This window comes from Streptomyces sp. NPDC001480 (assembly GCF_042894725.1).
Lineage (GTDB): Bacteria > Actinomycetota > Actinomycetes > Streptomycetales > Streptomycetaceae > Streptomyces.
Map to the genome: position 1 here is coordinate 1 of NZ_JBIAVX010000012.1, position 57,671 is coordinate 57,671.

50 protein-coding genes (1 of these 50 running past the window's edge) are annotated in these 57,671 nt (G+C 73.2%); 15 read left to right on the forward strand and 35 right to left on the reverse strand.

What is annotated here, in order from left to right:
- The coding region (locus ACFY01_RS28415; protein WP_390738585.1) for a transposase at positions 1-315 on the forward strand (315 nt) is incomplete at its 5' end.
- 7 nt (positions 316-322) lie between these two features.
- Here ACFY01_RS28415 and ACFY01_RS28420 read toward each other — a convergent pair.
- The 5 genes from ACFY01_RS28420 to ACFY01_RS28440 form a co-directional block, all read right to left on the reverse strand.
- Positions 323-820 carry a MarR family winged helix-turn-helix transcriptional regulator gene (locus ACFY01_RS28420; RefSeq protein WP_390738586.1) on the reverse strand — a complete coding sequence of 166 codons (498 nt, stop codon included), beginning with the start codon at positions 818-820 and terminating at the stop codon, positions 323-325.
- 144 nt (positions 821-964) lie between these two features.
- Positions 965-1,240: a DUF4190 domain-containing protein gene (locus ACFY01_RS28425; RefSeq protein ID WP_390738587.1), complete on the reverse strand. Its 276-nt coding sequence runs from the start codon at positions 1,238-1,240 to the stop codon at positions 965-967.
- Between the two features lie 3 nt (positions 1,241-1,243).
- A complete protein-coding gene (locus ACFY01_RS28430; protein ID WP_390738588.1) occupies positions 1,244-1,405 on the reverse strand; it encodes a hypothetical protein in 162 nt (53 codons plus the stop codon).
- Positions 1,406-1,488: 83 nt separating this feature from the next.
- Positions 1,489-3,075 carry a glycerol-3-phosphate dehydrogenase/oxidase gene (locus tag ACFY01_RS28435; protein ID WP_390738589.1) on the reverse strand — a complete coding sequence of 529 codons (1,587 nt, stop codon included), beginning with the start codon at positions 3,073-3,075 and terminating at the stop codon, positions 1,489-1,491.
- Positions 3,072-3,695: a TetR/AcrR family transcriptional regulator gene (locus tag ACFY01_RS28440; protein ID WP_390738590.1), complete on the reverse strand. Its 624-nt coding sequence runs from the start codon at positions 3,693-3,695 to the stop codon at positions 3,072-3,074. Before ACFY01_RS28440 ends, ACFY01_RS28435 begins: the two co-directional genes overlap by 4 nt.
- 47 nt (positions 3,696-3,742) lie before the next feature.
- Between ACFY01_RS28440 and ACFY01_RS28445 the strand changes: the two genes are divergently transcribed.
- Together ACFY01_RS28445 and ACFY01_RS28450 are read left to right on the forward strand one after the other, a co-directional pair.
- Complete coding sequence (locus ACFY01_RS28445; RefSeq protein WP_390738591.1) at positions 3,743-5,338, forward strand: FAD-binding oxidoreductase; 1,596 nt, start codon at positions 3,743-3,745, stop codon at positions 5,336-5,338.
- Positions 5,339-5,405: 67 nt separating this feature from the next.
- A complete protein-coding gene (locus tag ACFY01_RS28450; protein ID WP_390738592.1) occupies positions 5,406-6,287 on the forward strand; it encodes a YegS/Rv2252/BmrU family lipid kinase in 882 nt (293 codons plus the stop codon).
- 46 nt (positions 6,288-6,333) lie between these two features.
- Here the strand turns inward: ACFY01_RS28450 and ACFY01_RS28455 are convergent, their stop codons facing one another.
- The 4 genes from ACFY01_RS28455 to ACFY01_RS28470 all read right to left on the reverse strand — a co-directional run bounded on the left by ACFY01_RS28455 (position 6,334) and on the right by ACFY01_RS28470 (position 10,304).
- Positions 6,334-7,335, reverse strand: coding sequence for a peptidoglycan-binding protein (locus tag ACFY01_RS28455; protein WP_390738593.1), 1,002 nt, complete (start codon positions 7,333-7,335; stop codon positions 6,334-6,336).
- A gap of 1 nt (position 7,336) precedes the next feature.
- The gene (locus ACFY01_RS28460) at positions 7,337-7,483 is read right to left on the reverse strand and encodes a hypothetical protein (RefSeq protein WP_390738594.1); all 147 of its coding nucleotides are present in this window, start codon (positions 7,481-7,483) and stop codon (positions 7,337-7,339) included.
- 218 nt (positions 7,484-7,701) lie between these two features.
- The gene (locus ACFY01_RS28465; protein WP_390738595.1) at positions 7,702-9,846 is read right to left on the reverse strand and encodes a hypothetical protein; all 2,145 of its coding nucleotides are present in this window, start codon (positions 9,844-9,846) and stop codon (positions 7,702-7,704) included.
- 47 nt (positions 9,847-9,893) lie between these two features.
- Complete coding sequence (locus ACFY01_RS28470; RefSeq protein WP_390738596.1) at positions 9,894-10,304, reverse strand: hypothetical protein; 411 nt, start codon at positions 10,302-10,304, stop codon at positions 9,894-9,896.
- 66 nt (positions 10,305-10,370) lie between these two features.
- On the opposite strand from ACFY01_RS28470, the gene ACFY01_RS28475 reads away from it, so the two are divergent.
- Together ACFY01_RS28475 and ACFY01_RS28480 are read left to right on the forward strand one after the other, a co-directional pair.
- Positions 10,371-10,784, forward strand: a complete 414-nt coding sequence (locus ACFY01_RS28475) for a hypothetical protein (RefSeq protein WP_390738901.1) — start codon at positions 10,371-10,373, stop codon at positions 10,782-10,784.
- 219 nt (positions 10,785-11,003) lie between these two features.
- Positions 11,004-12,674: a hypothetical protein gene (locus tag ACFY01_RS28480; RefSeq protein WP_390738902.1), complete on the forward strand. Its 1,671-nt coding sequence runs from the start codon at positions 11,004-11,006 to the stop codon at positions 12,672-12,674.
- Between the two features lie 68 nt (positions 12,675-12,742).
- On the opposite strand, the gene ACFY01_RS28485 is transcribed toward ACFY01_RS28480, so the two are convergent.
- From ACFY01_RS28485 to ACFY01_RS28555, 15 genes are all read right to left on the reverse strand, one after another.
- Entirely contained in the window at positions 12,743-13,384 is a 642-nt protein-coding gene (locus tag ACFY01_RS28485) for a cutinase family protein (protein WP_390738597.1), read from the reverse strand.
- Positions 13,385-13,465: 81 nt separating this feature from the next.
- The gene (locus ACFY01_RS28490) at positions 13,466-14,731 is read right to left on the reverse strand and encodes a PucR family transcriptional regulator (RefSeq protein ID WP_390738598.1); all 1,266 of its coding nucleotides are present in this window, start codon (positions 14,729-14,731) and stop codon (positions 13,466-13,468) included.
- Between the two features lie 122 nt (positions 14,732-14,853).
- Positions 14,854-15,798, reverse strand: coding sequence for an alpha/beta hydrolase (locus ACFY01_RS28495; protein WP_390738599.1), 945 nt, complete (start codon positions 15,796-15,798; stop codon positions 14,854-14,856).
- Positions 15,799-15,817: 19 nt separating this feature from the next.
- Complete coding sequence (locus ACFY01_RS28500; RefSeq protein ID WP_390738600.1) at positions 15,818-19,834, reverse strand: acyltransferase domain-containing protein; 4,017 nt, start codon at positions 19,832-19,834, stop codon at positions 15,818-15,820.
- Positions 19,831-21,579 (reverse strand): fatty acyl-AMP ligase, encoded by a 1,749-nt coding sequence (locus tag ACFY01_RS28505; RefSeq protein ID WP_390738601.1) that lies wholly within the window; start codon positions 21,577-21,579, stop codon positions 19,831-19,833. Before ACFY01_RS28505 ends, ACFY01_RS28500 begins: the two co-directional genes overlap by 4 nt.
- A 73-nt stretch (positions 21,580-21,652) precedes the next feature.
- Complete coding sequence (locus tag ACFY01_RS28510) at positions 21,653-23,179, reverse strand: acyl-CoA carboxylase subunit beta (RefSeq protein ID WP_390738602.1); 1,527 nt, start codon at positions 23,177-23,179, stop codon at positions 21,653-21,655.
- A gap of 208 nt (positions 23,180-23,387) precedes the next feature.
- Entirely contained in the window at positions 23,388-25,418 is a 2,031-nt protein-coding gene (locus tag ACFY01_RS28515) for a trypsin-like serine peptidase (protein ID WP_390738603.1), read from the reverse strand.
- Position 25,419: 1 nt separating this feature from the next.
- Entirely contained in the window at positions 25,420-27,252 is a 1,833-nt protein-coding gene (locus ACFY01_RS28520) for a peroxidase family protein (protein WP_390738604.1), read from the reverse strand.
- A complete protein-coding gene (locus ACFY01_RS28525) occupies positions 27,249-29,165 on the reverse strand; it encodes a GMC family oxidoreductase (protein WP_390738605.1) in 1,917 nt (638 codons plus the stop codon). The genes ACFY01_RS28520 and ACFY01_RS28525 overlap by 4 nt, the downstream gene beginning before the upstream one ends.
- Positions 29,162-29,572, reverse strand: coding sequence for a hypothetical protein (locus ACFY01_RS28530; RefSeq protein WP_390738606.1), 411 nt, complete (start codon positions 29,570-29,572; stop codon positions 29,162-29,164). The genes ACFY01_RS28525 and ACFY01_RS28530 overlap by 4 nt, the downstream gene beginning before the upstream one ends.
- A gap of 104 nt (positions 29,573-29,676) precedes the next feature.
- Positions 29,677-31,548 (reverse strand): M1 family aminopeptidase, encoded by a 1,872-nt coding sequence (locus ACFY01_RS28535; RefSeq protein WP_390738607.1) that lies wholly within the window; start codon positions 31,546-31,548, stop codon positions 29,677-29,679.
- A gap of 207 nt (positions 31,549-31,755) precedes the next feature.
- Positions 31,756-32,148, reverse strand: a complete 393-nt coding sequence (locus ACFY01_RS28540) for a hypothetical protein (protein WP_390738608.1) — start codon at positions 32,146-32,148, stop codon at positions 31,756-31,758.
- Positions 32,149-32,326: 178 nt separating this feature from the next.
- Positions 32,327-32,749 carry a DUF6003 family protein gene (locus ACFY01_RS28545; protein WP_390738609.1) on the reverse strand — a complete coding sequence of 141 codons (423 nt, stop codon included), beginning with the start codon at positions 32,747-32,749 and terminating at the stop codon, positions 32,327-32,329.
- A 64-nt stretch (positions 32,750-32,813) separates the two neighbouring features.
- Entirely contained in the window at positions 32,814-34,250 is a 1,437-nt protein-coding gene (locus ACFY01_RS28550) for a WGR domain-containing protein (protein ID WP_390738610.1), read from the reverse strand.
- A 140-nt stretch (positions 34,251-34,390) separates the two neighbouring features.
- Positions 34,391-35,113, reverse strand: coding sequence for an FAD binding domain-containing protein (locus ACFY01_RS28555; protein ID WP_390738611.1), 723 nt, complete (start codon positions 35,111-35,113; stop codon positions 34,391-34,393).
- Positions 35,114-35,286: 173 nt separating this feature from the next.
- Between ACFY01_RS28555 and ACFY01_RS28560 the strand changes: the two genes are divergently transcribed.
- Positions 35,287-36,141 carry a DMT family transporter gene (locus ACFY01_RS28560; RefSeq protein WP_390738612.1) on the forward strand — a complete coding sequence of 285 codons (855 nt, stop codon included), beginning with the start codon at positions 35,287-35,289 and terminating at the stop codon, positions 36,139-36,141.
- Between the two features lie 100 nt (positions 36,142-36,241).
- On the opposite strand, the gene katG is transcribed toward ACFY01_RS28560, so the two are convergent.
- From katG to ACFY01_RS28580, 4 genes are all read right to left on the reverse strand, one after another.
- Complete coding sequence (gene katG / locus ACFY01_RS28565; protein ID WP_390738613.1) at positions 36,242-38,464, reverse strand: catalase/peroxidase HPI; 2,223 nt, start codon at positions 38,462-38,464, stop codon at positions 36,242-36,244.
- 33 nt (positions 38,465-38,497) lie between these two features.
- Positions 38,498-38,935 (reverse strand): Fur family transcriptional regulator, encoded by a 438-nt coding sequence (locus ACFY01_RS28570; RefSeq protein ID WP_390738614.1) that lies wholly within the window; start codon positions 38,933-38,935, stop codon positions 38,498-38,500.
- Positions 38,936-39,047: 112 nt separating this feature from the next.
- Positions 39,048-40,601, reverse strand: a complete 1,554-nt coding sequence (locus tag ACFY01_RS28575; RefSeq protein ID WP_390738615.1) for a N,N-dimethylformamidase beta subunit family domain-containing protein — start codon at positions 40,599-40,601, stop codon at positions 39,048-39,050.
- A gap of 101 nt (positions 40,602-40,702) precedes the next feature.
- Positions 40,703-41,050: a DUF1330 domain-containing protein gene (locus ACFY01_RS28580; protein ID WP_390738616.1), complete on the reverse strand. Its 348-nt coding sequence runs from the start codon at positions 41,048-41,050 to the stop codon at positions 40,703-40,705.
- A gap of 238 nt (positions 41,051-41,288) precedes the next feature.
- Here ACFY01_RS28580 and ACFY01_RS28585 point away from each other — a divergent pair, with 238 nt between their 5' ends.
- The 5 genes from ACFY01_RS28585 (at position 41,289) to ACFY01_RS28605 (ending at position 46,058) form a co-directional block, all read left to right on the forward strand.
- Positions 41,289-41,795 (forward strand): SigE family RNA polymerase sigma factor, encoded by a 507-nt coding sequence (locus ACFY01_RS28585; protein ID WP_390738617.1) that lies wholly within the window; start codon positions 41,289-41,291, stop codon positions 41,793-41,795.
- A gap of 9 nt (positions 41,796-41,804) precedes the next feature.
- On the forward strand, positions 41,805-42,320 hold the full coding sequence (locus ACFY01_RS28590; protein ID WP_390738618.1) for a hypothetical protein: 516 nt from the start codon (positions 41,805-41,807) through the stop codon (positions 42,318-42,320).
- 130 nt (positions 42,321-42,450) lie between these two features.
- A complete protein-coding gene (locus tag ACFY01_RS28595; protein ID WP_390738619.1) occupies positions 42,451-43,695 on the forward strand; it encodes a glycosyltransferase in 1,245 nt (414 codons plus the stop codon).
- On the forward strand, positions 43,692-44,966 hold the full coding sequence (locus ACFY01_RS28600) for a hypothetical protein (RefSeq protein WP_390738620.1): 1,275 nt from the start codon (positions 43,692-43,694) through the stop codon (positions 44,964-44,966). Before ACFY01_RS28595 ends, ACFY01_RS28600 begins: the two co-directional genes overlap by 4 nt.
- A gap of 99 nt (positions 44,967-45,065) precedes the next feature.
- The gene (locus tag ACFY01_RS28605) at positions 45,066-46,058 is read left to right on the forward strand and encodes a helix-turn-helix domain-containing protein (RefSeq protein WP_390738621.1); all 993 of its coding nucleotides are present in this window, start codon (positions 45,066-45,068) and stop codon (positions 46,056-46,058) included.
- Here the strand turns inward: ACFY01_RS28605 and ACFY01_RS28610 are convergent.
- Entirely contained in the window at positions 45,946-48,306 is a 2,361-nt protein-coding gene (locus ACFY01_RS28610; protein WP_390738622.1) for a helix-turn-helix domain-containing protein, read from the reverse strand. The two genes, ACFY01_RS28605 and ACFY01_RS28610, sit on opposite strands and share 113 nt — an antisense overlap.
- Before the next feature lie 144 nt (positions 48,307-48,450).
- Between ACFY01_RS28610 and ACFY01_RS28615 the strand changes: the two genes are divergently transcribed.
- Together ACFY01_RS28615 and ACFY01_RS28620 are read left to right on the forward strand one after the other, a co-directional pair.
- Positions 48,451-49,443 (forward strand): permease, encoded by a 993-nt coding sequence (locus tag ACFY01_RS28615; RefSeq protein ID WP_390738623.1) that lies wholly within the window; start codon positions 48,451-48,453, stop codon positions 49,441-49,443.
- A complete protein-coding gene (locus ACFY01_RS28620; protein ID WP_390738624.1) occupies positions 49,440-50,168 on the forward strand; it encodes a TIGR03943 family putative permease subunit in 729 nt (242 codons plus the stop codon). The genes ACFY01_RS28615 and ACFY01_RS28620 overlap by 4 nt, the downstream gene beginning before the upstream one ends.
- Here the strand turns inward: ACFY01_RS28620 and grpE are convergent.
- The 5 genes from grpE to ACFY01_RS28645 form a co-directional block, all read right to left on the reverse strand.
- Complete coding sequence (gene grpE, locus ACFY01_RS28625; protein WP_390738625.1) at positions 50,155-50,664, reverse strand: nucleotide exchange factor GrpE; 510 nt, start codon at positions 50,662-50,664, stop codon at positions 50,155-50,157. The genes ACFY01_RS28620 and grpE overlap by 14 nt on opposite strands.
- A gap of 1 nt (position 50,665) precedes the next feature.
- Positions 50,666-52,582 carry a molecular chaperone DnaK gene (gene dnaK, locus ACFY01_RS28630; RefSeq protein ID WP_390738626.1) on the reverse strand — a complete coding sequence of 639 codons (1,917 nt, stop codon included), beginning with the start codon at positions 52,580-52,582 and terminating at the stop codon, positions 50,666-50,668.
- A 122-nt stretch (positions 52,583-52,704) separates the two neighbouring features.
- Complete coding sequence (locus ACFY01_RS28635; RefSeq protein WP_390738627.1) at positions 52,705-53,622, reverse strand: UTP--glucose-1-phosphate uridylyltransferase; 918 nt, start codon at positions 53,620-53,622, stop codon at positions 52,705-52,707.
- Positions 53,623-53,743: 121 nt separating this feature from the next.
- On the reverse strand, positions 53,744-54,034 hold the full coding sequence (locus tag ACFY01_RS28640; protein WP_390738628.1) for a zinc-ribbon domain-containing protein: 291 nt from the start codon (positions 54,032-54,034) through the stop codon (positions 53,744-53,746).
- Positions 54,035-54,089: 55 nt separating this feature from the next.
- Positions 54,090-54,455, reverse strand: a complete 366-nt coding sequence (locus ACFY01_RS28645; protein ID WP_390738629.1) for an STAS domain-containing protein — start codon at positions 54,453-54,455, stop codon at positions 54,090-54,092.
- 165 nt (positions 54,456-54,620) lie between these two features.
- Between ACFY01_RS28645 and ACFY01_RS28650 the strand changes: the two genes are divergently transcribed.
- Positions 54,621-55,073, forward strand: a complete 453-nt coding sequence (locus tag ACFY01_RS28650) for an ATP-binding protein (RefSeq protein WP_390738630.1) — start codon at positions 54,621-54,623, stop codon at positions 55,071-55,073.
- 103 nt (positions 55,074-55,176) lie between these two features.
- Entirely contained in the window at positions 55,177-56,763 is a 1,587-nt protein-coding gene (locus tag ACFY01_RS28655; protein WP_390738631.1) for a serine/threonine-protein kinase, read from the forward strand.
- 36 nt (positions 56,764-56,799) lie between these two features.
- Here the strand turns inward: ACFY01_RS28655 and ACFY01_RS28660 are convergent, their stop codons facing one another.
- Positions 56,800-57,671: the 3' portion of a sugar ABC transporter permease gene (locus ACFY01_RS28660; RefSeq protein ID WP_390738632.1), read on the reverse strand. The gene runs 391 nt beyond the window's last position; 872 of the gene's 1,263 nt are visible here — the last part of the coding sequence; the start codon falls outside the window, past its right edge; its stop codon occupies positions 56,800-56,802.

The following is a 57,671-nucleotide window of genomic DNA, read 5'->3' on the forward strand; positions in this document are numbered from 1 at the left end:
CTCTACCCGCCCGAGAGCCGCATCGCGATCGTGCTCGACAACTTCTCCCCGCACCTGACCACAAAGAAGGACACCCGGGTCGGCGACTGGGCAGCCGCCAACAACGTCGAGTTCGCCTACACGCCGACCAACAGCTCCTGGCTCAACCGCATCGAAGCCCAGTTCACAGCCCTGCGCTACTTCGCTCTCGACGGCACCGATCATGCCAGCCACAAGGAGCAGGGCAGCATGATCCGCCGCTACATCATCTGGCGGAACAAGCACGCTGCCGACGAACGCCTACGCGAGATCGTGGACAGGGCAAACGTTGCTTGATGCGGCACTAGGGCCCGCCCGGCCCGGGCCGGGCGGTGTCCCGGCTGGCGAGAAAGGCCTTCAAGCCGCGCCGCAGCGCGGTGCGTTCGGCCGGCCGCATCGCCGCGAGGGCCGCCGCCAAGGCCTGTTCGCGGCGGGCCGCGACATCGTCCAGTACGTGCCGCCCGTGGCTGGTGAGGCTCAGCCGGACCTCCCGCCGCTTGCTCGGATGCAGGGCGCGCTCCAGCAGTCCGGCCGCCTCCAGCCGGTCGCACAGCCGGCTGGCGGTCGGCATGCCTATGTCCAGGCGCTGCGCCAGAGCGGTCAGGTTCACGCCCGGCGCCGCCTCGAGGGCCCGCAGCGCGCGCAACTGGTGCAGGGACAAGCGCAGGGCCGCCTCCTGAGCGGCGAGCGACCACAGGGTCGTCAGGCTCTCCACGGCATCAAAGAGCTCCAGGGCGATGGCCTCCGGGCCGTCGCCCGGTCCCCTCGCCCGCTCCTCGCCGGGCCCGCCGGGATGGGTCACGACATCACTTTCCCTCAGCTCCGCGCCGTCTCGGGTGTCACCTCATCCCATCGCCCTACCCGACGAGCCGCGGAGCAAGCCGCCGGGCGAGGGAAGCCGGCCCGAAGACGGCCGGCACGGAGGCGGCCGGCACGGCCGGGGCGCCTAGCCACCCCAGAAGCCCCAGGACGCCGTGCCGTGCACGGCCGTCAGCACGGCGAGGACCACGAGGTCCGCGATGCCCAGGCCGAGACCGAGCAGGGCCCGGAACCGGCGCGGGGTGTCGCGGCGCAGCGCGATCACGGCCAGCACGATCGCGATCGGGCCGAGGACGAGGTTGAGGACGAGCAGACCGACGAGCCCGAGCACGAAGGAGGCCACGGCCATGCCCTCGGTGTCCCGGCGGCCCGTCCGGCGCGAGGGAGGTGCGGTCAGCCGCATCGCCTACACCCCCCTGGTTCCGCGCCGGCGCCGTTCCCGCGCCGCGAAGACCAGCAGCCAGACGGCGATCAGCGTGCCCAGGACGACCGTCACGGGCCAGGGGAGGTACGCGGCGGCCCCCACGACGATGCCCAGCAGGAGCAGGGCGGCGACCAGGAAGAGCACGGGTCACCTCCCTTCGGCCGGGGCGGCGGAAAGGGGCTGACGTATCCTCAACCATTTCCTCAACGCGTTCATGACATCGCGGGTTACCCCCGATCGGCCGTGTCACTCAGGTGTGCCCGGGCGTCGTCCAGAATCCGACGGGCGGTCTCCAGCGCCGCGGCACGGTCCTCGGGGACGAGGCCGATACGGGTGCGCCGGTCGAGCAGGTCCGCCGTGTCGAGCGCGCCCTCGTGGCGTGCGGCCCACAGCAGTTCGGCGCCGGTGACGGGGTGACCGGGTACGACGGGTTCGCCCAGCCGGCGGTCCGCGATGGCCAGGGCGTGCACCGCCACGGCCTCGGTGCCGTAGAGCCGGACCAGGCGCCGGGGCGCGGGCAGCGCGCTCAGCCGCGACGGCGCCGCGGCACCGACGAGGGGGAGGGCGGAGGTGGTGGAGGGGCCGGCCGGCAGCCGGCGCGCCGAGACGGCGGCGTCGACGGCGTCCTCGGCCATGCGCCGGTACGTGGTGAGCTTGCCGCCGACCACCGTGACGACGCCCTCCGAGGAGGTCAGCACCGCGTGCCGCCGGGAGATGTCGGCGGTCCTGGCCGCCCCGCCCGGCCGCTGAGGCGCGGTGTCCAGCAGGGGGCGCAGCCCGGCGAAGGCGCCCACGACGTCGTCGCGGTGGACCGGGGCGTCCAGGACGGAGCCGAGTACGTCGAGCAGGAAGCCGATGTCGGTCTCCGGCACCTGAGGGACGTCGGGGACGGGACCCTCGACGGGTTCGTCGGTGAGTCCGACGTACACCCGGCCGTCGCCCTGCGGCAGGACGAGCACGAAGCGGTTGGTCTCGCCGGGGATCGGGATGTGCAGTCCCGCCGGCAGCGGGCCGAGCCGCTCGGCGCGCAGCACCAGGTGGGTGCCCCGGGAGGGCCGGATCCGGATGCCGTCGACCAGGCCGCCCGCCCACACGCCGGAGGCGTTGATCACCGCGCGGGCCCTGATCTCGCCCTCCTCGCCGGTGAGTTCGTCACGGACGCGGGCACCCGACCCGGTCAGTTCCAGTGCCCTGACCCGGGTCAGGACGCGGGCGCCGTGGGCGGCCGCGGTGCGGGCGAGCGCGGTCACCAGGCGGGCGTCGTCGGTGAGCCGGCCGTCCCAGGACAGCAGGCCGCCGCGCAGGCCGTCGGTGCGCAGCGCCGGGGCCAGGTGACGGGTCTCCACCGCGGACAGCCGGCGGGGCGCGGGCAGGGTGGCGCGGGCCGTGCGGGCCATCAGGCGCAGGGTGTCGCCGGCCCGGAATCCGGCCTGGGCGAGGGCGGCCTGGCCGCGCGAGACCAGGGGGGTGAGCGGCAGGACGAACGGCTGGGCCCGGACCAGGTGCGGCGCGGTGCGCTGCATCAGCACGCCTCGTTCCACCGCGCTCTCGTGGGCCACGTCGAGCTGTGCGGACGCCAGGTAGCGCAGGCCGCCGTGGATGAGCTTCGAGCTCCAGCGCGAGGTGCCGAAAGCGAGGTCGTGGGCGTCGACGGCGACGACCGACAGCCCGCGGGCCGCGGCGTCCAGGGCGGCTCCGGCGCCGGTGGCACCGAGGCCGACCACCAGGACGTCCACCGCCGGGCCGCCGACGGTCCCGGCCAGCTCACGCCGCCGGCGCCCGGCGGACAGGGACGAGCTGCTGGTGGGGCTCATGGCGTGAGGGTCCTCTCCAGGATGGTCCGCAGTTCCGCGAGGAAGGCGGCGGAGGTCAGGTCCGGGTCGTCCTCGTCGGTCATGGTCCGCAGCGACAGGGTGAAGGACTGGACGACCAACAGCAGGGCGCGAGCCTGCCGTTGCGGGTGGCAGGCCCGCACCGAACCGTCGGCGTGCCCGTCGTGCAGGGCGCCGGTCAGCAGCTCCAGCAGGGCGTCCTGGCTGGCGCCGCGGCGGTCCAGCACGTACGGCAGGAGAAGTTCCGGATCGACGTCGATGATCTTGCGGAAGAGCGGGTGGGCGCGGAAGGCCGCCACTCCGTCCACCAGCCCGTCGACGACCAGTTCGCGCGCGGTCCGGTCCGGAGCGCGTTCCGGCATGGACCGTGTGGCCACGCCGACCCACTCGCGCGTCATCAGGTCCCCGACGAGGGAGCGGACATCGGGCCAGCGCCGGTACAGGGTCATGCGCGAGACACCCGCCCGGCGTGCCACGTCGGTCAGGGTCGTGCGACGGACACCGACGGCCAGTACGCAGTCGCGCACCGCGTCGAGCACCGGGTCGCCGGCCTGGTCGTCGTCGTGGGCGTCGTCCTGGGCGTTGTGACGAATAGGCGTCATGTGTCACAGTGTAACGCCCCGGAAGCGAGCGATGAGGACGAACCGTCATGGACATGCTGTGGAGTGGCTGGGGCGACCCGGCCGAGGCGGCACCGCTGCCCGAGACGGTGACCGGGCTGCTGCGCGATCTGCTGGGCGTCAAGCCACGCCCGGCCGAACCGCTGCGGCTGGAGGACATCGCCGTACCCGCCACACCGCTCGACCCCGCCGCTCTGCGGGCGCTGGCCGAAGCAGTGGGCGGCGACGAGCACGTCCGTACGGACGCGGGAACCCGCATCCGGCACACCCGGGGCAAGTCCACCCCCGACCTGCTGCGGATCCGCGCCGGGGACGTGAGCGACGTACCCGCGGCCGTCGTTCTCCCGGCGACCCACGACGACGTGCTCGCCGCCCTGCGCGCGTGTGCCGAACACGGCCTCGCCGCCGTCCCGTTCGGTGGCGGCACCTCCGTCGTCAGCGGCCTCGCCCCCGCACGGCGGGAACCGTTCGTCGCCCTGGACCTGCGCCGCATGAACCGGCTGCTCGCCGTCGACCCCGTCTCCCGCACCGCCACCCTGCAGCCCGGCCTGCGCGCACCACAGGCCGAGGCGCTCCTGGCCGAACACGGCTTCACGCTGGGGCACTTCCCGCAGTCCTACGAGTGGGCCACCATCGGCGGGTTCGCCGCCGCCCGCTCCAGCGGACAGGCCTCCGCCGGATACGGGCGCTTCGACGAGATGGTGCTCGCCCTCACCCTGGCCACCCCCGAAGGCACCCTCGAGACCGGCCGTGCTCCCCGCTCCGCCGCCGGACCCGACCTTCGTCAGCTGGTACTCGGCTCCGAGGGCGCGTTCGGCGTCATCACCTCCGTCACCGTCCGCGTCCGCCCCGTGCCGGCCGTCCGCCGGTACGAGGGCTGGCGCTTCGCCTCCTTCGAGGAGGGCTCCACCGCGCTCCGGCGGCTCGCCCAGGACGGCCCGCGCCCCACGGTGCTGCGCCTGTCCGACGAGACCGAGACCCTGATCGGCCTCGCCCAGCCCGACGCGATCGGCGCCGAGGGGGCACCGCCGAACGCCGGCTGTCTGGCCGTCGTCGGGTACGAGGGCACCGAGGAGGACACCGCCCACCGCCGGGAGCGGGCCGCCGCCGTCCTGCGCGAGTGCGGTGGCACGTACGCCGGTACGGAGCCCGGCACGCGCTGGGCGCACGGCCGCTACTCGGCGCCGTACCTGCGGGACTCCCTGCTCGACGCGGGAGCCTTCGCGGAAACGCTGGAGACCGCCGCCTTCTGGTCGCGCGTCCCCGAGCTGTACGCGGCCGTCCGCACCGCACTGACCACCGCGCTCACCGACGCCGGCACCCCGCCCCTGGTCATGTGCCACATCTCGCACGTCTACGAGAACGGCGCCTCGCTGTACTTCACCGTCGTCTCCGCCCAGGGCGACGACCCGGTCGCCCACTGGGCCCCCGCCAAACGGGCGGCGGGCGAGGCGATCCTCGCCGCGGGCGGCACGATCAGCCACCACCACGGCGTGGGCACCGACCACCGGGACTGGTACGTCCGCGAGGCCGGCCCGCTGGGCGTCGACGCCCTCCGGGCCGTCAAACAGCGCCTGGACCCCGGCCGCATCCTCAACCCCGGCGTCCTGCTGCCCACGGACTGACCCGCGGGCCACCCCACCGGCCCCGCCCCACCCGCCCACCGCACGACCCGCCCCGGAGGCGTACCCCATGCGACAGTTCACCGCCGTCGTCAACCCCACCGCGGGCTCAGCGGGCGCGGCGGCCGCCCTGCTCCGGGTGGCCCGCGTGCTCCGGGAGGCCGGGGCGGAACTGGAGACGGAGTACAGCCGCAGCCTGGCGCACGCCCAGGACATCGCCCGCCGCGCGGGGGAGCGGGGACGGGTGGTCCTGGCGGTCGGCGGCGACGGCATCGCCGGCGGCATCGGCGGCGCCCTGAGCGGCACCGACTCCGTGCTCGGCCTGGTCCCGGCCGGGCGGGGCAACGACTTCGCCAGAGCGCTGGGCCTGCCCGCCGACCCCGACGCCCTCGCCCGGCTCCTGCTCGAAAGGGAGCCACGCGCGGTGGACACCATCGAGGTACGGTCGGCCGTCCACGCCGGCACCGCCGTGCTGGGCAGCGTGTACGCGGGGGTCGACGCCCTGGCCAACCGCCACGCCAACCACGCCCGCCTGCTGCGCGGCGCCGCCTCCTACTACGCGGGCGGCCTGCGGGCCGTGACCACCTGGCGCCCGGTGAACTACCGGGTCACCGTCGACGGCCGGCCCCACGCACACCGCGGTTACACCGTCGTCGCCGCCAACTCCCCCTACTACGGCTCCGGACGCATGATCGCCCCCGCCGCCCGCGTGGACGACGGCCTGCTGGAGGTCGTGATGATCCGTGAGGCGCCACGCCGGCTGTTCTTCACCCTGATGAACGAACTGGCCTCCGGCGCCCACGTCGAACGGCCCGAGGTACACATCCTGCGCGGCCGCGAGATCCGCATCGAAGCCGACCGCGAGGTGCCCTACGGCGCCGACGGAGAGGTCGAGGCGGTCCTGCCCGTCACGGCGAAGGTCCTGCCCGGCGCGCTGAAGATGCTGTACTGACGGGCCGGGTGCCCTCGTGGTACGGGGGCACCCGGCCCGCCCGCGGTCAGAAGGCGCCGGCGTTGAGGGCCTTCTGGAGCTGGGACGTGGTGGTGTCGTCCCAGGTGTCGTGCGGCGGCAGCCCGAGGTGCTTGTTGAGGGCGGTCGCCGTGTCGGGTCCGGTGACCCCGTCGGCCGTGGCACCGACGTAGCTCTGGAGGGCCTTGACCGTCAGCGGGCCGAACGCGCCGTCGACGTCGAGTCCGGCGGCGGCCTTGCCGTTGAGGACCCGCTGGAGGGCCGCGCAGGTGGCCGGCCCGAACTGGCCGTCCACGACGAGCGGCGCGGCCGCGGCGACGAGCGCCCTGGGCTTGATGACGCCCGGCTTCCCGGCGAGGGCGGCCTTCATCACCGCGGCGGTGTGCGGCCCGTACTCGCCGTCGACGGTCAGCTTGTGCTTCGCCTGGAAGACCCGCACCGCCTTGTCGGTGGCGTCGCCGAACTGACCGTCGACGGTCAGACCGGCCTTCTGCACGGTGTTGAGGTTCTTCTGGAGGGTCTTGACCGCCTTGCCGGTGGAACCCTTGCGCAGGATGCCGTCGTGGGAGGGCATCGGGGCGGCGCCCTCGTAGGCCGGCCGGCCGTAGCCCACCACGCAGGCGGAGTTGCGCAGACGGCGGCGGAACGCGTCGGAGGTGTTGCCCTCCAGGGTGGTGATGGTGCCGCCCGAGTGCACTGCCTCCACCAGGCCGACGTGGTCGATGCCACCGATGGACCGGCCGCCGGACCAGTCGAAGAAGACGACGTCGCCGGCCCGGATGCCGCCGATCCCGTAGTGCCAGCGCCCGTGGCTCTGGAAGGCACGGGCGTGGGCGGTGGTGAGGGCGAACTTGCCCATCACGGCCTTGAGGTTGTCGGAGTGGGCGGCCTCGTAGCTGATGGACATGTCGCACCACGCGCCGGAGAAGCCGTACCAGGTGGTGACGATGTTGTGGTTCGAGCCGGGCGGGTGCTCGGTGGTGCCCAGCAGCTTGCGTGCGGCGGCGATCATGCCGTTGGCGGTTCCCATGTCACAGCTCCCAGTCTTCGTCGAGGGCGTCGACGTCGGAGGTCACTTCGTGGTTCGGGTCCTGGCTGACGCCGGCCTGGTCCGGGTCGACGTCGAACACCCCGGCACCAGCGGCCGGGTACGGCGGGGTCTGCTCGCTCTCGCTCATGAGCGCGTCTCCTGAAATCGGTTGATTGCGGATGGTGGGCGGCCGCGCCGCCCTGGTGCGCCCTCCCGGACGCCGTACGTCCGGGAGGGCGGCCCCAGAGGCGGTGCGACCGCCGCCGTGCACCACCGAGTTCAGCGGCCCGGGAATTGAATGGGCAGCCGTCTCCGCCACCCTGATCAATGGCGGTCCCGCAGGTCACGGGCGCGACAGCCGACAGGTCAGCGAGCCGCGGTGTCCGTGGAGGGGGCGAGGAGCGCCCCGGCCCGCTCTCGCAAGGCGTTGTCCTGGCCGATGACGTGGTCCTCGACTCCGGAGCGGACGATCCGGGCGTCGCCGTCGGCGAGGACGGCGAGCCGGCGGAGGTGGTCGCCGGTCAACGCGTCGGGTCCGAGGGCTTCCAGCGCGTCGCAGGCACCCGCCGGATCGGCGTCCACTTCGGCGGACCGCAAGGCGGCCGCGGCGAGGGCGGTGCGGTCCAGTGAGCCGGGTTCCGCCACGGCTGTGAGGGCCAGCACCGCGGCCGGCGCCTGCGCCGGATCGTCGAGTGCGGCTTCCAGGCGGGCGGTGAGCGGCTGTGCCGCGGGGCCGAGGAGGGCCGTCGTCCGGGCGGCCCGCGCCACCGACCACCGGGACCAAGGGTTTTGTCCGGCGCGGGTGAAGACCGAGTCCAGAACGGCGACCGCCTCGTCCGCTTCCCCCGTGACGCGCCACAGAGCCTCGGCGAGTTCAGTGTCCTTGTCCAGAGCGGGCGTGGTGTCGTTGTCGGGGCTGAGCGCCGCACGCAGGGCCGGTGCCAGCACCGCTCCCCGGGTACCGAGCGCACCGGCCGTCCTGACGGCCTCCCTGAACTCACCGGCACCACGCCGGAGTTCCTGTTCGAGGCAGCGCAGAAGGGGCGCGGTCTCGCCGACGAGGTCGTACAGGGCCTTCGCCGCGGGGAGGACGCCCTGCTCGGCTCGCGCCCGCAACGAGATGACGGCCCGGGCGCGGTCCGCCGGGGCGCAGTCGGCGGCGACAGAGGTGATGGCCCGGGCGGCCTGGCCGGGGAAGCGCGGGAGCGCCGCGCACAGCTCGGGCAACGCCGGCGCCGCCTCGGCGCCCCACCCCGCGAGCAGGTGCGTCAGCTGCCACGGCTCGTTGCCGCTCACATCCTCGGGCCGGGCGAGGCGGTCCCGGACCGCGTCGAGCAGTTCGCCGTCGAACGGGAAGGCGGAGTCCTTCGGGCGCCGGAACCCGGCGGCCGCGTCGAGGGCCCGCGGGCGCCGCTCGATGCCGGCGGCCAGGAGCGGTGCCGCCTGTGCCGGCGCGACGAGCACGAGCGCGGCCAGGGCCCGGTCCGCATGGTCGTCGTCCTGGTCCAGGTTCCGTCCGGCAAGCGGGGCGAGCGCGTCCGCGGCCGGTGCGGCGACACTGCCCAGCCGGCCAAGGAGGGACGACATGGCGACCACCGCCTCCTCGTCGACGGCCGCCGCTCGCAGGTTCCACACCAGTCGCCGCGGGGCGCTGCGGGAGAGCATGCAGGCGCGATCAGCAGCCCAGAGGCCTTCGGCCCGCACCTCGGCCCGTTCGTCGTGCAGGGCCGCGTCGACCAGTGCGAACGCCATCTTGCGTGCCATGCGTCGGCCTCGGCCGAGGAGGGCCTCGACAACGTAGGCCAGCGGCTCGCCGCGTTCGAGGTCGAGATCGGAGCGCAGCGGGTCGGCGGGCAGCAGGGACAGCATCGTCGTGTGCATGGCCTCGGTCCATGGAACATCCGCGTCGAGGCAGGCGAAGACGGCGGCCATGCGCACCTCGGCCGGATGGGACGGTTCCAGGGTGGCGGCGGCCAACGCCGCGCCGTCCTGGGGATCGAGCCGGGCGATGCCTGCCAGGACCTCGGCGCGTGCGGCGGGTTCGGGTTCCTGGTCCCAGCGCGTGCGCAGGGCTGGGAGCGCGATCCCGGTCGCGCGGGTGTGGGACACCGTCCAGGCCGCGGTCCGGCGGACCTCCGGCTCCGGGGAGGCCAGCAGGGGCAGGAGCGACGGGAGCTGGTCCGCCACGGCCTGTCGGACCGCGCCCGGTGCCACGCCGTACTCGTCCTCGCTCTCGGCCATGCCGCCGAGCAGTGCCAGGACGTCCGCCGTACGGTGGCCGGCTGCCGCGATCCCGGCCAGGAACGGCACCGCCTCCGCGCTGGCGGCATACACGGTCCCCTGGTGCAGAACGCTCCCGTAGAGTTCCGACAACGCCTCGTCCGCCGCATCCGCGTCAGCGGCCATCAGAGCACGCAGCAACTCGGGAACGTCTTCCGCGCTGCCGTACGCGTGGGAGAGGGAGGACCAGGGGCGGGCATCCAGGCCGTCGAGCGGGTGTACGAGATCCATGCGGAGCATCGTGCCAGCGCCCTCTGACACGACCGACCAGCGCCGCGTCAGGCGTCGTTCGCCCGGTCGAGGAACCAAGCCAGCACAGCCACGGCTACGGGTACCGCGAGGAGGTAGCCGACGAGGATCCCGGCGTCCGGGCCGGCCGGCGACGGAAGGGCCCAGTTCGTCGCGGCGGCCAGCACCACTGTCGTCATGGCCAGCGCCAGCAGGGCGGCGACAACGGCGAGGCGACGCGGCGGCCCCGCCCGGTACCACTCGACCGCGGGACCGAACGCGAGCATGGTCGTCACGAAGGCGGCGAGACCGGGGTCGGGCAGCCACCCGAACGGCCACGCCAACAGGGTCGTGATCCCGGAGAAAGCGAGGCCGACGAGTTCCAGCAGGACGGTCGACACCACCAGGTCCCACGGACGGCCCCGGACCGGGCCGTTCCCGCTGTCCTTCTCATCGGCCACATCGGCAGAGTAGCCAGTGACCCCGCACGGCGGAACGAGGTCGACCAACTCGGCGGACACATCTGAATCGGAGGCCTCAAGGCTGCCGGCCCGCCGGGCGGGCCACGATCGGAACGGTTCCTCTTCCCGGGCGGTGCCAAGGACTTCGTCGCCTTCATCGCGGCGCGGACCGGGACATCCGATATGACGGGCGTCTTCGGCTTCGAGCAGGAGGATCCGCGGATCGCCGGGTCCGTCGAGGTCGCCCTGAAGTGGAGCCGCACCTTCACGGGCGGCATCCAGAGCTTCGCGAACAGCTCGCCCACCCCCGACGGGGGGTCGCACGTGGTGGGCTTCCGAGAGGGAGTGGCGGCAGCGGTCAACGCCTTCGCACGAGAGCGGCGACTGCTCAAGAAGACCGACACCGATCTCACACCCGACCGGCTCTGGGCAATGCCGAAGTGCGCGAATCCGTCGCGACGGCCGTCCGGGACCAGCTGACCAGGTGGTTGGCGGAGGTCCCACGGCCGGACTCAGCCTTCGCCGGCGCCGACGCTGCTGCCGCCGTGACAAAGGCGCTCTCGACTGCTGCGTTCTTGTGAGCATCGGCCGAGCGCGCCGCCCGCGCGGTCCTACCGTCCGGCTATGGATACGAGTCGCAGCAGGACGAGTCGCAGCAGAGGAAGAACCGTGAAGGCGCTGCCCCGCGCCGCGCTGGCGGTGCTGCTGACCACCGGGGCGCTCACCGCGGTGGCCCCCGGCGCGCGGGCGGCGAGTGCGCGGACCGAGACGCCGGTGGCGTCGACGAGCCCGGTGACCGGGGTGACCGAGTCGGTGGTGCGGGTGCAGGTGCCGTTGCCGGCCTCCTTCGGGGCCCGGCCGGCGGCGTGCGACTGGCTGTCGTACCTGCGCTACCGCTCCTTGGACGGACCGGCGGCGTCGGCCGACGCCGACCGGATCCTGGTCGCCCAGCCGGGCATCCTGGAGGGCGCGGGGGCGTTCGACAGCGTCGCCCGGGACACCGTGGCGCGCGCCGCCGAGCAGGGCGAGCACATCGAGTTCTGGGCCCTGGACCGGCGCTCCAACTGCCTGGAGGACCACACCGGCATCGCCTCCGGCGACCAGCACACGGCCGTCGACTACTACTACCGGGGCAAGCAGGTCGACGGCCGCACCTTCGCCGGGTTCGCGGGCAACGACCAGATGGGCTGGATGGCGAAGCTCGGCATCGAGCAGACCGTCCGCGACCAGTACGACCTGCTCACCGCCGAGTTGCCGGACCAGGGCCCGCGCAAGCGGAAGGTGCTGTGCGGCGGGCACTCCCTCGGCGGTGTGATCACCGGGTACTTCGCGGCCGCCGACTTCGACGGCGACGACGCCACCACGGCCGACGCCGGATACAACCAGTGCGCCGGCTACTTCGCCCTCGACACCACCGTCTCCACCTCCCTCGCCGACCTCAGCGGCAGCATCCCCGACGACACGAATCTGCCTGACATCGGCCTCGGTCACGGCGTCGTACAGGCCGGCCTGGACAGCGGGGTGTTCCCGCGCGCGCTGTCCGCGCCGGTCCTGCTCAACCCCGAGACCATGACCCTGCTGGCCATCGCCGGCGTGGGTGCCGTACAGGACCCCGACGGCGAGGCCGACCTGCCGGCCTACCTGCCCGCGAACGTCAACATCGAGGCGACCAACCGCTTCCTGTTCTCCAAGGACGCCGCCACCTTCCTCACCGGCTCACCCGCGGTGAAGGACTTCCGGCTCACCAACGACGCCGTGCTCGGGGCGCTGATGGACGACAACTCCGTGCCCCTGGCGTTCCTCCAGAGCAGCGTGGGCCTCTTCGACGGCGGGCCGATCGCCGACAAGAACTTCCCCGTCGCCAACGGCGGTTCGCGGCAGCCCGCGCTGTTCGGGGTCGAGTACAAGGCCATCCCGGACCAGCCCCACGGACCGCTGTACACATGGCGGAATCACGACCGTGTCGGCGACCCGGACGACCCCGGGTACCGGTCGGCCGACGGCACGCCCTTCACCGACGCCGGCAAGGAGGTCACCGACATCCGGGAGCTGGCCCGCAGCCTGGCCGAGCAGCCGCTGGACTTCACCGAGCAGTACTTCCCGACCAAGCTCGTCACCGATCTCGAACTCGCCACCTCCCCGCAGGTGAAGCGGCTCGTCGCACACCCGGAGGGCCTCGAGGCCAACCCGACGCTCACGGTGCTCGCGGGCGACGGACTGCTGGCGGGCCGCATCCCGGCCGGCCTGCACCCCGTGGTCGCCGACGGCTACCAGCACCTCGACGTGCTGACCGCGGCGCCGGCGCAGAACGACGGGCGGCCCGAGCCGGTCTCCACCAACCTCGCACGGTTCGCGCGGACACCGAAGTAGCTGTTCCGTACGGCGAAGGGGCCCGGGAGGATCTCCTCCCGGGCCCCTGGTGTGCCCGCGGACGCGGATCAGACCTTGCCCGCGGCGAACGCGGCCGCCGCGTCGGCGTCGGCGCCGTAGCCGAGGTGCGCGAGCACGTCACCGCCGCCGTTCTCGCAGATCGGGTCGCCCTTGGCGCAGAAGTCGATGGTGCGGCTCTGGTAGGTGCCGGTGACGCTCTTGCCGAGGGCGCGGATCGGGTTGCCGAACAGCAGCACGGCGGCGACCCTCGGCGCGAGCGCGGCGGGGATGGTGGCCACGATGGGGCTGCCGACCACCGCGCCGTCGCTGCTGATGCCGATCGAGTTGTCCACGACATTCGCGCCCTGCGAATAGCCGACGAGGATGAAACGCTGATTCGGACAGGCCGCGGCCTGTCCGGTGACGTGGTTCACCACGTCCGCGTTGCCCTGCGCGGCCGAGGTGAGCGAAAGGTCGGCGGGGTAATTCACCTTGTAGCTGGACAGGTTTTTTCCCGTCAGCTTCTTCTGGAGCGCGGAATACACCGGGTCGCCGACGATCGCGCCGAGAGTACCGGGCTCGAAGGTGCCACGGGCGACGACGACGTCGATGTCCGAGCAGGTGGCGGCCGAGGCGGCGGGAGCCGAGAGGGTGGTCAGTCCGGCCCCGCCGAGCAGCGAGAGCGCGGCGAGGCACAAGCGGATACGCATGGGGATCCTTTGCGGGTGGGGCGCGTCGATGCGCCTGCGGAAAAGGACGTCCCGAAGGTATTCGCGTTCAGTGGAGGGCTGTTATGGACGGGAATTCAGAGATTCCACGTTTTTTGTTGCCGACGTGAGTGCAGAGGGTTCCCGCAACTCCCCGGTGCGCAGCGCCAGAATGAGGTCGAGCCGGGTACCGGGGTCGTGCAGGGCGTCACCGAACAGCTTCTCCAGCTGCCGCAGGCGGTAACGCACCGTCTGGGGGTGGACGTGCAGCCGTGCGGCGACGTCGGGCACGTTGCTGCCGCTGAGCAGCCAGGCGAGCAGCGTCTCGGCGAGCCGGCCGCGCTGACCCTCGGAGACCGTGTCGAGGGGGGCGAGGACACGCGCCTCCAGCTGGGCCAACAGCGGTTCGTCGCTGTGCAGCAGCAGGGTCGACAGATGGTCGGCGCAGCGCACCACGCCCTGGCGGGGCAGGATCCCGCGCCCCATCAGCCCCAGCGCCCGGGCGGCCCAGTGCAGCGACTGCGCGGCCTCGGTGAGCGGGACCGTCGGACCGATCGCGGCCGGGCGGCCGCGCAGCGCGAGGGCGAACGCCCGCCCGCCGAAGCGGCCCGAGCCGTCCGGGTCGGCCATCAGCATCCGCGGTGGCCGGGATCCCATGTCCACCAGTGCTCCCGCCGCCGCCAGCGGCCGGTCCTCCTCGCGCTGCTCCGGGGTGGCCGCGAGGGCGACGACGGCGACGTGCCGCGGCACCGGCCACCGTGCGGCGTGCGCCAGGTCCTCGACGGCCTCCGGCGACACCGGCCCGTCGCCCAGCAGCAGGTCCAGCAGCCGTCTGCGGCGCCGCTCCAGCTCGTCCGTACTGCGCAGGCGGGCCTCGGCGAACCCGGCCGCCGCGGCCTCCGCGACCTCGTGCACGGTCCGGAACGCGAGCTCGCCCAGCGCGGCCACCACCGCGGAGTCCAGCCCCAGCTCCTCCGCCGTACGGCCCATCAGCCGCCAGGCGTGCAGCCCCCCGACGCGCAGCGCCGACTGCAACGCGTCCAGGCTGCGGCCCTCCAGGGCCTCGCCGCGCCCGAGTTCGTAGTACGTCGCCGCGATCGCGTCCCCCCGGCCGCGCGGGTCGGCGATGTGGTCGACGAAGAGGGTCAGCGCCAACTCCACCCCGGCCCGCAGGTTCCTGCGGTAGTTACCGTCGGCCGGCCGCGCGTACTCGGGAACCTGACCGCGGACCTCCTCCTCCACCTCGTCGGCGACCGTGTCGAGCTGGGCGCGCAGCAGCTCGGCCAGGCCGGGCGGCAACGGTGGGGCCACCGGACCGGCCGGCACTCCGCGCGGGGCGGGGACCGCCATCGCGGACACTCCTTTCACCCGGAACCGGCTCACCCTCGGGCCGTTGCCCGTGGGGCGAGGGAGATGTCCCGTGTTGGACGGACGCCCCCTGCGCTCCGTTCCGTGCCCCGACGGCACCGACATCACTCCGGCACTCCCAGTGCACGGGCGAGCATCGGCCATGACGCGGTGAACTCCCGTTTCCAGTACGTCCAGCTGTGTGCCCCTCCGGTGTAGTAGTGGGTGGTGACCGGGATGCCCAGCAGGGTGAGCGTGTCGGTGAAGGCGTGGGCGGACAGCCACAGGGCGCTCTCCAGCGCCTCGGGCAGCAACTCGTCGGTGCCGCCGGCCAGTCCGCTGCCGCTGGACACGTACAGCGGGGTGCCGCGCAGTCCCGAGGCGCGGGCGCGCGGGTTGAAGCCCTGCCAGGTGAGCAGGTTCAGGATCGGGTTCCCCCACAGTGTGAGGGGCAGCAGGTTCTCGCGGGCCACGATGGCGTCCACGATGGGGGGCACTCCGGGCGCGGTGGTGTCCAGGATCCCGCTGTAGGAGGCCGCCGCGGTGAACGCGCCCGGGTGGCGGGCCGCGTGGGCCATGGCTCCGTAGCCCCCGGTGGAGACCCCGGCGACGGCCCGGGCGCCGGAGGCCCGGTAGTCCCGGGCGAGCAGCGCCGGAACCTCGGTGAGCTGGAAGGTCTCGTAGTCGGGTCCGCTGAGCCAGTCGGTGGGGATGCCGGTGGGGCCCCCGTCGGGCATCGCCACGATCAGGTCGCGGCCCTCGGTGAAGGCCTCGATGTCCGTCTCCCGGGTCCAGGAGGTGTAGTCGTCGTGGGCGCCGTGCAGCAGGTAGAGCACGGGGTAGGTCCGCCCGGTCCGTGTGACGAAGTCCGTCGGCAGGATCAGCCGCAGCGGCGCGCTACGGCCCAGCGCGGTGGAGGACACGGTCAGGTCGAAGGTGCGCGGCCCGACCTGGGTCGCGGCCTCGGCCCGCGCGGTGCCTGTGGCGCCGAACAGGACGGCCAGCGAGCCGGCGGCCGCGGCCTTGGCGACGGCGCGTCGGGACACTCCGGTGGTGGGGTGGGGCAGCATGGCGGCTCCTCGTTCCGGTTCAGCGGCTCTGCGCGGCGAGTTCGCGCCGCAGATGGGCGGCGAGCTCGTCGACGTGTGGGGGGTCGAGCAGCGACAGGTGGTGGCCCGTGACCGGGACGACGGTCAGGCGCGGGCACACCTCGTCCCAGCCGAGCGCCTCGTCGTCCCGCTCGTACGCCGGGTCGCGCACGGTGTGCGGAGCGGGCTCGGTGGCCCGGTACAGCACCACCCGCCCGTCGTGGCGGCCCGGGCGGTGGGCCTCGCCGGTCCTCAGGTCCAGGTAGGAGGCGCGCTGGTGCTCCAGCGCGGCGGCAGGCACGTCGGCGGCCCCGCGGAGGGCGCGCAGCACGGTGTCGATGCGCTCGCCGTCGTCGTCCATCGCGACGAGCTCGTCGTACGGCAGCTCCAGCCGGACCCCGTAGGTGTCGGCGACGTGCCGGGCGAAGCCCGTGAAGTGGGCGCGGATCCGGTCGGCCGGGGTGCGGTCCGGCTGGGGGAGGGGCCGTACGGAGTCGATCAGCACCACCAGCTCCACCTCCCGCCCGGCGGCGGTGAGCAGGCGCGCGGTCTCCTGCGCGACGAAGCCGCCGAAGGACCAACCGCCCAGCAGGCAGGGGCCGTCCGGGTGGGCGGCGGCGACCGCCTCGGCGTAGTGCCGGGCCTTCTCCGCCACCGTCCGGGCCTCCTCGACCCGGTCCAGCCCGTACACAGGCCGGTCGTCCCCGAGCCGGTCGGCGAGCGCGCGGTAGACGTCGGTGGTGCCGCCGGCGGCGTGGACGAGGAAGAGCGGCGAGCCGGAACCGGTGGCGCGCAGGGGGCGGAGCGGGCCCGTGGGGAGGGCCTGGTGGCAAGCCTGCTGGATGCGGGCGGCCGCCTCCTCGACCGTCGTGGCGCCGAGCAGGTCGCGCAGGGGGAGTTCGACCCGGAACTCGCGTGTCACGGCCGCGCGGACACGGACCGCCATGAGTGAGTCCAGCCCGAGGTCGGCGAGCGCGGTGGCGGGGGTGACACGGGCCGGCGGATGGCCGGTGACGGCGGCGATGTGGTGGCACAGGCGCGCGAGGACGCAGGTGCCGTCCGCCCCGGTGGTGTCCTGCGCGAGCGCCGTGGCCGGGGCGGGGGTGACCGGGTCGGGGGTGGCCGGGGCGGTCGTACGGCCGTCCGTCCACCAGTGCCGGACATGACGCCAGCGCGGCGCGGGCAGGTCGACGACCCGGCCGGCCGGCAGCGGCAGGCGGGCCCCCGCCGCGTACAGGGCGCCCAGCTGGGTCAGGAAGTCGGTCGCGCCGTCCGCGTCGCGGCGCAGTGTGCCGACGGCGAGGGCGCCGGGCGCGGTGTCCGTGACGGGGCGGGTCAGCACCGGATGGGGGGAGATCTCGACGAACGCGGTGTGCCCGTCGGCCGCCGCTGCCGCCACGGCCCGGTCCAGGCGCACGGGCCGCCGCAGGTTCGCGGCCCAGTGGGCGGCGTCGAACACGCAGGTGCCGCGCGGGTCGTCGAGGACGGTGGAGTAGACGGGGACCCGCGGTGCCGTGCCCCGGACGTCGGCCAGCGCCTGCGTCAACTCGGGCAGCAGCTCGTCGACCTGGGGGGAGTGTCCGGCGCCGATGACCCGCATGGACCGGGCCGCCCGGCCCTCCCGTTCCAGCCGCCGCACCAGCCGGGCCACCGCGCTCTCCTCGCCGGTGACGACCTTCTGGCCGGGCGAGGAGTGGACGGCGACGTGCACACCGGGGAAGTCCCTTTCCAGGGTGTCCAGTTCGCCGTCGTCGAGGTCGACCACGGCCATCGCGCCGCCGCGCAGCCCGCTGAGCAGCCTGGCCCGCACGGCGACGACCCGGGCCGCGTCCGACACGTCGAGGGCGCCCGCGCACACCGCGGCGGCCACCTCGCCCATGGAGTGGCCGATGACGGCGGCGGGTTCGACACCGTAGGACCGCCACAGCTCGGCGAGCGCCACCTGGACGCCGAACAGGACCGGCTGGGCCACCTCCAGCCGGTCGAGGGCGCCTTTGGACGCCAGTTGGTCGTAGAGGGACAGACCGCACTCCGCGGCGAGTTGCGCGTCGAGCTTCTCCACGGCGGCGGCGAAGGCGGGCTCCTCGGCCAGCAGCCGCCGCCCCATGCCGGGCCACTGGCTGCCGTACCCGGAGAACACCCACACCGGCCCGCGCCCGACGAGATCGCGGTCGCCGGTCACGACGCGGGCGTGAGGACGGCCGCCCGCCAACGCGACCAGCCCCTCCGCGAGTTCCTCCCGGTCACGGGCGACGACGGCGGCCCGCACCGGTCCGCGCCCGGTACGCCCCGCGAGCGTGCGCGCCACGTCGGCGGGGTGCGCGGCGCCTGCCTCGGGGGTGAGGAGCCAGTCGGCGAGCCGGGCCGCGGTGTCCCGGACACGTTCCGCGTCGAGGTCGCAGAGCGGGTGCAGCCGGGCGGCCGGCTCCTCGGCCGGCGCCGGTGCCAGGGTGCCGGGCCGCCATTCCTCCAGTACCGCGTGGGCGTTGGTGCCGCCGAAGCCGAACCCCGACACCCCGGCGGTGGCGGTGCCCCCGTAACGGGGCCAGGGCTCCGGCTCGGTCACCACCCGCAGCCGGGCGTCGAAGCGGGAGCCGCCCTCGGCGCAGTGCAGGGACGGCGGTACGAGGTCGTGGTGCAGCGCCAGCACCGTCTTCACCAGCCCGGCGACGCCCGCGGCGGACTCCAGGTGGCCGAGGTTGCCCTTGGCCGAGCCGAGCAGCAGCGGCTGGTCCGGGTCGCGGCCCGCCCCGAGCACGGCGGCGAGCGCGCCCGCCTCGATGGGGTCGCCGAGCGGGGTGCCGGTGCCGTGCGCCTCGACGAGGTCGACGTGCGCGGGGACGAGACCGGCCCGCGCGTACACGGTTCTCAGCAGGGCCTGCTGGGCGGCCGGACTGGGCGCCAGGAGGCCGTTGGAGCGGCCGTCGGAGTTGACGGCGGTGGCACGGACGACGGCCAGGACGCGGTCGCCGTCCCGTTCGGCGTCGGACAGCCGCTTGAGGAGGACGACCGCGCAGCCCTCGCCGCGCCCGATGCCGTCGGCCGCCGCCGAGAACGGCTTGCACCGGCCGTCCGGCGCCAGGGCCCCCGCACGCCGGAACGCGACGGTGACCGCGGGGGAGAGCAGCACGTTGACCCCGGCGGCGATCGCCATGTCGCTCTCGCCCGTCCGCAGGCTCACGCACGCCTGGTGCACGGCGACCAGCGACGACGAACAGGCGGTGTCGACCGCCATGCTCGGCCCGTGCGTGTCGAGGACGTACGACAGCCGGCCCGCGGTGACCCCGAGCGCCGCCCCGGCCGGGGCCCACGGGTCGACGCCGGCCGGGTCGGCGGCGGTCAGCCGGCCGTACTCCGGGGCGCAGACGCCGACGAACACGCCGGTGGCGGTGCCGGCGAGGGAGGCGGCCGGGACAGCGGCGTGGTCGAGGGCCTCGTGGACGACCTCCAGGAGGATCCGCTGCTGCGGGTCCATCACGGCCGCCTCGCGCGGGGTGATGCGGAAGAAGTCCGCGTCGAACCCGGCGATGTCGTCCAGGTATCCGCCGTGGCGGGGCGCGTCGACGGGCGGGAACGGGGTGAAGTCGCGCCACCGGTCCTCGGGGACCCGCCGGATCGCGTCGACGCCCTCGCTCAGCAGCCGCCAGTAGTCGCCCGGGCCGTGCACACCCCCGGGCAGCCGGCAGCCGACCCCGATGACCGCGACCGGCTCACCGGGGGCCGCCGGGGCGGCCGGCACCTCGGGCGCCGCCGGTGCGGCCTCCCGCACCGGACCTGCCGGGCCGCACAGGTGTGCCACCAGCGCGTCCCCGGTCGGCGCCTCCCACAGCAGGGTGGACGGCAGTTCACGGCCCGTCAGCCGGGACAGCTCCCCGGCCAGCACCACCGCGTCCCGCGAGGCCATGCCGAGGTCCGCCAGCGGCCGGTCCATGGGGACGTCCTCGACGGCGGTGCCGTTCCAGGCGGCCACCCGCCGCGCGACCAGCCGGCGCAGCGCCCTCTCGTCGACGGCGTTCACCGCGCGCCCTCCGCCGCGTAGGCGCCCTCCAGGTACCGCGCCCGGGCCAGCGCCCGCGACACCTTCCCGCTGGACGTCCGGGGAACGGCGCCCGGCGCGACGAGGACGACGTCGGCGAGCCGCAGCCCGTGCCGGGCGGAGACGGCCGCGCGCACGGCCCGCACCAGCTCCGGTACGTCGATCCCGGCGAGGCTCACGGTCCGCACGTGCTCGGCCACCACGACCACCCGCTCCCCGTCCCCGCCCGGTACGCCGAACGCGGCGAGCCGGTCGCGCCGCACGGCGGGATGCGCCTCCTGGGCAGTGGCCTCCAGGTCCTGCGGGTAGTGGTTGCGGCCGTCGACGACGATCAGGTCCTTCAGCCGGCCGGTGACGATCAACTGCCCGTCCAGGAACGTCCCGAGGTCACCGGTGCGCAGCCAGCCGCCCGCACCGGCCGCCTCGCCGGCGAGGGCCGCGCCGAAGACCCGCCGGGTCTGTTCCTCCTGGCGGAAGTAACCGCGTCCGACGTTCGGCCCCCGCACCCAGATCTCCCCGACCTCCCCCTCCGGAAGGGCGGCCCGGGACACGGGATCGGCGATGCGGACCCGCTGGCCCGCCGGTGTGCCGCAGCCGGCCAGCAGGACGGCCGTGGCGTCGTCGGGACGCGCGGGCAGCGCCTTTCCGGCGGCGAGGGCGTCGCGGTCCAGCGCGAACCGGCTGATCGGCTCCCCGGGCCGGGCGGCGCTGACGAAGACCGTCGCCTCGGCGAGCCCGTACGACGGACAGTGCGCGCGAGGCGCCAGCCCCTGCGCGGCGAAGGCCTCGTGGAACCGGTCGGCGGTGGCCGGACGGACCGGCTCGCTGCCGTTGATCAGCGCGGTGACGCCGTCCAGCCGCAGGCCGGCCTTCTGCGCGTCGGTGACGGCCGAGGCGCAGTAGTCGTAGGCGAAGTTGGGCGCGGCACTCACCGCGTTCGGATGCGCCCCGAGCAGCCGCAGCCAGCGCACCGGCTCGTGCAGGAACGCGACCGGGTCCATGAGCACCGACAGCAGACCCCGCACCACCGGGGCGGCGACGCTCAGCACCAGCCCCATGTCGTGGTAGAGCGGCAGCCAGCCCACGCAGGTGATCGCACGGTCGTCGGCGCCGTAGGCGGTCAGCGCCTGACGGGCGTTGGCGACGACGTTGGCGTGGCCGATCTCCACGCCGGCCGGGGTGCGCGTCGAGCCGGAGGTGTACTGGAGATAGGCGATCCCCGTGTCGTCGGGCGTGCCGGGCCGCCACTGGTCGGCGGCGGTGTCGGGCACCTCGTCCGCGACGACGATCCGCACCGGCGTGTCCGCGCAGAACTCCCGTACCTCCTCCAGGGTCCGGCTCGTCGTCACCACGGCCGCCGGACGCGCGTCGGCGAGGACCGCCGACAGCCGGTCGCCGTGCCCGGGCAGCCCGGGCGGATACAGCGGTACGGCGACCAGTTGGGCGGCGAGCGCCGCGAGGAAGGCGGTCACGTACTCCGTACCCTGCGGGCACAGCAGCGCCACCCGCGCCCCGGGCCGGGCCTCCTCGGCGAGCCGGGCGGCCAGCGCCCGCACCCTGAGGTCCAGGCGCCGCCAGGTCAGGGTGCGGTGGACACCCCGCGAGTTCGGGCCGGGATGGTCGGCGAAGGTGAACGCCCGGCGGTCCGGGACGGTCTCGGCCCAGTGCCGCACGTACTCCGGCAGGGTCCGGAACGCGGGCGCGAGCGGGGGGCGGCGGCTGTCCATCGGGCGGCTCCTCACGTCACGGGGACGGGCTTGTGGGGCGGGGCGGTCAGAGCGGTCACGGCGGTCAGAGCGGTCAGAGCGGGATGTTGCCGTGCCGGCGCTCCGGCATCGGGGCACGCTTGCCGCGCAGCGCCCGCAGCGCACGGCACACCTGGTCGCGGGTCTCGCGCGGGGCGATGACGGCGTCCACGTATCCGCGCTCGGCGGCGAGGTACGGCGTCCCGTGGGTGCTCTCGTACGCGGCGACGAGGCGGGCGCGCAGCGCCTCGGGGTCCTCGGCGGCGGCGAGTTCCCGCCGGTGCAGGAGGCCCACCGCGCCCTCGGCGCCCATCACGGCGATCCGGGCGGTGGGCCAGGCGAGGTTGATGTCGGCGCCCAGGTGCTTGGAACCCATCACCGCGTAACCGCCGCCGTACGCCTTGCGGACCACGACGGTGACCTTCGGTACGGTCGCCTCGGCGTAGGCGTACAGCAGCTTGGCGCCGCGCCGGATGATCCCGCCCTGCTCCTGGCGCACACCGGACAGATAGCCGGGGACGTCCGCGAAGGTCAGCAGCGGGATGCCGAAGGCGTCGCAGAACCGTACGAAGCGGGCCGCCTTCTCGGAGGCGTCGATGTCGAGGACGCCGGCGGCGTGCAGCGGCTGGTTGGCGACGACGCCGACCGAACCGCCCTCGACGCGGGCCAGCGCGCAGACGATGTTCGGCGCGAACAGCTCCTGGACCTCCAGCAGTTCGCCGTCGTCGACGACCGCGCGCAGGATCTCCCGCATGTCGTAGGCCCGCCCGAGCCGGTCCGGGACGATTCCGTCGAGCCGCCCGTCGTCGGGTGCCGCGCCCGGGGCGTACCGCGGTGGCGCGTCGCAGTTGTTGGCGGGCAGGTACGACAGCAGGTCGCGCACGGTGTCGAGGGCGTCCTCCTCGTCGGCGGCGAGGAAGTGCGCGTTGCCGTTGACGGTGTTGCTGGTGCGGGCGCCGCCCAGGTCCTCGGCGCTGGTGCGTTCGCCCGTGACCGTCTCGATGACGTCCGGCCCGGTGACGAACATGTGCGAGGCGCCGTCCACCATCACGGTGAAGTCGGTGATGGCGGGCGAGTACGCGGCCCCGCCGGCGCACGGCCCGAGGAGGACAGAGATCTGCGGGATCACTCCGGACGCCCGCACGTTGCGGCGCACCAGCTCGGCGTACAGGGCGAGCGAGGCGACGCCCTCCTGGACGCGGGCGCCGCCTCCGTCGTTGAGCCCGACGACCGGACAGCCGGTCTTCAGCGCCAGCTCCATCACGGCGACGGTCTTCTCCCCGAAGGCCTCGCCCATGCTGCCGCCGAAGACGGCGGAGTCCTGGGCGAAGACGCACACCGGGCGCCCGTCCACCGTGCCGTGCCCGGTGACCACCCCGTCGCCGTACGAGCGGCGGGCTCCGTCCCCGGTGGGCCGGGCCCGGACGAACAGGCCGGTCTCGGTGAAGGAACCGGCGTCGAGCAGCAGGTCGATCCGTTCCCGGGCGGTGAACTCCCCCCGTCTTCGCGGCCCGCCCGCGGCCACCGCCCGCGTTCGGCGGTGTTCCAGCTCGGTGATGCGGTCGGCGGTGCGGTCGGACACGTGGGGCTCCGTCTCCCGCGTGTCCCGCGCCTCGGATGTCGTCGCCTCGGTCGTCACAGCCACCTCCGAAGTGGCTTTCGAATATGGCAGCGACTTCGGAATCGGCCGAGAGGAACGCCTTTCTGTGTGCCGGATGTGAGTCCCGAGGGGGCTGGGTTCGTCCTGGCGTGACAAGGGGCCGCCCGGCGGCGGCCCCTGATGTGCGGATTCAGCCGAGCAGGTGCTTGCCGATCCCGGAAGCGACCTCGGCGTGCGACAGGTACTCCACGATGCTGTGCGCCCGGTCACGGGCGTTGAGCACGGCGAGGTCCATCAGGCCGTCCGCCCAGTCGTCGGCCAGCGGGCAGCCGATGGCCACCGCGTCCGTCGGGCACCAGGCGTTGAGCCAGTCCACCACCTTGTCGGGACGTTTCGGCCCGCCGATGAGCAGCCTGCTGTACACGCTGTCCAGGCCCAGCGGGCTTCCCGCGGTGGTGAGGTGGACCGCCCGCACGCCGGGGGACAGCCGGGTGGTGAGGTCCATGCCGACGACCGTGCCGAGGCTGTGGCTGACGAGCACCACCTCTCCGGAATCCGGCATCGTCTCCAGCACGCAGTCCAGGACGTCCTTCCGGACGCGCGGTTCCTCCAGGTAGGCGGCCACGTCATGGAAGACCAGGCTGATGGTCAGCGCGTCGAGGTCGCTCCTGGCGGCCAGCCAGCTGAGCTGCCGTTGCAGGGCCCCGACCACGTCCGGCAGGCCGATCCGTTCGGCGACCGGCAGCCCCTCCCGGGGGATGTCCCACTTGGTGGCGGCCTCGCCGACGATGTCCTCGTACGCGGCGTGCGCGTAGGGATCGGCGGGCGCGACCGCCTCCGCGGCCGCGAGGGCCGTGGCCTCGACGGCGCGGGGGGCGGTCTCGTGCGGGGCGAGGGCCTGCACCAGTCTGTCGCCGTAGAAGGGGAACCAGACGTCGGCCGGATCGACCGGCGGGAGTCCGGCGCCGACGAGTCCCTGGTTGAGTCCGGCCGCCCATTCGCGGCGCAGTTTCTCGGGGTCCTTGCCCTCCTGGGAGCGGCCGTGCAGGAAGACCAGATGCCGGTCGCCGCCGAACGCGCCGGCCCGCGCGGGCAGGCCCGCCGCACGTGTGGCGGCCCGCTCGGGGGCCGGGGGCGGCACGGTGACGGCGGGGGTCACCGTGGGGGCGGCGGGGGCCTGGACCAGTGGCAGGCCGGACTCCGGTCCCATCTCGGCCAGCAGTGTCCGCTGCCGCGGGGTCAGTGACAGGGCGGCGAGATGGCTGAGGATCGAGCTGACGCGTACGCCCTCGTTGGCCACCCAGTCGATCGCGTCGTCGCCGTCACCGGGCTGCCACGGCTGTCCGTCCGTACGCAGGATCCGGCCCTGGTCGTCGGTACGGGGCACACCGCTGTGGTGCAGCGCGACGACCTCCCACTGGTCGTTGAAGACCGGGGAACCGGAATTGCCGGGCTCGGTGTCCGTCTTGTAGTGGAGGAAGTCGTCGAGCCGCACCTGGAGCATGTTGTCGCGGACGGCGATCTCCTTCAGGCGACCCATCGGGTGCCCGACGACATTGACGGGTTCGCCGATGACCAGCTTGCCCGGCTGTGCGCTGAGCCGGTTCCAGCCGAACGTCTCGCCCGGCGGCCGCCCGTCCGGGCCCGGGGCGAGCCGGACCAGGGCGAAGTCCAGGCCCTGGTCCGCCAGGAAGAACCCGTCGGGGTCGAGTTCCAGCCGTATCGGGGCCTGCGGCGCGTTGTCGACGGTCACCTGGGCGTCGAACTCCACGACGCAACTCCGGGCCGCCTCCGCGTCGGTGAGCACGTGGTGGTTGGTCATCAGCAGGCTCGGCGACACCAGGAACCCGGTACCGAGCGGCAGTTCACGGCCGCCGTCCCGCACCGAGATCCGGGCCACGGTACGCGCCGCCCGGGCGCCGCGCGGCAGGAAGCTCCAGGCCTGAAGGTCCTTGGAGGCGCCGAGGATGCGTTCGTACGCGGCGGACTGCGCCAGCGGTTCGGCACGGACCGCCTCTACCACCAGGGCGGTGGGCACCGCCTGCCGGTCGAGCAGGCGGGCGGCGCGCGCGGCGAGGTGCTCCTGCGAGTCCGGGAACGCCACCCCGGCGTCCTGCTGCTGCTCGACCGCCTGCCGCTCGTCGCTGGTCTCCCGGTACCGGTCGGCGGCCGCCGCGATGTGCTGCCGCAACTCCGCGCGGGACCTGTCCACGGCACTCATGTCAGCTCTCCGTCCTCGCGGCGGTGTGCCACGGCACGAAGGCGTTGTCCAGCCCGGCGAGGGCCGTGCGCAGCTCGGGGTGGTGGCGCAGCAGCACGGTCACCATGGTGTTGTCGTCGATCCAGGCCAGGCCGGCCTTCGAGTACACCTCGGGCGTGTAGTACTCGGTGAAGAAGCGGTCGCTGTTCAGCCGGCGCGAGGCCATCAGGATGAAGATGCGGAACGCGGTGTCGCTGAAGGCGAATCCGCGCGGCAGCTTCTCCGCGTACAGCCCGACCGACAGGTCGACCTTCTCGATGTCGCCGTCGTAGAGCCGCTCGATCTCCTCGGCCCACTGCGGGTTGTACGTCAGCTCGGTGAAGCTCTCCGCCGGCTTCAGCCGCAGCAGCCGGCGGAACTCGTTGTAGCGGGGGACGCCGAGCTCCCTGGAGCGCAGGATGTCGGTGGCGGCGAGGTCCTGGAGATGGCCGTCGGGGCGCTCGAACTCCTGGAGGAACTTGGGGAAGTTGTGCAGGGTGACCAGCCCGGGGTGGAGCGTGCCGAAGCTGTAGAGCAGGTCGGTCATCGCCGTGGTCTCCAGGAACTTCAGTGCTCCGGGGCCCGAGATGTCGCGGAGGGTGCAGTGGCGCAGCGTCGAGTCGTCGGCGGCCGAGCGCAGGTGCCATTCGTCGCGGATGAGCGGGTGCATGCGGTAGACGGCGACGAACTCCTCGGTGAGGGCGTAGGGGACGCCGTAGTGGTCGGTCTCGGCGCCGGGTATGCCGCTGAAGACCTCGCTGTCGCTGATCCGGCCGAACAGGTTGTGGACGCGCTCGCCCGCGACGCCCCACCAGTTGGCGCGCAGCGCCTTGACGGTGGTGGGGTGGCTGATCACGGCCGGGGTCCACTCCACCGTGTGGATCTTGGCGAGGAGGGCGGCGTTGACGAGCCGGGCCCGCTGGAAGAGTTCCTCGTCGCCCCAGGACGGGTACGCGGCGTGCAGGTGGTCGCAGATCGCGTTGTGCTCGCGGGTGAACAGGTCGTGCATCATGGCGAGGCCCAGCCAGAAGCCGGGGACCTGCGAGGGGTCACGGGAGGGGTCCGAGGGGATGGGGGACTGCTCGTCGTCCCACAGGTGCAGCCTGCCCAGCTCGCCGGTGCGCATCAGCCGCTGTTCCGTCTCGTTCGAGCCGTAGATCTGGGAGGCGTCCCACCAGTGGGAGGAGACGTTGACGCGGGTGTCGGGCGTTCCGGGCGGTGCCTTGGGGTCGCGGGTCGGGTCGTCCGGGGTCCGCATGATCCGCATGGGGTGCTCCGGCCACGGGTCGTCGTCCAGGAGGGGGACTTCCCAGGGGCGGTCGGCGGGGCTGGTCCCGTGGCTGAACCAGTCCCGGATCATGAACTGGAGCCAGGCGGAGACCAGCGAGTTGACCGACTCGGCCGGGACCAGTTCGCGGCGGGTGAGCACGGCCCGGCTGACCTCGCGCGGGTTCGGCCTGGACAGTACGTCCGCGGGCGTGGCCGGGGCGATCTTCTCGAGCGGGATGTTCCGGCCGAAGCGGCTGCCCGCCATGCCCATCCGTGGTTCGCCGAGGTCGTTGTGGCTGCCGTCGGCGGTGCGGTTGACCTTGTTGCCCGTGGACGGGGGAGCGGGGTCCGGCAGGTTGACCGCGGGCAGGTGGCTGGTGTCGTGGAGGTTCTTCTGCCGCAGCCGGACCCGCAGACCGAAGAGCGTGAGCAGACCCGCGACGACGGGCAGCTTGTCCCAGCCGATGCGCCGGTCGACCTTCTCGGCGACGGTGGTGAGGATCCGCCAGGGCAGTGAGGTCCGGTAGCCGGCTCGTTGCGTGCTCATCGTGATACTCCTTGTGCGGATTCGAGGATCGCGTCGCTGGCCTTCTCACTGATCATGTAGATGGGCGCGGCGACGAAGAAGCCGGGAATGCGGGGGAACACCGAGGCGTCGACGATCCGCAGGCGGTCCACGCCGCGCACCCGGAAACGGCTGTCGACGACCGCCGACGGGTCGTCCGCCCGCCCCATCCGGCAGGTGCAGGACGCGTGGTGGCCCCAGGCCTCGTCCTGGACGAACCGGCGGACCGCGTCACGGCCCTCGACCCGTTCGCCCGGCCACAGCTCCTCACGGATCACGGGCGAGGCCTTGCGGTTCATCCCCCGCACGAACTCCACGGCACCGGCCATCGCTTCGAGGTCCGCACCGTCCTTGTCGGTGCCCTCGCCGAAGTAGTGGAAGTTCACCAGGGGCGTGTCACGGGGGTCGGTGGAACGCAGCCGCACCCGGCCCCCGGTGTTGTGGGTGCGGCTCTTGAGGATGGCCCAGGTGAAGCGGTCCCGGTGGCGGGTCAGTTCGAGGGAGTATCCGGGGCGGTAGCCGCGGAAGTCGAAGGGGCCGCCGAAGATGAACAGGTCGGGGGCGTCCAGCTCCGGCCGGGACTTGCGGGTGATGCCGACGACGGCGCCGTTGGTCGTGTACAGGCCCCGGCCACGCTGCCAGTCCCGGTAGCAGCGGTCCGGTTCGGCGCCGGGCTCCGGCGCGTGGAAGGCGCAGTCCTCGACGAGCCGGAACGGGCGGTCGGTCCGGCTGACCACGCCGACCTCGTACCGGTCCTGAAGGTGGGCGCCCACGCCCTGGAGATCGACCCGTACGGGAATGCCGTGCCGCTGGAGTTCCTCGCGCGGTCCTATGCCCGAGAGCATCAGCAGCTGGGGCGTGTTGAAGGCGCCGGCGGCCAGGACCACCTCGCGGGAGGCGAGGACCCGGTGCAGGGCCGGTGGCTCGCCGGCCTCCGGTCTGCCGGGGTCGGCCCGGTAGGCGTGCGCCTCGGGCAGGTAGTCGACGCCCCGTGCCGCTCCGTCCTCGTCCAGTACGACCCGGGCCGCCAGGACGTGCGTACGGAGCACCAGATGGTCGGGACGGTCGCGCCGCACGGCCTCGACACGCTCGCGTACGGCGCTGCGCCGCCCGCCGGCCGTGGACAGCGGGATCTGCCACAGACCTTGCAGTGCCCGTGTCTGCACCCGCCAGTCGTTGGGGTCGACGAAGGCCCCGAGCCCCTCCAGCGGGGACAGCGGCCGGCCGAGGAAGCCGGCCAGCGCGTCCTCGGCCGCGGAGAGCACCACCTTCAGCAACTGCTTGTCGGTGACCGCCAGTTCGGGATCGGCGAGCGCGGTGGGCAGCCAGCCGTCGAAGCCGTGCCGGGCGTCGTTGCGATAGCGGGCGGCGGTGGCGGGCAGCGCCTTCAGCAGCGCCGCCAGCAGGGCGTTGCGCGGTGGTTCCTTGGGCCTCGGACGGTACGTGCACCGCTCCAGCCGCTCGAAGTACCGGCGCATGGGAGTGCTGTGCCAGGTGGCGTCACCGGTCTCCTCCGCGATGGCGTCCCAGTCGCGGTTGTACGGGTAGACGGTGATCAGCGCGTGGTGCGCGGTGCAGCCGCCGACCGCCGCGGCGCGCGGGTAGAGGACGCCGCGGTCCGGGACGAGTTTGCTGTCGCGCCGCTGCTGCCGGTCGTCGGCGTAGTGCCGGACGAAGTAGTTCCAGCACTGGACGGGGTCCTCGGAGGCGTCCGCGTGGAAGGCGGGGACGGCGTAGTTGTCGTCGTCCTCGGCACCGCCCGCGTCGAGCAGCAGGGTGCGGAACCCGGCGGCGGCGAGGTTGGCCGCGAGCGGGCCGCCGCCCGCGCCGGCGCCGACGACCACGTAGTCGAAGCCCGTTTCGGCCTGACCGGCGGGAAGCGGCTCCGCGGTCACTTCCGCCCGCCCTTCGGTTGTCCGAGGGAGTCGGCCGCGGTGGCGGCCAGGGCGGTGTTGACGGCGGAGATGAGCGTGGTCAGCGCCGCCGTGCGCGGCGGCAGCCGGCCGCCGAGCCCGAGGGAGGCCGCCGTCGCGGTGTCGCTGCCGTGGATGAGGATGCCCTCGCACAGGTCCTCCCGCAGCCGTTCGCCGCGGTTGGTCAGCAGGTCGAGACCGAGCAGGATCGTACGGATCCCGAACAGCCGGAAGGCGTAGACGGCCGCCGGGCTCGGCGGCTCACGGTCGGGATCCAGGCGCCGGATCAGCAGATCGGGTGCGAGCAGTCCGGCCGCGCCGTTGAAGAGCCGGATACCGGCGAGCGCGTAGACCGAGGCAGAGCGATGGGAGGCGGATTTCGTGGCCATGACGGCTCCTGGGGAGAGGAACACCCTGGAAGCACTCCACATCCCACGATATGGTCACGGATCCTCCCTCGCACCTCGGGCCACGCGCCCGTCCGGTGTCCTGGTCAGCCGTCGATACGGTGCGTGGACCAGAACGAGGTCAGGTCCGTGGTCGTCGCGGCTTGTGCGGCGGCCTTGAACTCGGCGGTGGTCGAGACGCCGTACCAGTGCGAAGTGGCGTAGTCCTTCAGGAGTTTCGTCATGGCGGTGTCGCCCAGGAGCCGGCGGAGGTCGTGCAGGGCGCACTTGCCGTAGCCGTAGACGACGGTGGAGTACCGGGAGGAGTGGGCGTCCCAGTAGGCCATCGAGTTGGTGATCTTCTCCGCCGACGAGGCCCAGGAGACGCTGCTCCAGCAGTTGCTGCCGGTCTTGCCCTGCGCCAGGTCGGTGGCGTAGTCGGTGAACGCCTCGTCCAGCCAGGGGCTGTTGTACTCGTCGTCGCCGACGATGCCGTACCACCACTGGTGGCCGGTCTCGTGGGTGAGCGCGGTGGTGCTGACCAGGTCCAGCACGAAGCCGGGGTACTCCATGCCGCCGAACCAGAAGTTGTTGTCGAGCACCGCGTCCAGCTCGCCGTACGGGTAGGCGCCGAACCGTGCCGCATGGGCGTCCACGGCGGACTCGGCGGTGCTGAGCATCGACTGCGCGCTGGAGGAGCTGATGCCGGAGACGGAGTAGACGTTCACCGGGACACCGCCCGTCGAGGTGCCGGAGATCTTGCTGAAGGGTCCGGCGGCCCAGGCGAAGTCACGGACCTTGGCGGCGGTCGCGGTGGTGACGGTGCGTCCGCTGGAGCCGGGGGTGTCGACCGAGGTACCCGTGGCGGGCACCAGCAGGGTGGTGGGGTGGTCGAGGGTCACACGGAAGTCGGCGGCCAGCGAGTAGAACGACTCACCGTTGTTCGTGTACGGGTCCAGGTGCCAGCCCGTCCCGTCCTTGACGGCGAGCACGGGCAGCGCGTTGCCGATGAAGCTGAACGCCCCGTCGTGGCCGAAGCGGTCGGCGCCGCTGGGGACGGTGATGCCCAGGTCGAAGCCGATCGTGGCGCTCTGCCCCTGCGCGAGGGGCGTCGGCAGGGCGATCTGGAGGGCGGTGCAGGAGACGGAGAGGGCGCCCGCGCTGCCGCCGGTGACATTGCTGACGGTGATCGGCGGGGTCGAGCAGGTGCCGTGGTAGTTGTCCCACAGCCGCAGGTACACCTCGCTGAGCGCGGTGGCGGAGGCGTTGGTGAAGGTCGCCCTCTCGTGACCGGTCCACACGGTGCCGCTGGTGTTGCTGCTCAGACTGACGGTGTACGAGGGCGCGGCCGGGGTGCGGGTGGAGTCCGCGGGCGGGGCGGTGCCGCCTGAGGTGTCGAGGGCGACGTCGTCGAGGACGAAGCTGGTCTGGAGGCTGGAGTCCTCGGTGCCGGTGAAGGCGACGCTCACCGTTTGGCCCGCGAACGCCGACACGTCGAAGGACTTCTGGACGTAGCCGGTGTTCTTGTCGAGGTTGGAGTACGTCGCCAGCGTGGTGCTGCCGATCTTCGCCGTCAGCTTGTCGTACGCGGTGGACGAGGTGGTCTCGGCGGTGTCGATGTGCAGCCAGAAGGTGAGGGTGGCGCTGCTGCACCCGGTCGGGATCGTGACGCTCTGCGTCAGCGTGTCGGTGTGCGTACTGCCGACACCGTCCAGCCAGGCGAAGGAGGTTCCGCCGTGGGCGCTCTGGCCGGTGCGGCTGGTGATCACGCTCGTCGAGGACTGGCTCCACGGCGAAGTACCGCTCTCGAAGCCGCCGTTGGTCATCACCTGTGCCGGGGTGCAGGCGGCGGCCCGCGCGGCGGCGGTCGGCGCGGCGGCCGCGGGGGTGCCCGGCAGCGTGACGGCCGCCGTCGCGGCGACGGCGAGCGCGCCCGCGGCGAGGGCCTTGCGGACGGTTCTGTGGGGGGTCGGTCTCACACGGAACTCCTTTGCGGCGGCCGGGATCCCGGCCTGCTCGGCGGCCGTCCGGTCGGCTGGGGTGCGCCGGGGCGGCCGTGGGCTGCGTGTACCGCTCGAAGCGTGACAGATTTGACCAGGGCATGCCAGATCACGTGCGCGAAAGACCCCCCGGCACACCACCGGCCCGCGCCGAAGGGCACGGGCCGGTGGTGGAACGCCGGTGGGTCAGGGCAGTGCCTGGTACACGCAGGCGGTGGTGAGACCGTAGGCGAGGTGGGGCGCGATGTCGGACAGCCATGACGTCAGTTCCCAGGAGGTGGGGTCGGTCACCCCGAGCGCCGTGGCCGGAACGTCGCTGCCGGCCATGGCCGCGGCCCCGATCAGCGGCCCCGCCGCCACGGCCGGGAACGATCCGTCGCTCCCTCGCAGCAGCCCGTACGCGGCCCCCACGCCGAGCCCCGTCACATAGCCGAGAAGAGCGCCGGCGGCCTCCTCGCGGGCCTCCCCGGCGTCGCCGTCCCCCAGACCCGCCCCCACGCGGTCGGCGACCCGGTCGGCGACCTGGGCCGGCATGTCACTGGACGGCCGGCCGCGCAGCAGCATGTCGCCGTAGGTCACCAGGTTCAGCGCGACGGTGCCGGCCGCCCCCGCCAGCAGTCCCTTGGTCAGTGGTCGCGTCCTGGGTACCTCCTGGTACGCGTGGTGCGGTGAAGGGCAGGGCCTGACGAGTTCCCCCGCTGGGGCGAAGTAACAGCGACGGAGTGACAGCGGTGGAGGAACGGACCGGCCCGGCCCCTCATCCCGCGGCGGCCGCCACGGCGGCGGGATCCTCGCCGGTCAGTTCCACGACGCGGTTCAGCGGAACACCGGCCGCCAGGGCCCGCCCCAACAGGGCGTCCCGGCCGTCGGTGCAGTCGCGGTAGGCCAGGAGTTCCTGCTCGACGCGGGCCACGGACTCCGGGCCGGTGTGCTGCCGCAGTCGGCTCAGTTCCTCGTCCCCGAGCGGGACCGGAAGCCGCTCCGCGTCGTCCGGGACGGCCGCCGTGTCCTCGGGCGGCACCAGCCGCAGCTTCGGGGACGTCGCCGTCACGCCCTGCGCGTCCAGCCACGCCCGCACCGCCGGGGTCTCCATGCAGGCGAGCTCGCCCACGGCCGCGGGCGGGACACCGAGCGGCGCGGCCGTCTCGGTGAGCAGGAGCAGGTAGGCGTCGTCGGTCATCTCGGGCCTCCTCCGAGGGGCTTGCACAGCTGATCACTGCTCCCGGTACCCCGTCGCGGCCGGATCACCGCACCCGGCGTATCTCGCCGCGCACCCGGTAGAAGCCGCCGGCCGCCGCGTGGACGGCGTCCACCACATAGCGCGCTCCCGGCTCCCGGATCTCGCGCGGGAACTGTACGTTCCACCCGGGCTCGAAGCCCTCGGAGACGACGTGGACCCGCGTCCGGCCGCCCTGCTGGACGCACTCGACGACCACGCCGCCCGCGGGCGGCGTGCTGATCGTCGTCAGGGCGGACACCGAGGTCGCGGGGTTGTAGGTGGGCAGTGCGGCGGCCGACTTGACGTCGACGGCGACGGGCAGCGAACCCTGCTGGGCGGCGGCGATGGCCGCCTCCGACGTGTCGACGCACACCAGGGCCCCGTCGGTGGTCACCAGGTACAGCCGCTCGTCGAAGTACTGCATGGACAGGGCCGAGCCGTTGCCCGTGCGCAGCTTCCACAGCCGGGTGCCCGAGGCGTCGAAGCAGTAGACGGAGGAGGCGTTGTCCCCGGCGAAGACGTACCGGCCTCCCGGTGCGGTGGCGCACGAGTACACGACGTCGTCGCACGTGTAGACGGCCTCGACCCGCCCGCTCGCCTTCGACAGCCGCTGCACCACGTGGCGGTCCGTGCCCGCGTACACCGCCGTGGCCTCCTGCCAGCCGAACAGCACGCCGCCGCGGGTGTCGGTGTGCCACAACTGGCCGCTCCCGTCCGGCGCGTAGGCCGTCACGCCCTGGCGGTGCCCGTGGTAGACGGCGCGTTCGTCCGCCCGCACCATCCAGCCGTAGGGGCCGGACGACCGCCTCGACCACTGGTGCTCGTCCTCGTGGTCGATCACGGTGAGACCGCCCGACGCGTCGGAGACGTCGAGCACGCCCTCGTGGATGTCCAGCCAGAAGATGTCGACGTTCGCCGCGATCTCGTACGCGGCGAACGGCAGCTTCGACGACAGGTCGTACACCCTGCCGTCGTCGCATCCCGCGTAGATCCAGAAGTCGTCCGCCACCAGGCACTTGACGCCGTCCGGGAGCCGGTAACGGGCCAGCACCTCGCCGTCGTGGCCCAGCGTGTGGACGTCCCCCGCCTGGTTGCCCACCCACACGCGGTCCTCGTCGACATGGATGCCGAACGCGGCGGAACCGGTGCGGAAGCGCCACAGCACCGGCGCCGTGGCGCGCGCCGTGGACGGAGCGGAGCCGACCTGACGCCGGGTCACGGGGCGCGGTGCCCGTCCACCGGGAACGGCCGCCGTGTACCCCTTGCGGACCTTCTGGTCGATCTTCTTCTCCGCGGCCGCCCGCGCCTTGGCCGGGGTGGCGAACGACGACGACTGCACCTGGCCGGACGTGCCGATACGGCCGTAGCGCACCGTGACGGTGGTCCCGTCGACCGTCACCTCGTAGAACTTGTGCGCCCCTCCGCCGTCCTCGGACAGCTCCAGATACGTCGTCTCCGCCACGACAGACCCCTCCCGCACGCATACGTCCCCACAGCGGACCGGCGAGTCGGCCGTCCGCCCTCGATGATCGGAACATACGGGAGGGCACTGACAACCGGTCCGTGAGGCGGCGACGGCAGAGGCGGTTCGTCAGCGGTTCGTCAGCGGTCCGCGAGGCGGGCCGACAGGGCGGTGACCTCCTGGCGGACGACGTCCAGGGCCGCGGCGGGCAGTGCCCCGATGTCCGTGTGCCGCAGGGCCTCGAGGGCCTGCTCGGCACCGGTGCCGCACGGAGCGCTCGCGCTGAGCACCTCGTAGCCGTCGCGGACGGCGACCCGCAGACGGCGGGCCCCGTCGCCCTCGTCGTGCACGGCGGCGGCGACCACCAGCGGCGGCTGTCCGCCCGCGTCGCCGGGCAGCTTGCGGTACCCGCTGACCAGCGGTTCGCGCCAGTGCAGGCTGAGCAGCACAGGACGCTTGGCCAGCACCTCCGCGAGGTCGGTCTCGTAGCGGCCCTGCGGCGCGAGCACCGTGCACCGGGCGTCCAGCACGAGCGCCGGGGGCAGCAGACAGCGCAAGCTGCTGCCGACGAGGTTGCCGCCGACCGTGGCCGCGCGGCGCACGGCTCCGGTCCCCACCGAGCCGGCCGCCCGGCGCAGCACCTCCGGCACCGGGTCGCCCACCTGGTTCAGGACCACGGCCGCGCCCAGCGTCTCCCGCCCGACGACATTGGCTTCGGGCAGGGCACGCAGTGACAGCGCCTGCTCCGGGAAGCCGTCCCGCTGCCAGGCGGCCCACACCAGGGTCGCGCCGCCGATCGGCACCGCCCCTTCCGCCAGACACTCCTGCGCTTCGGACACGGACGTGGGCAGACGCAGGAGCACGGCGCCGACCTGCCTTCCTGGAAAGTGGGCGACGGAGGGGGCATCTCGGCCGCCCGGCCGCTGACTTGGCGCATTTTCCCCGGGTCCGTGGGGGCGCGTACAGGGCTCATCCCCACCCGCCGTGCGCCCCTCGTGACGAGGCCGAACCGTACGGGACGGGGCATGGTGGAGGTGTGATCGTGCTCGCCGTGCTCTTCGCCGTCCTGGGTGCCGCCAGCAACGCCGTGGGTACGGCGTTCCAGCGCAAGGCCGCCTCGACGGTGTCACGGGGAGGCGGCCTGCGCCTGCTGGCCGCGCTGGTACGGCGGCCCGCCTGGCTGATCGGCATCGCCGGTGTCGCCGGCGCCGCGCTGTTCCAGGCCGTCGCACTGATCAACGGGCCCATGGCGCTGGTCCAGCCGCTGTTCATCCTGGAGCTGCCGTTCGCGCTGCTGATCGCCGCTCCGCTCATGCACCGCCGGCTGCCCGGCGCCGGCTGGCACGCGGTCGGGGCAGTGGTCGTCGGGCTGGCGCTGGTCCTGGTGGCGGCGGATCCCTCGGGCACCCGGAACCAGGCGGCCATGGCGCGCTGGGTGCCGGTGCTGGCGCTGTGTCTGGGGGCGATGGGCGCGGCCGTAGCCCTCGCGCGTCCGTCGCGCTCCGCCCTGTTCCGGGCGGCCGCGCTGGCCTCGGCCGCCGCGATCGGCAACGCGCTGACCGCGGCCCTGATGAAGTCGGCCACGGACCGGCTCGCCGACGACGGCCTGCCCGCCTTCCTGACCACCTGGCAGACGTACGGGTTCGCGCTCGCCGGCATCGGCGCGGTGCTGCTGCTGGAGAACTCCCTCCAGGCCGGTCCGCTGGTCGCCTCGCAGCCCGCGCTGACCATCGGCGACGCGACGGTGAGCCTCGCGCTGGGCGTGGCGCTGTACGGCGAGGAGATCCGGACGGGCTGGTGGCTGCTGCCCGAGCTGGCCGGGGCCCTGCTGATCCTGTGGGGCGTCCTCCGGCTGACACGCGTGGTGCCGCAACTCGATCTCGCCCGGTAGGGCGCCCGCGTACGCGCGGGCACACGCGCCGGCATACGCGTGGGCGCCCAGACCGGTCGGCGGGGACCGGCCCGGGCGCCCCTACGGGACTACGCCCGGATCAGACGAGGTCGAACCGGTCGAGGTCCATGACCTTGGTCCACGCGGCGACGAAGTCGTACACGAACTTCTCCTTCGCGTCGTCGCTCGCGTAGACCTCCGCGAGCGCCCGCAGCTCGGAGTTCGAGCCGAAGACCAGGTCGGCACGGCTGCCGGCCCACTTGACCTCGCCCGTGGCGGCGTCGCGGCCCTCGAACGTGGTCTGGTCCTGAGAGGTCGCCGACCAGGTCGTGCCCAGGTCGAGCAGGTTGACGAAGAAGTCGTTCGTCAGCGAGCCGGGCGTCTTGGTGAGGACGCCGAGCTGCGAACCCTGGTGGTTGGCGCCCAGCACGCGCAGCCCGCCGACGAGGGCCGTCATCTCGGGGGCGCTCAGGGTGAGCAGGTTCGCCCGGTCCACCAGCAGGAACTCGGCCGGCAGCCGGTTGCCCTTGCCCAGGTAGTTGCGGAAGCCGTCCGCGGTCGGCTCCAGCGCCGCGAAGGACTCCGCGTCGGTGTGCTCCTCGGTCGCGTCGACCCGGCCCGGCGTGAAGGCCACCTCGACCTCGTAGCCGCCCTCCTTGGCGGCCTTCTCCACGGCCGCGGCACCGCCGAGGACGATCAGGTCGGCCAGGGAGACCTTCTTGGCGCCGGAGGAGGCGTTGAACTCCCGCTGGATGCCCTCGAGGGTGCGCAGCACCAGCGCGAGCTGGTCGGGGTCGTTGACCTCCCAGCCGCGCTGCGGCTCCAGACGGATGCGGGCGCCGTTGGCACCGCCGCGCTTGTCGCTGCCGCGGAAGGTGGACGCGGACGCCCACGCGGTCGTGACCAGCTGGGACACGGTGAGGCCCGAGTCGAGCAGCTTGACCTTGAGGGCCGCGATGTCGGCGGCGTCGATCAGCTCGCCCTCGCGCTCCGGCAGCGGGTCCTGCCACAGCAGGGTCTCCTCGGGGACCTCCGGGCCGAGGTAGAGCGACTTCGGGCCCATGTCGCGGTGGGTCAGCTTGTACCAGGCCCGGGCGAACGCGTCCGCGAACTCCTCGGGGTTCTCGTAGAAGCGGCGGGAGATCGGCTCGTAGATCGGGTCGAAGCGCAGCGACAGGTCGGTGGTGAGCATCCGGGGGCGGTGCTTCTTCTCCGGGTCGAAGGCGTCCGGGACGATCTCCGGGGCGTCCTTGGCGATCCACTGGTGGGCGCCGGCCGGGCTGCGGTCGGGCTCGTACTCGTACTCGAAGAGGTTCTTGAAGAACCCGTTGCTCCACTGGGTCGGCGTCGTGGTCCAGATGACCTCCAGGCCACTGGTGATGGCGTCCTTGCCCACACCGGTGCCGTAGGTGCTCTTCCAGCCCAGGCCCTGCTCCGCCAGCGTGGCGGCCTCGGGGTCGGCGCCCACGTGGTCGGCCGGGCCGGCGCCGTGGGTCTTGCCGAAGGTGTGGCCGCCGGCGATCAGGGCGACGGTCTCCTCGTCGTTCATCGCCATGCGGCGGAACGTCTCACGGATGTCGCGGGCCGCCGCGATCGGGTCCGGGTTGCCGTTCGGGCCCTCGGGGTTGACGTAGATCAGACCCATCTGGACCGCGCCGAGCGGGTTCTCCAGCTCGCGGTCGCCGGTGTAGCGCTTGTCGTCGAGCCAGGTGGTCTCGGGACCCCAGTAGACGTCCTCCTCGGCCTCCCAGACGTCCTCACGGCCGCCGGCGAAGCCGAAGGTCGTGAAGCCCATCTGCTCCAGCGCCACGTTGCCGGTGAGGATCATCAGGTCGGCCCAGGAGATGCTCTGGCCGTACTTCTTCTTCACCGGCCAGAGCAGACGGCGGGCCTTGTCCAGGTTGCCGTTGTCGGGCCAGCTGTTGAGCGGGGCGAAGCGCTGCTGTCCGGCGCCGGCGCCGCCGCGGCCGTCGCTGATGCGGTAGGTGCCCGCGCTGTGCCACGCCATACGGATCATCAGCGGGCCGTAGTTGCCGAAGTCGGCGGGCCACCAGTCCTGCGAGGTGGTCAGCACCTCGGCGATGTCCTGCTTCACGGCCGCCAGGTCGAGGGCCTGGAACGCCTCGGCGTAGTCGAACTTCTCACCGAGGGGGTTCGCCTCGGCGGGGTTCTTGGAGAGGATCTTCAGATTGAGCCGCTCCGGCCACCACTGGCGGTTTCCGCCGCCCTGAGTCGGATGGAGGGCACGCCCGTGCGCGACGGGGCAGCCACCGGCCTCCTCCGGCTTGGGGTCCGTGACGATCGCATCGTGGTTCTCGGTCATGGGAGTCCTTCCGAACGGGGTGGATCGCAATGCTCAGGAACTGCGGGCGGTGGAACAGTCGGGGCACAGGCCCCAGTAGGTGACCTCGGCCTCGTCGATCGAGAAGCCGTGGTCGTCGGAGGCGTGCAGACAGGGGGCGTCGCCGACCGCGCAGTCGACGTCGGCGACCGCGCCGCACGACCGGCACACGACGTGGTGGTGGTTGTCCCCGACACGGCCCTCGAACCGGGCCGGGCTGCCGGCCGGCTCGATCCGGCGTATGAGGCGCGCCGCGGTGAGCGCGTGGAGAGCTTCGTAGACGGCTTGCAGGGAAATATGGCCTACGCGATCACGGACCCCCGAGGCGATCGCCTCGACATCGAGGTGGTCACCGGCCCGGACGGTCTCGAGCAGCGCGACGCGGGCGGCCGTCACCCTGAGGCCCGCGCCGCGCAGCTCCTCGGCGGGGGTCGGAGTCCGGGATGCGGTCATGGCGGCCAACCTATCCCGACAAACACGAGCTGTGAAGTAAAACGAACGATTCAAGTTTAGGGCGTGTCGTGATCGTCGCGGTGGTGCGGGAGGCTTGGCCGGTCACCACCACTTATGTCCTGTACACCTCATGCGCATTGGCGTGCGGTGCCGGCCGGTGCCGGGCGGCCGGGCCCTCGGCGAAGGCGCGCAGGAGGTTCTCCGTCGTGCGGGTCACGAAGGCCCGGGTGCGGGCGTCCATGCGGTGGTCGCGGCCCAGCTCGCCGGTGCCGGCCACGAGGGCCTCCACCCAGCGCATGGTGCCGGTCGCGAACACGCCCGCGCCGCTGGGGACGGTGTAGTACGCGGAGTCGCTGTGGCTGGGCCGCCCCGCGCTGACGAGCGGCGAGTGGGCGGTGATCTCCAGCAGGCGCGGGGTGGGGGAGGCGGGCGTGACGCGGTCGTACTCGACGCCCACCAGGTGCGGGAAGGCGTCGCCCGAGCGCACTCCGGTGCCGTCGTGGAGCCAGTGGCCGGCCGCGTGGACGACGTAGGGAGCGTCCACCGGGTACCCCTCGTAGAGCACCCCCGTCAGGGACGACTCGGGGTCCGGTGCCGGCCCGGCACGGAAGTCGGTGGTCACCAGGGCCGGCCGGGAGGGGTAGCAGGGGTCCGCGCGGTAGTCGGACTTGTAGCACACGACCGTGCGCCCGGCCGGATCCGGACCGGGCCGGAGGCGGATCCGCCGGAAACAGGTGTTCGCGCCGAGGAACACGATGTTGGAGCCCGCGTCACGGGCCCGGGTGACGTGCGCGCGCTGCTCGGGCGTCCAGTACTCGTCGTGCCCCAGGCAGACCACGCACGCGGCGCCGGCCAGCACCGCGGGGTCGTCGTGGACGTCGATGCCGGTGCTGTACGCGAGCGGTATGCGCAGCCGCTCCGCGAGCACCACCGCCGCCCACTCGTACACCCGGAACTTCTCGGCACCGTCGGCGTCGTAGGGCCGGTCGAAACCGACCGCCAGGGACCGGGCCGCGTACGCCCCCGACGCACCGGCGTAGAGACTCGCCCCGCCCCACCGGTTGTACGCCTGCCAGGTCGCCGGGGCGTGCAGGAGCACCGTGCGCCCCGCGCCCCGCACCGAGCGCACGATCAGCGGCACGTAGCGCTGGTGGCCGGTGTCCGCGTCCAGCCGCAGCAGATACGCGCCCTCCGGCCAGCCCGCGGTGTCCAGCGTCAGGGCGCGTCCCCAGCCCGCCCGGACGGTACGGGTCTCCGGCTCGATCCGCGGGGCCCGCTGGACCCGGCCGCGCACCGGGGGAGAGGACCACACCCGCCGGGCCAGGGCACCGCCGTACCAGCCGACCCGGTACGCCGACACCCGGAACGAGGCCGCGGTCGTCGACACGAACAGCCCGCACTCCTCGCCGGGCGTCACGCTGACCCGGTCGGCGTAGCCCGCGATCGCCTCCGGCGGGCCCGTGGACGTGATCCGCCAGTCGGGTGATCCCGGCGCGTCGCGTTCGGCGTCCGGGAGCCGGGCGCCCTCGCCCGTGCGGGACGGCCGGCCGGCGTGCGTGTGGTCGCAGGCCGCCGCGCCCAGGCCGGCGCCCGCGCACAGGCACAGGAACCGGCGCCGGGACACATCGGATCCGCCGGGATGCAGCGGGTGCCGAGCTGAAGCCACAGCGCCTCCTCACCCCGTCCGGTCCGCCGCTCCCAGCCTCACGGCGCCCCCATGGCCCCGCAACCGGTCCGCTCACCGCGCGGCCGGTCCAGGGGGGCCGGCTACCCGGCGGACATGGCCTCCCGCATCGCCTTCGCGGTGCCGGCCGCGTCGTAGCCCTCGGGCACGCCCTCGACCAGGATGATGTCGCCCTCGATGTTCCGGTGGCGCAGCGGTGCGATCTCCTGGTACTCGGGGGAGTCCCACCAGGCCCGCGCCTCGGCGACGCCGGGGAAGCCGATCACCACGACGTGCCCGGGCCAGCCGCCCTCCTTCACCTCGTGCTGGGCGGCGTGCACGAGGAAGCGGCCGCCGTAGGGCTCGAAGGTGGCGGTGACGCGCTCGATGTACTCGGCTATATCCGGGTGCGGCGCGGCGTCCTTGAGGTGGCCGATGACGTAGGCGGGCATGGTGTCCTTCCGTTCGGTCGGGTCGGTCGGGCTCCGTACGCCGATGATCGTGGCACGCGGACACGGCGGGCGCGATGACCTTTCAGGTAAGCGGAGGAACGTTTCGCCGCCTACGTGCTGCCCTTGCGCCGCCCTCGCGGCGTCGCGTGACCCGGATCACACGACCGGAGTGCATCGCACAGCGGGCGCCAACGTCTTTCACAGGGCGTAGGGGGATGGCCGAGCGGGGGAAGTGCGGATGGAGCAGGGCCGGGCCGATGGGTTCGACGGGTTCGTGGCAGCCCGTTGGTCGGCGTTGTTCCACCTCTCGCGGCTCCTCGTGGGAGGCGACCGGCACCGGGCCGAGGACCTGCTCCAGGAGGCGCTGGTCAAGCTCTGGTTCGTCTGGCCCAGGATCGCGGACGAGGCGCCGGAGGCGTACGTGCGCAGGATTCTGGCGCGCGCGGCGGCCCGTTCGGCGCGGCGGCGCTGGTGGGGGGAGCGACCGGTCGAGCAACTGCCGGACCGGGCGGAGGCGGACGACGTGTCCGCCTCCGTGGCCGAGCGCTCGAGACTGGAGGCGGCCCTCGCCCAACTGCCGCCGAAGCAGCGGGCCGCGGTGGTGCTGCGCTACTACCAGGACCTGCCGGAGAAACAGGTCGCGGAGGTGCTGGGCTGCCCGGTCGGCACCGCTCGGTCCCATGCGTCGCGCGGCGTGGCACGGCTGCGCCGGATCCTGGCCGATGTCATCGAGCCGGTGGGTTAAGGGGAGTTCATGGATCACTTCGAGCGGGAGCTCGCGCGCATGATGCGCGACACCCAGGAGCACACCCCCTTCGAGGCCGGACACCAGCTGCGTCTGCGGTCCGGGGTGCGCGCCCGCCGGCGTACCCGCCTGGCACAGAGGGCCGTCGGCTGCGCCCTGGCCGTCGCCGGACTCGGGGTCGGCCTGTTCCTGCTGCCCCACGACCGCGTCGAGAACAGGCCGCAGGCTCCCCTGCCGCGGCCCGCGATCAGCCCGGTCTCCCCGAGCCCGGCGCCGTCCCCGACACCGGAGGACTCCCCGAGCGGGACCGTCACCGTGCTCCCGACCGGACCCGCCGAGGAAACCTCCGTACCCCCCGACGCGCCGTCCGCCACCGTGAGTTCGGACACGCCGTCCCCGCCCCCGGCCGCGCCCACCACTTCGGAGCCCTCCACCTCGGGGACGCCGAGCCCACCGGCCGCACCTTCGCACACCGCGTCGACCGTCGAACCGTCGATGTCGGCGGCCTCGGCGGACCCCGGATAGGGAGAGGACCCACCAAGGCTCTGCGACCACCCATCTCCGTGACCCTGACCGCAGCGCTGCCGCGTCACCCAGCACACCTTGCGGCAGGCCCGAACCTGGATACGTCTTGACAAACATAGGCCCGATAGCCGTGACGGACCCCCTCGCCCCGGACCGACTGCCCCTGCGCACACCGGTGCCGGTGGACCAGCGGGAGCCCGTCCTGGACGTGGTCGTCCCGGTGTTCAACGAGGAACGGGACCTGGAACCGAGCGTGCGGCGACTCCACGCCCACCTGCGGGAGACCTTCCCGTACCCGTTCCGGATCACCGTCGCGGACAACGCCAGCACCGATGAGACCCCGAGGATCGCGGCCCGGCTGGCCGCCGAGCTGCCCGAGGCCCAGTGGCTGCGACTGGCCGAGAAGGGCCGGGGCCGGGCGCTGCGGGCCGCGTGGTCGGCCTCACCGGCGCCGGTGCTCGCCTACCTGGACGTGGACCTGTCGACCGATCTGACGGCACTGTTCCCCCTGGTCGCCCCGCTGATCTCCGGGCACTCCGACATCGCCATCGGTACGCGCCTGGCACGCGGTTCACGGGTGGTGCGCGGCCCCAAGCGGGAGGTCATCTCCCGCTGCTACAACGCCCTGTTGCGTTCCACCCTCGCCGTCGGGTTCTCCGACGCGCAGTGCGGGTTCAAGGCGGTGCGGCGCGACGTCGCCGAGCGGCTGCTGCCCCTGGTGAAGGACTCGGGCTGGTTCTTCGACACCGAGCTGCTGGTGATCGCCGAACGCGCGGGGCTGCGCATACACGAGGTGCCGGTCGACTGGGTGGACGATCCCGACAGCCGGGTCGACATCCTCGCCACGGCGCTGGCCGATCTGCGCGGCATCGCCAGGATCGGCCGGGCACTGGCCCGCGGCACCCTTCCGATGGCCGGACTGCGCCGAGGCGCCGACGGCGACCCGCCGGGCGGCCCCGGGCTGGCCGGCCAACTGCTGCGGTTCGCCGCGGTGGGAGCCGTGAGCACCGTCGGATACGTGCTCCTGTACGCCCTGTTGCGTCCCGCGACGGGGCCGCAGGCCGCCAACGCGCTGGCCCTGCTGATCTGCGCGGTCGCCAACACGGCCGCCAACCGGCGGCTCACCTTCGGGCTGCGCGGCCGCGGCGGCGCGATGCGGCACCAGGCCAAGGGCCTCATGGTGTTCGCGATCGGCCTGGCGCTCACCAGCGGCGCGCTCGCCGTGCTCCACCAGGTGGCCCCGGCTGCCGGGCGCCGTACGGAGGTGGCCGTGCTCGTCGCCGCCAACCTGGCGGCGACCCTGTTGCGGTTCCTGCTCTTCAGGGCCTGGGTGTTCCCCGCCCGTCGCCGTGGCACGGAGGGTACGGCCGCATGAACCACACCATCGCGCCGACCACCGGTCCCGACACCGAGGAACCCGAACCCGCGGACCACGCCGACGAGTCCGACCGGGACCACGGCTCACCACTGCGCCGTACGGTCCGTCACCACGGCCCCGTGCTCGCGCTGTACGGCGTGCTGAAGCTCATCGGCTTCCTGGTCTTCATGTATCTGCTGGACTCCTCCGGGGACTTCCGGAAGAAGTACCCGCGCTTCGGCGGCGGTGCCCACGCCTGGGACGTCCTGGCCAGCTGGGACGGCTGGTGGTACCAGCAGATCGCCGCCCACGGCTACCACCCCGCGCTCGTCCACGTACCCGGGGCGACCGGGCTGATCACCCTCGAGGGCAACTCGGCGGCGTTCTTCCCGCTCTACCCCGCGGCGATGAAGGTGGTCTCCGAGTGCACCGGCCTCGGCCTGTACGGCTCCGGCATGCTGGTCTCCGTCGTCGCCTCGTTCGTGGCCGCCCTCGGCATCTACGCCGTCGCCGCCCGCTTCGGCGGCAGACGCGCCGGGCTGGCCGCGGCCGGACTGTGGGCCGTGTGGCCGGGCTCCGGCCTGGAGTGGTCGGGCTACTCGGAGTCCCTCTACGTCGCGCTAGCCGTCTGGGCCTGCCACGCCGTGATGACCCGCCGATGGCTCACCGCCGGCATCCTCACCTTCCTGGCCGGCCTGAACCGCCCCACCGCCGCCGCGCTCATCGCGGGCCTCGCCGTGGCCGCGCTGTTCTCCCTCCGGCGGCGCGAGGACGGTGTCGCGCGCCCGCTGACCGCGGTGCTGATCGCCCCGCTCGGGCTCGTCGGCTACCTGCTGTGGGTCGGCCACCGGATGGGCGACTACGGCGGCTACTTCGCCCTCCAGAAGGGAGCCTGGGCGCACACCTTCGACTACGGGAAGCAGACCCTCGACGTCTTCACCTCCGTCGCGGTGGGCCACTTCGACTACCTCTTCGCGTTCCCCTTCGAGGACACCATCGGCGTGGGCGTCGTGCTGCTGGGCCTGATCCTGATCCCGCTGCTGATCCAGCTGCGCCCCCCGGCCGTCCTGACCGTCTACACGCTCCTCACCTTCGCCCTGGTGCTGGGCAGCCAGCAGATCTTCGGCAACGTCTCCCGCTATCTGCTCCCCGCCTTCCCGCTCTTCATCCCCGTCGCCCTCGCCTTGCGCCGGCTGCGGCTGCCCCTGCTGTGCACGGTGCTCGGCATCGCCGCGGTGGCTTCGGGCTCGTACGCGGGGTACGTGCTCTTCGAAGCGGGGGTCCCGTAACGGCCCCCCGTACCCAGGGGTTCCCCGGCCTCCACGGCCGCGCGATTCTTCCTCCGATTCTTCCTGGACCGCCGCGCACCGCGGTGATGACATGGTGCCGTGTCCAAGACGCTGACCACGGCGCCGCTGGCCGCCTCCGAACGGGAGGAGTGCTGGCACGACGTCGTGTCCCGCACCTTCATACCGCTCGACGTCGCCCTTCTGGAGAAGGAGCCCTCGCCCGGCACGATCGTCAGCGAGCGGCTCGGCGCCGTGCAGGTCGCCCATGTGCGGGCGGGCCCGCAGGCGGTGACGCGGAGCCGGCGGCTCATCGCCCGGGACGGGCGCGAGTACCTCACCCTCAGCATCCAGCAGCGGGGTACCGCGGTGAAGGAGCAGGACGGGCGGGAGTCCCTGATGCGGCCGGGCGACTTCTCCCTCTCGGACTCCTCCCGCCCGTTCCGGAAGAAACTGGAGGAGGAGTTCTCCTTCGTCGCCTTCCACTTCCCCCGCCAGGAGCTTCATGTCCGGGACGACGACCTGCGCGAGATGACGGCGACCGCCTTCACCGGGGACACGGGGAGTGCCGCGCTGGTGGCCACCTACTTCACCCGCATGGCGCGCGAGGCGGCGGGCTTCGACGACACCGTCCGCGGGCGTGTCGCCACCACCGGGCTGGACCTGCTGGCCCTGCTCATCGACGAGCGCCGCGGCCGGGCCCGAGCCCCTCAGACCGCCGCTGCCACCCTGGTGCGGGTGAAGGACCACATCATGCGCCACCTCGCCGACCCCGGTCTGTCGCCGGCCACGATCGCCGCGGCGCACTTCATGTCGGTCCGCCGGCTGCACAAGCTGTTCGAACTGGACGGCGCCACGGTGGCCGGCTGGATCCGGACGCAGCGACTGGAGCGCTGCCGCCGCGACCTGCTGCGGCCCACGGCCCAGGAGATCGGCGTGGCCGGCATCGCCCGGCGCTGGGGCTTCGTCAGCCCCAGCCACTTCAGCCGGGCGTTCCGCTCGGCGTACGGGATGAGTCCTCGGGAATGGCAAGGGAGTCCAGGGCCGTACGTGCCTGATCCAGCAGATCGTCCGGGAGGCGGTCCGCCATCGTGAGCACGGTGCGGTACTCGGCGGCGGCCTCGGCGCCCTCACCGAGGTGGGCGAGTGCCTTGGCCAGGTGGAGGCGGACCCGGCCCGCCTGCCGGTGGTGGCCGAGGATGTCGAGCTGCCCGTGGATGGAACGCAGAACCTCGGCCGCGTCCTGCCAGTGCTCCTGGTCGAGATGGACGAACGACACGTGGTACCTGGCGATCAGTCCGGTGACGTGCCGGACGTTGGACGGCACACGGTCGCGATTGCGGGGATCGGCGAGGGCGTCCATGACCTTCCGGTAGGCCGCGATGGCTTCCGGCGCGCGCCCGGTCTTCTGAAGGAGCGTGATGCTCAGATTGGCGGCCTGGAGGTACCCGTTGATGTTGTCGGCCCGGGCGAACAGCTCCTGGGCGCGGTGGCAGTTGTCGGCGGCGGACGAGAGGTCACCGACCGCGTTCTGCAGCCAGCCGAGGTAGGCGTGCGCATGCCCTTGCTGGCTGATGTCCCCGCACCCCCCGGCGAGGCCGAGCGCGCGTCTGGCCGCCGCGACCGCTTCCGCATGGCGGCGTTCACAGGCCCAGTAGGCCCAGGCGAGGTAGTTGCGGTGGGTGGCCTCCAGCGCGGCGTCCCCCAGTGACGCCCCGGCCTCGGCGGCGCGTTCGTAGATCTCGGTCCACCGGTCCCAGGACACCCAGTGGTCCGAGAACCAGTGCATCGCCTCGGCGACCTCGGTGACCACGGCGTGCTCGCCGGCGCCGGCGGCCTCCCGGAACGCCGCGAGCCAGTTGTCGCTCTCCGCCTTGATCCAGCGCAGCGCCTGGTCACGGTCGTCCAGCGCGACCAGGCGGCCGGGATCCGGCGGCGGAGCACCGTAGCCGGGCTCGTACCAGCGGCCGGCGAGGACGGCGGTGTCCAGCAGCCAGGCACGCAGGCGGGCTCGCGCGGCCGCGGACTCCCGCGCGCCGTCCTCGGCGCGGTGGCGGGCCCCGGCGTACAGGCGCAGCAGGTCGTGGAAGCGGTAGCGGTCGTCACGGGAGGTCATCAGCAGTCCCGCCTCCAGCAGTTCCTCCAGGAGGTCCTCGGCGGCGGTCGGCGGGGCGGCCGTGAGCGCGGCCGCCACCGGCACGCCGAAATCCCCTCCCGGCACCAGCGACAGCAGCCGGAACATCCGGGCGGCCTCGGGCGCGAGACGTGAATAGGACAGCGCGAAGGCGGAGTTGACCCGCAGATCACCGGCGCTGAGCGCGTCCAGTCTGCGGTCCTCGTCGGCCAGCCGGTCGGCGAGCCGTCCCAGGCTCCAGTTCGTGCGGGTGGCGGCCCAGTTGGCGGCCACCCGCAGCGCCAGGGGGAGGTGCCCGCACAACTCGGTGACCACGTGCGCGGCGGCCGGCTCGGCGTCGACGCGGTCGGCGCCCACGACCGCGCGCAGCAGGGCGGCGGACTCCCGCGGGTCCAGCGCGCCGAGCTCCAGGCGCCGCACTCCCTCCAGACCGGCGAGCGTGCGGCGGCTGGTCACCACGACGAGCAGGTGCCCCTCGCGCGGCAGCAGCGGCCTGATCTGGGCCTCGCTCCCGGCATTGTCCAGGACCAGCACCGCGCGCAGCCCGGCCGTGATCGCGTAGTAGCGCGCCATCCGCTCCTCGGCGCCGAGCCCCGCCAGCTCGCCGTCCCCGACCCCCCACGCGGCCAGCAGACGCGGCACGGCCTGCTCCGCGAGGAGCGGCTGCGCGTCGAGACCCCGCATGTCCAGCAGGAACGTTCCATCCGGAAACGAGGGCGCCGACTCCTTGGCCAGCCGCACCGCCAGTGTGGTCTTGCCGCTGCCGGGCGGGCCGAACACCACCGCCACCGGCGGCGCAGCCGGGCCGGGCCGCTCGGGCCCGGCGTCGTCGGCCGCCCGCCGGGCGAGGGCGCGCAGGGCGGACAGCTCCGACTGCCTGCCCACGAAGTCCGGGACGCCTCTGGGCAGCGGGTACTGCGCCGCCTTCGCGGGGGCGGGAGCCTTCGGCCCCGGACGGGTGGCGCGAAGAGCGGTCAGCAGGTCGGCACGGGCCGCCTCGTCCAGCCGGAGGCCCTGGGCGAGCGCGGTGACGGTCCCGGGATGCGGCCGCAGACTCCGGCCCCGCTCCATGTCCCCGATGGCCCGCCCGGAGACGCCCGACGCCTCGGCGAGTTCCTCGATCGTCAGCCGGCGGCTCAGCCGCAGCTCCCGCAGCATCCGGCCGAACGGCGTCCCCCCGCCGCGCGCTCCCCCGTGCTCCCCACTCACGGCGCCCAGTCTATGCGGGGCCATTCGTGTGCCGCGGCGTGTGCGGCGGGCGAAGGCGGTGACGCGGGCTTATCTTCGGCACGACATCCGACATCCGGAGTAAAAATGGCAAAAACGGATGAACTGGTTGATGTGAGGGGCGGGATGGCGGCCCCGACGCCCGGCGTTCCCGCACGCCGGACCACCTCGTGGCCGTACGCCGTCGCCCTCGCGACCGTCGTGGGCCTCGCGGCGGTCCCGGCGCTGGGGGACACCCAGTGGCTCGGCCACCCGGCCGTGGCGGCCTGGCGCACGGTGTGCCTCGCCATCACCGTGCAGGCCCTGCCCTTCCTCCTGCTGGGCACGGCCCTCTCCGGCGCCATCAACGCCTTCGTACCGGCCGACCTGTTCACCAGGGTGCTGCCGGCACACCCCGCGCTCGCCGTCCCGGTGGCCGGTGCCGCAGGCGTCGTCCTGCCGGGCTGCGAATGCGCCTCCGTACCGGTCGCGGGCAGCCTGATCCGGCGCGGCGTCACCCCGGCCGCCGCCTTCGCCTTCCTCCTCTCGGCGCCCGCAATCAACCCGATCGTGCTGACGGCCACCGCGGTCGCCTTCCCCGGCAACCCCGCCATGGTCCTGGCCCGGCTGCTCGCCTCCCTCGCCACCGCCGTCGTGATGGGCTGGCTGTGGCTCTGGCTGGGGCGCGAGGAGTGGCTGCGGCCCACGGTCCGGCACGGCGGCCACCACCCCGGCCGCAGCCGCTGGACGGAGTTCCGCCTCGGCTTCCAGCACGACTTCCTGCACGCGGGCGGCTATCTGGTCCTCGGGGCCATGGCCGCCGCCACCTTCAACGTCGCCGTACCGCGCTCCGTCCTCGACACCTTCACCGGCTCGCCCTGGCTGTCGGTGCTCTTCCTCGCCGCACTCGCCGTCCTGCTCGCCGTCTGCTCGGAGGCCGACGCCTTCGTCGCGGCATCGCTCAGCGGCTTCTCACCGACCGCCCGGCTCGCCTTCCTCGTGGTCGGCCCGATGGTCGACCTGAAACTGATCGCGCTTCAGATCGGCACCTTCGGGCGGGCCTTCGCGCTCCGCTTCTGCGCGGCCACCATGGTGGTGGCCGTGGCCGCGAGCGTCCTGACCTCAGGCGCGCTGCTGTGAAACGCACCGTGCAGGCGCTCCTGCTGGTCCTCACCGGCCTCGGCCTGCTGCGCGCCGCCCTCTTCACCGACCTCTACCTGCGCTACGTCAAGGAGGGACTGCGCCTGCCGCTGATCGCGTCGGGCGCGCTGCTCCTGCTGGCGGGAGTGGCCGGCGCGGCGGCCCGCGAGGAGGGCCGGGACCACGGGCACGCGCACGGCCACGACCACTCCGCCGCGCCCCGGATCGCCTGGCTGCTGTTCCTGCCCGCCCTCAGCCTCCTCCTCTTCGCCCCGCCCGCCCTCGGCGCGTACACCGCGTCGCGGGCCGACGGCAGCCCCGTGCGGGCCGGGAAACGGTTCGACCCGCTGCCGGACACCCCGTCCCCGCTGCCCATGACCCTCACGGACTTCACCACCCGGGTGCGGCAGGACCCGCGGCAGGACATCAGGGGCCGCAGCGTCCGTATGACCGGCTTCGTCACCCCGGCCGGACAGGGCGGCGGCTGGTACCTGACCCGGATCATCTTCACCTGCTGCGCGGCCGATTCCCAGTCGGTCAAGGTGCGGGTGTACGGCGCTCCCGCGCTGCCCGCCAACACGTGGGTGGCCGTCACCGGCACCTGGCACCCCCACGGAACGCTGGGCACCGGGTCCGCGCCCGCGGCCCTCGACGCGCACCGCGTCCAGCGCGTCCCCCAGCCGGTCAACGCCTACACGGACGACCTCCCGCTCACGCCCTCCTGAGGTGCGGGTGGGCCGGCCACGGCGGGTTCGCGCCCGTCGGCCGTGCCGGGGGCGGGCCCGTCACCTCCACGTGGGCGGGGCGCAGCAACTGGTCGCCGAGCCGGTAGCCGGGGCGGAGCACCGCCGTGCAGACCAGGCGGTCGGCGTCCCCGCGGACGTGGTGGGTCAAGGCCTCGTGGCGGGTCGGGTCGAACTCGTCGCCCACCTCACCGAACGCCACCAGCCCCAGGGCGCCGGCCTGGCTGGCCAGCGTGTCGGCGATGTCCTTCAGGGCCGGTGTCAGCGGCTCGTGCGCCACGGCGCGGTCCACGGCGTCCAGCACCGGCAGCAGGCCGGTGAGCACGTTGGCGACCGCGATCTGCCGCACGGCCAGACGGTCCCGCCGCACCCGCTTGCGGTAGTTGTCGTACTCGGCCTTGATCCGCTGGAGATCGGCGGTGCGCTCCTGGAGCAGGTTCTCGAGTTCCGCCGTGCCCCGCGGCCGGCTCCGGTCCATCTCAGCCCGCCCTGTCGTCCTTCTCGCCCTGGTCGTCGACGATCTCGGCGTCCACCACGTCCTCGTCCGCTCCGGACGCCCCGGAGGCTCCGTCCGTTCCGGAGGAGCCGGACTGCCCGGACTGCCCGGACGCCGCGCCCGACGCCGCCTGCTCGGCGCGCGACTGCTCGTACATCGCGGTGCCGATCTTCTGCGCGGCCTGCGCCGCCCGGTCGAGGGACTCCCGGACGGCCGTCGAGTCCTCGCCCTTGAGCTTCTCCTTCAGATCGGCGAGCGCGCCCTCGACCTCGTCGCGCACCTCGCCCGGCACCTTGGCAGGTCCGTCCGCGTCCTCCCGGAGGAGTTTCTCCGTCTGGTAGACGAGTTGTTCGGCCTGGTTGCGCGTCTCGGCCGCTTCGCGCCGCCCGCGGTCCTCCTCGGCGTGCTGCTCCGCCTCACGGACCATGCGGTCGATGTCGTCGCGCGGCAGCGCGGAGCCGCCGGTGACCGTCATCTTCTGTTCCCTGCCCGTACCGAGGTCCTTGGCGGAGACGTGCATGATGCCGTTGGCGTCGATGTCGAAGGCGACCTCGATCTGCGGTACGCCGCGTGGCGCCGGCGGCAGACCGGTCAGCTCGAACATGCCGAGCTTCTTGTTGTACGCGGCGATCTCCCGCTCGCCCTGGTACACCTGCACGGTCACCGAGGGCTGGTTGTCCTCGGCAGTGGTGAAGATCTCCGAACGCCGGGTCGGGATGGTCGTGTTCCGCTCGATCAGCCTGGTCATGATGCCGCCCTTGGTCTCGATGCCCAGGGACAGCGGGGTGACGTCCAGCAGCAGGATGTCCTTGACCTCACCCTTGAGCACACCGGCCTGGAGGGACGCGCCGATGGCGACGACCTCGTCCGGGTTGACGCCCTTGTGCGGGTCCTTGCCGGTCAGCTCCCGCACCAGCTCCGTCACGGCGGGCATACGGGTCGAACCGCCCACCATGACGACGTGGTCGATGCCGGACACCTTGATGCCGGCGTCCTTGATCGCGTTGTGGAACGGCCCCTTGCAGCGCTCCAGCAGCTCACTCGTCAGCTGCTGGAACTGGGCGCGGGTGAGCTTCTCCTCCAGGTGCAGCGGGCCCTCGGCGGACGCCGTGACGTACGGGAGGTTGATGGTGGTCTCCGAGGAGCTGGACAGCTCGATCTTGGCCTTCTCGGCGGCCTCCCGCAGCCGCTGCACGGCCATCTTGTCCTTGCTCAGGTCCACGCCGTAGTTGTTCTTGAACTGCTGGACCAAATGGTCGACGACCCGCTGGTCCCAGTCGTCGCCGCCCAGGTGCGTGTCGCCGTTGGTGGCCTTCACCTCGATGACGCCCTCGCCCATCTCCAGCAGGGAGACGTCGAAGGTGCCGCCGCCGAGGTCGAAGACGAGCACCGTCTGGTCGTTCTCCTTGTCCAGCCCGTACGCCAGCGCCGCCGCCGTCGGCTCGTTGATGATCCTGAGGACGTTCAGGCCGGCGATCTCGCCCGCCTCCTTGGTGGCCTGCCGCTGGGCGTCGTCGAAGTAGGCGGGCACGGTGATCACGGCGTCGGTGACGTCCTCGCCCAGATACGTCTCCGCGTCCCGCTTCAGCTTCTGCAGCACGCGCGCGGAGATCTCCTGCGCCGTGTACCGCTTGCCGTCGATGCTGTCGCCGTGTTCCGGGAACCGCCAGCCGTGGTCACCCATGTGCCGCTTCACGGAGCGGGCGGTGCGCTCCACGTTGGTCACGGCCTGCCGCTTGGCGACCTCGCCGACCAGCACCTCGCCGTTCTTGGCGAAGGCGACGACCGACGGGGTGGTCCGCGCGCCTTCCGTGTTGGTGATGACGGTGGGCTCGCCGCCCTCGAGGACCGAGACCACCGAGTTCGTCGTACCGAGATCAATACCGACCGGACGCGCCATCTGGGTCGCCCTCCTCCAGCCGCTCGCCGCTTGGCGCAGGGGTGCGCTGCCCCCATTCTCCCGCCGCTTCGGCTCTCCCGCCGCCTCGGCGACGCGCCACGAGCAGGGAGTTCGGGTCCGGACTAGGCGCCCTGGCCCGTCCCGGACGCCCCGTCGAGGTCGCCGACCAGGCCGCGCAGGAGGGGCGCGTACCGGGGGTGGGCGAGGGCGAAGGCCATCTGGGCGACCAGGTAGTCGGCCGGGTTGCCGGTGTCGTACCAGCGCCCCTGGATGACCTGTCCGTACACCGCCCGGGTGGCGGCGTAGGCGTTGATGGCGTCGGTCAGATAGACCTCGCCGGTCCGGTGCTCGTACCAGCGGCGGGTCTGCTCGCGCAGCTCGTCGATGATGCCGGGGGTGATGACGTAGCCGCCGATGGCCGCGTACGAGGAGGGCGCGTCGGCGGGCCGCGGCTTCTCGACCAGGCCCGTGATGCGCAGCGTGCCGTCGCCGAGGTCCTCCTTGACCAGGGGGACGCCGTACCGCTGGGAGTCGCCCGGGTCCATCGGCATCAGGGCCAGCACCGGGCAGCCGGTCTGCTCGTAGGCGCGGATCAGCTGCTGGGCCCGGGGCACTTCGGCCACGAACACGTCGTCCGGCCAGAGCACCAGCACGGGTTCGTCCCCGATGTTGCGGGCGGCGTTCAGCACCGGAGTGCCGTTGCCGTACGGGCCGTGCTGGTCGAGGTAGGTGATGTGGCCCCGGTGGGCCAGCTCGCCGACCTCCTCCACGGCGTCCGCGTAGGCCGTCTTGCCGTCGGCCCGCAGCTGGTCGACGAGCGCGGGGTTCGGCCGGAAGTGGTCCTGGATCAGCGACTTGCCGCCGGAGACGACGATGGTGATGTCGGTGATGCCGGAGTCCACGAGCTCGCGCACCGTGTGCTCGATGACCGGCTTGTCGCCGACCGGGAGCATCTCCTTCGGGGTGGCCTTGGTCAGGGGCAGCAGCCGGGAGCCGAGTCCGGCGGCGGGAATCACGGCCCTGCGGATCGTCGGGGACATCGGATCTCTCTCGCTCGGACGGCCACCGTGCCGGGCGGCACGGCACACCCCGACGCTATCAACGCATGTCCCCGTCGCCCGGCCCCGCCCAAGGCTCCGGCCGGGCGCGGCCGGTGACCGCTCAGGACTGGTACGGCTGCTGCTGCGGCTGCCCGTACTGCTGACCGGCGTGCGCGCCCGCGGCCTGCGCCTGGAGCTGCTCCGCCTGCTCCTTGGCCAGCTTCGACTCCGCACCGCAGAAGGTGCACTGCGTGGCGTACTTCGTGGAGATGGGGAACAGCGGCACGAAGAACAGCGTGAACTTCGTGACGCGCTTGCGGAGCGTGTGCGCGGCGGGATTGCCGCAACGGCCGCACACCAGCGTCAGTATCGCGAGCTGGTACAGGTATCCCCTGGTGCCAAAGATGATCACGTCGTTGGTCCTTCCCGGGTCGATGCTGTCCGTACAGTACCGGCGGGAGCGACGGTCACTTGTCCAGGGCCTGCCGCAGGTCCGGGTAGCAGGGGATGAGAAGGTCGATGCCGACCATGCGCATGATGCGCAGGACGGGTTCCCGGGGGCCGGCCAGGCGCAGCCAGCCGTCGGTGTCCTCGGCGGCGTGATGGGCGTTGATCAGGGCGTTGATGCCGCTGGAGTCCATGAAGGTCACACCGCTGAGGTCGATGACGGTACGCGGGCGCCCGGCGTCGGCCGGCGGCAGCAGGGCCTGGCCGAGACGGTCGCGGACGGTGTGGTCGATCTCGCCGCTGAGGGTGACGACACGGATGCCGTCGACGGTCGAGTGACCGATCGCGGGCCGGCCGGACCGTGCCGCGTCATGGGTGTCTGTCACAGTCTCCTCACCAACCTGCTCGCGGGTGTCCGCTGGGTCCGGTGCTTGCGTCGGTAGCCTGCCCCGATGCCACGCGGACATACCTCCGTCCGGCCCCGCTCCGTCCTGCGAGGCATATGACGTGCCCCTCCGGGTAGACGCACGCGCGTGAACGGGGGAACAGCTATGGATCCAGTGGAGTCGGCCCCTGGCGGTGAAGGCGTGAGAGACGCCGACCTGCAGGAGATCGTCGCCCTTGACGACGACGGCAGTTGCATCGCGGAGGCCCGCCACCGTGCGGCCGGCTTCCTCGCCCGTGTCCAGGGCGAGTACGGGCTGCCGGTGTCCGCCCGCGCCGTGGACCTGACCCAGTTGGTGGTCAGTGAGCTGGTGACCAACGCCCGCAAGTACGCTCCCGGCCCGCTGCTGCTGGAGCTGCGCATCACCGGGGACCTGGTGGAGGTGCAGGTGTGGGACAGTGACCCGGTGCTGCCGGTGGCGCGGGCCGCCGACCCGGGGCGGGTCGGCCAGCACGGGCTGGAGATCGTCATGGCCGTCGCCCAGGGCTTCGAGGTGCAGCGGGAACCGGTCGGCAAGCGGATCACCGCCCGCATCGCCCTGCTCGACGAACCCGGCTGACGAGACCGGTTGGCGATCCCGGGCGGTCCCCTCCGCCCGCCGGTGCGCGGCACCCTCCGTGATATAAGCCCATGCGAGGTGTGGGGCGGAGGGGGAGCGTTTCATGAGGAGTCCGGAGCCCACGGATCCGCCGGCCGTCGGCGGGTACCCGCTGCTCGCCCGGCTCGGTGCGGGAGGCATGGGACAGGTCTACCTCTCCCGCACTCCGTCCGGCCGCCCGCTGGCACTGAAGACCGTGCGCGCGGAGCTCGGCCTCGAGCCGGGCTTCGAGGAGCGGTTCGCCAGGGAGGTGGCCAGCAGCGACCGGGTGCGCTCCCCGTGGACGGTGACCGTGGTCGACCACAGTCCGCCGGGACAGCGGCCCCAGTGGCTGGCCACGGAGTACGTGCCCGCCCCCTCCCTCGCCGACTGGGTCGAGCGGCACGGCCCGCTGCCCGAAGCCGCCGTACGGGCCCTCGCGGCCGAACTCGCCGAAGCACTGCGGGCGGTGCACCGGGCGGGCCTGGCCCACCGGGACGTCAAGCCGTCCAACATACTGCTGGGCCGCCGCCATCCGCTGCTCATCGACTTCGGGATCGCCCGCGCGGCCGACGACACCCGGCACACCCGGACCGGCGGTGTCGTGGGCTCACCGGGCTACATGGCGCCCGAACAGGCGGTGGGAGGGGGCGCGGCCGAGCCCGGGGACGTCTTCTGCCTGGCGGCGGTCCTGGCGTACGCGGCCACCGGGCACGGCCCCTTCCTGCGCCCGGGGGAGGAGCCCTCGGTGCCGCGGCTGCTGTACCGGGTCGTGCACGAGGAACCCGTGCTCGACGGCGTGCCCGCGTCCCTTCTGCCGCTGCTCACCGCCTGTCTGCACAAGACACCTGAGGCACGCCCCACCGCCGACGCGCTGCTGGAGCGCCTCGGCGCTCCCCCCGACGGCTGGGCCGCCGCCCTGCCGCCCGGGCTGGAGGCCGAACTCGCTTCCCGTGAGGAGGAGTTGCGAGCGGTGCTGGAACGGCCGGCGGTCTTGGCCCCGCCCGCCCCGCCGCATCCGCCCGGGTTCGGGCCGCCGAGCGGATACGCCACTCCCGCCGTCCCGCCGGCCCCGGGCTTCCCGCCCGCCCGGGGCCCCGGGCCCGTGCCGGAGCGCTCGCGGCGCGGCCCGAGGGCCGCGGTGCTGGCGGGCGCGGTGGCGGTGGCCGCGGTCGTCACCACCGCGGCGGTCGTGCTCCCCCAGATCCTGGGGGGCGAGGACGACAAGAAGTCCGCACCCTCACCCTCGCCGTCGACTGCCGGGGCGGCGGACACCCTGCCCGCTTCCTGGGTCGGCACCTGGAAGGGCACCGGTCCCGGTGACCGGTCCGCCGACGGTGTCGTCAACGTCCGCACCACCCGCGTCTCCGTCTCGGTCACCCTGCACGCGGCGGCCCGGGGCGAGCTGGTGGGCAGCCAGACCAGTCACGTCATCGAGGCCGGAACGGGCCGGGACGTCGGCTGCACCGAGACGCTGCTGCTGCGGGAGACGCACCGTACGACGATGGTCTTCGAGGCGGCCTCGAGCGCCCCGACGGACACCTCGGCGAGCGTGACCTGCGTCAAGGGCAATGTCTACACCCTCACCATGACGGTCGCCGGCACGCTCGCCCTCGGCGACGAGGGAAGCCAGACGACCGGCGCACCGTCCCGGCTGACCCGCGCCCGATGACCGGACGCGTCCCGCGACAGGTGTACCGCCCCGGGGTCAGGCCCGTCCGTGTGCCTCCTGCGAGCGCCGCGACAGGGAGTCGACGACCACGGCGGCGAACAGGACCCCACCCGTGATCACGAGCTGGACGGCGGTGGGTGTGTCGGTGAGCGCCATGCCCGACGCGATCGACTGGATGACCAGGATGCCCAGCACCGCGTTCCAGGTCGTACCACGGCCCCCGAACAGGCTGGTGCCACCGATGACGGCCGCCGCGATGGCGTTGAGCAGCAGCGGTCCCGAGCCCGAACTCTGACTCACCGAGGTGATGCGCGAGGCCATGAACAGCCCGCCGACCGCGGCCATGGTGCCCGAGACGGCGAGCACCGCGGTCTGCACCCGCGTCACGCTCAGGCTGGCGCGCCGGGCCGCCTCGACGTTGCCGCCGACCGCGTAGACCTGCCGTCCGTGGTGCGTGCGCCGGAGCACGATGTCGAGGCCCGCCACCACCACGAGGAAGATCAGCAGAGCCAGCGGCAGTCCCTGGAACCGGTTGAGCACATACGCGGCAGTGAACGAGACCACGGCGAGCCCGGCCGTACGTGCCGCGATCTCCCGGCGCGAGCGGTACGGCATGCCGACCGCCCTGCGGCGTCGGCGGTCCAGGTGGGACACCAGGAACACCAGGCCCGTGGCGAGTGCCGCCAGCCCGTAGGCGGCGGCGTGGTCGGTGAAGTAGTAGCCGGTCAGCCGGGCGACGAGCCCGTTCCCGTCGAGGTTGACGGTGCCGCTCGTGCCGAGGATGGAGAGCATGAGGCCGTTCCACGTCAGCAGCCCCGCGAGGGTGACGACGAACGCCGGTACCCGGGTCTTCGCGAAGGAGAAGCCCTGGACGGTTCCCGCCGCGGTGCCCGTGAGCACCGCGAGGA

Excerpts from the sequence above, each read along its gene's own strand:
- ACFY01_RS28635 (WP_390738627.1), bottom strand. The coding sequence starts at position 53,622 with ATGTCCCCGACGATCCGCAGGGCCGTGATTCCCGCCGCCGGACTCGGC.
- dnaK (WP_390738626.1), bottom strand. The coding sequence starts at position 52,582 with ATGGCGCGTCCGGTCGGTATTGATCTCGGTACGACGAACTCGGTGGTC.
- ACFY01_RS28515 (WP_390738603.1), bottom strand. The coding sequence starts at position 25,418 with ATGAGTGCCGTGGACAGGTCCCGCGCGGAGTTGCGGCAGCACATCGCG.
- ACFY01_RS28505 (WP_390738601.1), bottom strand. The coding sequence starts at position 21,579 with ATGGACAGCCGCCGCCCCCCGCTCGCGCCCGCGTTCCGGACCCTGCCG.
- ACFY01_RS28435 (WP_390738589.1), bottom strand. The coding sequence starts at position 3,075 with ATGAGCCCCACCAGCAGCTCGTCCCTGTCCGCCGGGCGCCGGCGGCGT.
- ACFY01_RS28530 (WP_390738606.1), bottom strand. The coding sequence starts at position 29,572 with ATGGCCACGAAATCCGCCTCCCATCGCTCTGCCTCGGTCTACGCGCTC.
- grpE (WP_390738625.1), bottom strand. The coding sequence starts at position 50,664 with ATGGACCGGAGCCGGCCGCGGGGCACGGCGGAACTCGAGAACCTGCTC.
- ACFY01_RS28445 (WP_390738591.1), top strand. The coding sequence starts at position 3,743 with ATGGACATGCTGTGGAGTGGCTGGGGCGACCCGGCCGAGGCGGCACCG.
- ACFY01_RS28465 (WP_390738595.1), bottom strand. The coding sequence starts at position 9,846 with ATGGATCTCGTACACCCGCTCGACGGCCTGGATGCCCGCCCCTGGTCC.
- ACFY01_RS28425 (WP_390738587.1), bottom strand. The coding sequence starts at position 1,240 with ATGCGGCTGACCGCACCTCCCTCGCGCCGGACGGGCCGCCGGGACACC.
- ACFY01_RS28440 (WP_390738590.1), bottom strand. The coding sequence starts at position 3,695 with ATGACGCCTATTCGTCACAACGCCCAGGACGACGCCCACGACGACGAC.
- ACFY01_RS28585 (WP_390738617.1), top strand. The coding sequence starts at position 41,289 with ATGGAGCAGGGCCGGGCCGATGGGTTCGACGGGTTCGTGGCAGCCCGT.
- katG (WP_390738613.1), bottom strand. The coding sequence starts at position 38,464 with ATGACCGAGAACCACGATGCGATCGTCACGGACCCCAAGCCGGAGGAG.
- ACFY01_RS28580 (WP_390738616.1), bottom strand. The coding sequence starts at position 41,050 with ATGCCCGCCTACGTCATCGGCCACCTCAAGGACGCCGCGCCGCACCCG.
- ACFY01_RS28455 (WP_390738593.1), bottom strand. The coding sequence starts at position 7,335 with ATGGGAACCGCCAACGGCATGATCGCCGCCGCACGCAAGCTGCTGGGC.
- ACFY01_RS28450 (WP_390738592.1), top strand. The coding sequence starts at position 5,406 with ATGCGACAGTTCACCGCCGTCGTCAACCCCACCGCGGGCTCAGCGGGC.
- ACFY01_RS28460 (WP_390738594.1), bottom strand. The coding sequence starts at position 7,483 with ATGAGCGAGAGCGAGCAGACCCCGCCGTACCCGGCCGCTGGTGCCGGG.
- ACFY01_RS28485 (WP_390738597.1), bottom strand. The coding sequence starts at position 13,384 with ATGCGTATCCGCTTGTGCCTCGCCGCGCTCTCGCTGCTCGGCGGGGCC.
- ACFY01_RS28615 (WP_390738623.1), top strand. The coding sequence starts at position 48,451 with ATGGCGGCCCCGACGCCCGGCGTTCCCGCACGCCGGACCACCTCGTGG.
- ACFY01_RS28590 (WP_390738618.1), top strand. The coding sequence starts at position 41,805 with ATGGATCACTTCGAGCGGGAGCTCGCGCGCATGATGCGCGACACCCAG.
- ACFY01_RS28520 (WP_390738604.1), bottom strand. The coding sequence starts at position 27,252 with ATGAGCACGCAACGAGCCGGCTACCGGACCTCACTGCCCTGGCGGATC.
- ACFY01_RS28570 (WP_390738614.1), bottom strand. The coding sequence starts at position 38,935 with ATGACCGCATCCCGGACTCCGACCCCCGCCGAGGAGCTGCGCGGCGCG.
- ACFY01_RS28655 (WP_390738631.1), top strand. The coding sequence starts at position 55,177 with ATGAGGAGTCCGGAGCCCACGGATCCGCCGGCCGTCGGCGGGTACCCG.
- ACFY01_RS28600 (WP_390738620.1), top strand. The coding sequence starts at position 43,692 with ATGAACCACACCATCGCGCCGACCACCGGTCCCGACACCGAGGAACCC.
- ACFY01_RS28495 (WP_390738599.1), bottom strand. The coding sequence starts at position 15,798 with ATGCTGCCCCACCCCACCACCGGAGTGTCCCGACGCGCCGTCGCCAAG.
- ACFY01_RS28490 (WP_390738598.1), bottom strand. The coding sequence starts at position 14,731 with ATGGCGGTCCCCGCCCCGCGCGGAGTGCCGGCCGGTCCGGTGGCCCCA.
- ACFY01_RS28545 (WP_390738609.1), bottom strand. The coding sequence starts at position 32,749 with ATGACCGACGACGCCTACCTGCTCCTGCTCACCGAGACGGCCGCGCCG.
- ACFY01_RS28650 (WP_390738630.1), top strand. The coding sequence starts at position 54,621 with ATGGATCCAGTGGAGTCGGCCCCTGGCGGTGAAGGCGTGAGAGACGCC.